Here is a 57,671-nt window from a genome sequence, read left to right on the forward strand (position 1 = left end):
GCGCGCAACCCGGTCAGGCTATAAACTGTTCAAAAACCGTCACGCCCATCAGGGTGGCTGAAACAGTCAGGGTTGAGAGCATGGATAGGCGCAGGGAAGATGGGGGAGTCAGGAGCTTGGCCGCGCGGTCAGGAGTTGTTGCGTGGGGCTGGTGCTATTCGCCCTGCCGGTGAGCGTTGGTGCCGAGAGCCCGCGAGTTGATACCGCCTTTGAATACGAAGAGCGTTCCACTATTGAGAACATCCCGCTGCGCTCTATAGAAGAAGACGCACTTGCCAACACCGTGATTGAGGGCGGGCTGGCGGCACCTGCTGGCGGTGTTCCAGTAACGCCGGCAACTGACGACGATTTTTATCTCGATCCACTCGCCTTGCAGCCTCGCGACAGCCGAACCGACCTTGGGCGCTCTGAAATTCCCGTTGAAATCCGCTTCAGCAACCCGAAATCCATCCCCGGGCAAATTCACGGCAATAACTACAGCATTCGCCCACCGGCAAACCGTAGCTACGATGCTCTGAATATCAACATGACTGAGCGCTGAGTCGCGCGGTCTCAGGCTGCGGCGGTATCGCCGATTTCGGTTTTGCCCAGTACGTCCTGATAAAAGAAGGTCAGCGCCTGGCTGGCCTGGTTCAGGCGTGCTCGCGATACCTGAATACGGTCACTGAGATAGGTGAGAAACTGCTGGCGGTCTTCGCCGGCCAGAGATTCCGGATCTTTCAGGTCGTGGAAAAGCACAAAGCGGGTAATCCAGTGCAGATAGGTTTGCTCTGCGCGCTGGTGTAGATCCTGCTCACGAATAGCGCTTTTTACGCGGCCAATCAGGCCAGGTTGGGATTGTTCAAGTGCTCGGTGACATCCATGAGTAACTGCGTCCATTGGGTTCTTGTTGTTAGAGTGCGCGCATCTTATGACAATCGTTTGAACGTCGCAAAATTTCTGGCAAAAAAATAATCCCGGTCAGATAGACCGGGATTTGGAGGCAGGCGGCGGGAGTTATTTCAGGGAGTTCAGCTTATCAATGTACTGCTGCATGGCTTCCTCGCTGGAGGTGCCTTTCAGCTTGTCCCAGGCGTCGAACTTGGCGCGCGCAACAAAGTCCATCATGCCCGGGCGCTTGCCGGAAACGTCGCCTTCGGTGGCCTGCTTGTAGAGGGCGTAGAACTCAAGCTTCATCTCGTTTGAAGGCTGAAAATCGCCTTCGGCGTTCTGGATGTAGTTGACCGCTTCGTCAAACTGGGTTTTCAGGTCGCTCATCTCAATCTCCTTGTGGGTAAGCATTGGTTGTAAAAGAGTTCGGCCGAGTATAGCCACCGCGCGGGCCAACGTCATTGGCCAAACGTTCCTTTCCTCCGACGAATGGGGTATTGTCCTCAGCCAAAAAATTGGATATGGAGAGTGCCGTTTATGGCCAATGCCAACAAGTTGTCCGGAATAGTCAATAAAATCAATCGCCTGCCTGATTTCGCCCGTTCCAGGGCCCTAACTCTATTTTTTGGCAAAGTGGTGCCCTTCACCGGCACTACCGGTATCCGTATTGAGTCCCTCGACCAAGAGCGCTGCGTGATCAGCCTTGCCAACAAGCGCCGGGTTCAGAACCACATTGGCGGCGTACACGCGGTGGCATCGCTGGTGCTGGCCGAGTCCGCAACCGGTTTTCTGGTGGGCCTGAATGTGCCAGACGACAAGGTGCCCGTGATCAAGACCGCCAGCGCCGAATACACCCGCCGCGCCAAGGGCGACATGACCGTGCAAGCGCACCTTACCGACGAACAGCGTGAGCGCATGCGCACCGAGGAAAAGGGCGACGTGTCCGTGCCGGTTACCATCCACGACAGCGAAGGCAAAGAGCCGATCGAAATTGAGATGGTCTGGGCCTGGACGCCGAAGCGCCGTTGAGGCTGAAAAGCATGTGGCCCGGTAAAACTTTGCCCGGGCTCACATTCTGGCCACTTTTTGCTTGAGTACGAAAAATGCCCTGTGTAGAGTCCGCTGCGTTGCGTGCCAGGAAGGCGCGTACAAGGGATTGAACAACTGCAAATGATTTGCACAGGGAGCAAGCGCATGTCTTCAAAAGACGGATCCTTCGCGCCTAAAGAGCGCATCAATATCAAGTATGTCCCCGCTACCGGAGACCAGCAGGCTGAAACTGAGCTTCCGCTGAAGATGTTCGTGGTTGGCGATTTCAAGGGCCACGCTGAAGAAACCCCCATCGAAGAACGCAAAGCCATTTCCGTTGATAAGAACAACTTCCGTTCTGTCATGAAGGAGTCCGGGCTTAGCATCTCCACCACGGTCACTAACAGACTGGATGAAAACGCCGACGAACTGCCGGTGAATCTCGACATCCAGACCCTGGACGATTTCTCCCCCGATAACATTGCCCGACAGGTACCCGAGCTGCGCAAGCTGGTTGAGTTGCGAGAAGCATTGGTCGCCCTCAAAGGACCGCTGGGTAATGTGCCATCGTTCCGCTCCAAGATGCAGGAGTTGCTGGACAATGAGCAGGCCCGGGACAAGTTGCTGGCCGAGCTGGACCTGGCGACAGACCAGTAACGCCTGACACCGCGGGAATGCGGTGTAAAACCTCAATTTATCAATTACGTACTGAAGGGATGTGGTATGTCTGATACTGCTGTGCAGCAATCTGCTGCCTTCGACTCCGTTGCAGCCGAGTCCGTTACAGAGGGATCCTTGCTGGATCAGGTCATGGCCAACAGCCGCATGGCCCCGGCCGATGAAGGCTACGACGTGGCTCGCAAAGGGGTAGCGACGTTCATCGCCAACCTGTTGAAGAGCGATGAAAAAGGTCAGCCGGTCAATAAGGCGCTGGTGGACCAGATGGTGGTGGAACTGGACCGCAAGATCAGCGCCCAGATGGATGAAATTCTCCATGCGCCCAAGCTGCAGGAGCTGGAATCGTCCTGGCGTGGGCTGAAGCTGATGGTCGATCGCACCGATTTCCGGGAGAACATCAAGGTGGACGTTCTTCACGCCACCAAAGCCGAGCTGTTGGAAGACTTCGAGTTCGCTCCGGATGTCACCCAGAGCGGTTTCTACAAGCATATCTACGCCACTGAATACGGCCAGTTTGGCGGTGAGCCAGTGGGTGCCGTGATTGGCAACTACGCGTTTACGCCGTCCACACCGGACATCAAGCTGTTGCAGTATGTGTCCTCGGTGGGCGCCATGGCCCATGCGCCATTCCTTTCCTCAGTGGGCCCGTCCTTCTTTGGGGTCGACAGCTATCAGGAGCTGCCGGCGATCAAGGAACTGAAGGCCGTGTTCGAGGGCCCGAAGTACGCCAAGTGGCGTTCCCTGCGAGAATCCGAAGATGCCCGTTACCTGGGGCTGGCTTCACCTCGTTTCCTGCTGCGCGTGCCCTACGATCCATCGGAAAACCCGGTTCGTAGCTTTAACTACAGGGAAGAGGTCTCCGGTGACCATGAGCACTACCTGTGGGGCAACACCGCTTACCTGCTGGCGACGCGTCTGACTGAGAGTTTCGCCAACTACCGCTGGTGTCCGAACATCATCGGACCGCAGAGTGGCGGTGCGGTTGAAGATCTGCCGGTGCACCTGTTCGAGTCTTTTGGACAGCTGGAATCCAAGATTCCGACCGAGGTTCTGATTACCGACAGGCGCGAGTACGAAATGGCGGATGAAGGTTTCATCGCGCTGACCATGCGCAAGGGCAGCGACAACGCCGCCTTCTTCTCGGCCAACTCGGTGCAGAAGCCCAAGCAGTTCCCGAACACCAAGGAAGGCAAGGAAGCAGAGACCAACTATAAGCTGGGCACTCAGCTGCCGTACATGATGATCGTCAACCGCCTGGCGCACTACATTAAAGTGCTCCAGCGCGAGCAGATCGGGTCGTGGAAAGAGCGTCAGGATCTGGAGCGAGAGCTTAACACCTGGATTCGTCAGTACGTCGCCGACCAGGAAAATCCGCCGGCTGAGGTCCGTAGCCGACGTCCGCTGCGCGCCGCCCAGGTGACTGTCTCCGACGTAGAAGGCGATCCGGGCTGGTATCAGGTGTCGCTGGCCGTTCGGCCGCACTTCAAATACATGGGGGCCAATTTCGAGCTGTCGTTGGTAGGCCGACTGGACAAGGATTGATCCGGTGTTTGGCAGTGCCAAGGCTGATCCCGTGACCGGCCACCGTGGCAGCCTGTTCGAGCGACTCGAGCAGGCCGGCGCACCGGCCGGGCAGGGAATGGCGGAAGTAACTCATGTGGTGGAATCCATCAAACGGCATCTGGTTCGGCTGCTGAATGCCCATCCGGGCAACAGTGCCACCGTTCCTGATCTGGGGTTGCTGGATTTCAACGATGCCACTTTGGGAACCCACGATCTCAGTATTCAGGTTCGCAGCGCTATCCGGAACTGTATTGAAAAATACGAGCCCAGAGTGAAGCGGGTGGATGTGGTGACCTGCCGCAGGGATCCGACCCATTGCAGCTGCGATTCCAGGTAACGGTGTACCTGAATGTGGGGTCTGAAGCCGAGAAGACGACCATCGATTTGTTATTGGATGACAAGCGTTACTACCGGGTGGTGTAACGAACACGGACGTTAGGGGAGGCCGGAATCCGGAATCCGGCCGCCTCGGGCCCTCGATTGGTGCAGTGGTGTTATGAAGTTGAACCGATTTTACCGAGACGAACTGAGCTTTCTGCGGCTGCAGGGCCGGGAATTTGCGGATGCACACCCGCAATTGACCCGGTTTCTGTCCGAGCAGAGCACAGACCCGGACGTAGAACGCCTGCTGGAAGGCTTCGCTTTCCTGACTGGAAAACTGCGCGAGAAGGTTGAGGACGAATTTCCGGAGTTGACCCACTCGCTATTGAACATGTTGTGGCCCAATTACCTTCGGCCGGTGCCCAGTTGCACCATTATTCGCTTTGATCCGCAGCTTCATGCGATCAGTGAACGCCAGCGCATTGACCGCGCTACCGAGATAAAAAGTCGGCCCCTGGGCGAGGCTAACCGCCAGACCCAATGCCGGTTTCGGACCTGTCGCGACGTCGAGTTGTTTCCGGTCAGCGTGGCCGGAGCTCATGCTGAACATTCCCGGGAAGTGTCGTCTGTGACGCTGGACCTGGCCGTGCACACCGACCAGCCGCTCAATGCCATGGGCCTGAACACCTTGCGCTTCTACCTTGGCGGCGACGACCACACCGCGGAAACACTGTATCTGTGGCTTAACCATTACCTGACCCGCGTCGAGCTGAAGGTGGGGGAGGCCAGTTACAGCTTGCCGCCCTCACTGCTGCAGCCAGTGGCTTTGCCGGTGACGAGGCTCTGCTGCCGTACCCCAAGAACGCCTACCCGGGTTACCGCATCCTGCAGGAGTACCTGAGTTTTCCGGAGGCTTTCCGATTTGTGGATGTTTGTGGCCTGGCTGCGCGCCTGCCGGCGGTGCAGGCGGACGAGATCAGACTGCAGTTTCACTTCAGTCGGATCTTGCCGCCGGATGCCAAAGTCCGGGCGGAAAGCCTGCAGCTGTACTGTACGCCTGCGGTCAATCTGTTCAGCCACGAGGGTGAGCCGGTTGACCTGAGCGGGCGCCAGACGGAGTACCGGATCTTGCCGTCCAGTCGATCCCCTGAACATTTCGAAGTGTTTTCCGTGGCCCAGGTCGAGGGTTGGCTGGAGGGCCGGTCTGGCCGGGGCGAACCGCGGATCTACACGCCGTTCGAGAGCTTTCAGCACGAAGTGGAGCGAGACCGTGGTCGGACCGCCCTGTATTACCGGCTTCGGACCCGGGAGAGTGTCCGGGGCGATGGCTTTGATCATTACATTGCCTTCGTGCGCGGTGACGAATCCGAATGTCTGAGCCGTCAGGAAGCGGTCTCGCTGACGCTGACCTGTACCAACCGGCAGTTGCCGGAGCAATTGGCAATCGGTGACGTCTGCATGGCCACTGAAACATCGCCGGCGTTTGCTTCGTTCACCAACGTCACCCGACCCACCGCCACTCTGCGTCCGACCCTGGATGGCAGCCTGTTGTGGACTCTGATCTCCAACCTGTCGCTGAACTACCTGTCGATGTTGGACGTGGACGCACTGCGAACCGTGCTCCGGGTCTATGATTTCCGGGCCTGATGGACCGGCAGGCGGAGCGGGTATTGCAAAAACGACTGGCGGGCATCCTCGGCATCGAAACCGCACCGGTGGACCGGATGGTGCGGGGTTTGCCGGTTCGCGGGATTCGGTCAGTGCTGACACTGGACCAGGGTGGATTTGCCTCGGAAGGCGATCTGTACCTGTTCGGCACTGTGCTGAGCCAGTTTTTTTCGCTCTACGCGAGCATTAACGCTTTTCACCAACTGGAAGTGGTGAATTCTGACAACCAGGAACGGTATACATGGACGTTACAGCAAGGTCAGCAGCCGCTGATGTAGCCGAGCTGCAACCCGTTCTGGGTAACGCGCGGCGATACAATTTCTTTCAGCTGGTGGACCTGATTCACCGGCACCATGGTGACGACCTGGAGCGGGCCAAGGATAGCCAGCCTGGCCAGGGCCGGATTCGGTTTTCCGCGTCTGCGGGCCTTGGATTTCCGGGCAGTGATGTGGTATCCGCACTGTCGCCGGAACATGAGCACGCGCCCTACCAGATGGAAGTGAGTTTTCTGGGACTCCATGGTTCGCAGTCGCCGCTCCCCGGCTATTACCTGGACGACCTCGCCTGGGAGGCGGGCCAGAATCTCGGGGTTCGTTGCCACTTTCTCGATTTCTTTAATCATCGCCTAGTGACGCTGTTTCATCGCGCCTGGCGCAAATACCGCTATTACGTGCGTTTTCAGCCCGGGGCCTCGGATGGTTTCTCCGAACTGATCTTTGCACTCGCAGGCCTGGGCGATAGCCGGCTCCGGGAAGCCACGCCGGTGAACTGGTCAAAAATGCTGGCCTACGCAGCTGATGGCCGGCCGTAGCCGGTCGCCAGAGGTGGTCAGTGGCATCGTTGGTCACTGCTTTGATCTGGACGACGTCAGCATCGAGCAGTGGGTGCTGCGTAAGGTGGATATTGCCCGGGAACAGCAAACCCAACTGGGTGGGGCAAACGCGGAGCTGGGTAACACCACGCTCATTGGTGCCCAGGTGCGTGATCGCGGCGGCAAATTCCTGTTGCGCATTGGCAATCTCAGTCAGGAACGGTTTGCGGACTTTCTGCCCAATGGTCGAGAACACGACCGGCTGGTGAAGCTGGTGGAATTCACCACCCGCGAGCAACTGGCCTATGACCTGGTGCTGCAAATGCGTGCCCGGGATGTCCGGCCCATGCAGTTGGGGGAGGACGTCCGAATGGGCTGGAACTCGTTCGTAACCCCCGAAAAAGCCCGCACCCGGCCCGCGGTGCGTATTCAGATCCGCCGTTAGTACGGCTGCACAGGGGCAACAGGTATGCAAACGCAGTCAGCAACCGTTTTGAGACTGAGGCTCACCAACCGATGGACACTCGGGGTGGCGCAAAAATTGAGCATTGTTTCGACGTTGGGGGTGGCTCCATCGGAACCGCCGACAACGACACCTGGCGCTTGTCGTCCCATCGCACCGGCGCTGTTGCCGGTCATGCCGAGATCCGGTTCGTTGACGGTGAATTCTGCCTGATCGACCGCAGTGGCCGCACCTACATCAACAGTGCGAGTGAGCCGGTAGGACGCGGACGCCGGGCAAGACTCAAACACGGCGACACGGTGAGCATCGGTCGTTACCGGGCTCGGGCCGAGCTAACGTTAGCTTCCAGCGAAGCCGATATGGACGAACCGGAGAGCGAACACGACCAGTTGCTCAATGGTGCATCGGCAGCACTGGTAACGGCGGGTCCGTCAAAGGCGGGCTCCGCCCATCGTGAGCCGCTGGCAGAATTATCGCCAGATACCGGGGCGGTTGGGGCGCGGGACCCTCTCAGCCATTGGCAAAGCGCTGCCGATACAGACCCAGACGATTCGTGCTGCTGGCGGACGAGCCCGGCTGGTCTGCCCGGACCGCTGCGGTAACAGACGAACACAGGGAAAACCGCGATGTAGCGCTGGGACTTCCGATCAGGAAAACAGGTGGAGACAGGATGTCTGATCCAAGCAAGGTGGCAGAGGCCCAAGAGGCGGCCGACTCGAGTCGGAATTACATCAGTGGCACGCCTTTGATGCGGGCCATGGAGACGGATCTTGATTTTGCCGACAGCGATGACATGCAGCAGTTCCTGGAGGAGGCTGGCCAAACCCTGAAAGTAGCGGTGGAAGGGCTACTGGCGCTGCACCAGGGCGAGGATCGGCGACATCAGGCCCTGCGCACGCGGCTTCAGCCGATTGAAGATAATCCCCTGCGGCTGGGTGAGCACTATCAGAACACTATTCAGACCCTGTTCGCCAGCCAGCGTAGCCCGGTCCACTTGTCGGCTCCCGCCGCGGTGCGGGAGAGCCTGGAGAGTTTGCATCACCATCAGGTCGCGACCCACGCCGCCATCAGTGAAGCGTTGGAGGCTATCCTTCACGCCTTCTCGCCAGACGCCTTGCTCCGTCGTTTTCACGGCTATCGCCGGGGTTTACGCCAGAGTGAAGACGAAGGCCGTTGGGCCTGGGATATGTACCAGCACTATTACCGTGAATTGAAATCCAGTCGTCAGCAGGGATTTGAACGCCTGTTCCAAGAGGTGTTTGACCAGGCTTACGACCAACACTTGCGCCAATTACAGAGGGAAACGCTGTCATGAAGTACTGCAAATGGAGCTTGCTGACGATCGTGCTTGTACTTGCGGGCTGTAGCACGCCGTACAACGCGGTGACCAAAACCGCCAAAGTACTCTGGGATCCGGATATTCCGGTTGGATATCCGGAAGATCAGCCCAGCCGTTGATCTGACCATGGTAGCCGAGCCGAATGTGAATCCGAACGAATCCCTGGCTCCCACCCCCATCGCCTTTCAGGTGATTGAGATGCGGGACAGCTCGCTGCTGATGGCGGGCGACTTCGATTCCCTGTTGACCAATCTTGAAGACTCCCTCGGGCAGAACTACGTCGACCATAGCGACTACTCGCTGGTGCCGGGGCAGTTCAAATTCGTTGAGCCGTTCGACATCAGCGAGGACACGCGATTCGTCGGCGTGATCGCTTCTACGCCTACCCCAATCTGTCGCAATGGAAGAAAGTGGTGAAGGTCGATCCGATCGGTGGCCGCTACCACCTGCTGGTTAACCTGCGCGAGCGGGAAATCCAACTCAAGCATTCGGATGAAACCTGATGGCTACCTCGAGTCGAGTGGTATGGAGTGATGGCTTGTTCATCAAGCCCCAGCACTTCCAGCAGCAGCAACGGTATCTCGAACACCAGATCAATGAGCGGGCCCTGGCGGTTTCAGATTACCTATACGGTTTCAGTGATCTGGAATTGAATGCCGAATACCTGAGCTTTGGCCGGATTGGCCTGGTTCGGGCGGCCGGCCTGTTTCCCGACGGCACCCGCTTCAGCCTGCCGCAGGAAGACGTCATGCCAGAACCCCTGGAAATCACTGACGCGTCAGTGGCCAATCAGGTGGTCTATCTGGCCTTGCCTTTGGCAAGCGACGCTTTGGCCGAAGTGGCGTGGCCTGATGCCCCGAACGCTGGCCGGTTTCGCGCCCAGAGTGCTGAATTACGGGATTTGCACTCGATCGATGGCGATGCCCATGCCATTGACGTCGCGGGAGTTGCGCCGACTCTGAAGCTGGAGCGGGAGGATCGCAGCGCCTACGCGACTCTGGCTATTGGTCGGATCCTCGAAAAGCGGCCGGACGGCAGCCTGGTGATGGACGCCAACTTTATGCCCACCATGCTGAGTGTGCGGGCAGCTCCGCGGTTGCAGCGGTTTGTCGGCGAGATGGCGGGCTTGATGCTGGAGCGGGCCAAGAATATCGCCGGGCGGGTTGGGGCGCCGGGGCAGGGCGGCGTAGCCGACGTCGCGGACTTCATGCTGTTGCAGATGCTCAACCGGGCTCATCCGCGTTTCGCGCACCTGGCCCGCTTGCGCCAGCTGCATCCGGAGCGCTTGTACGAGGCATTGCTCGAATTGTGTGGCGAACTGGTGACCTTCACCGATGAAAGCCGCTTGCCGGCCGGGTACGCCGCTTATGATCACGATCTGCCGGAAATCTGTTTCGCGCCGCTTATGCAGGTGCTCCGGCAATCCTTGAGTACGGTGCTCGAGCCCAGGGCGCTGGCGATTCAGCTTCAGGAGCGTCAGTACGGTCTCACGGTGGCCCCGGTCCAGGAGGGCGAGCTGTTGCGTGATGCCGAGTTCATCCTGGCGGTCAAGGCCGACATGCCGCTGGACGATCTGCGCAAGCAGTTCACCCAGCAGTGCAAAGTGGCGTCTGTGGAAAAGATCCGAGATCTCATCAGCCTGCAACTGCCGGGTATCCCGCTGGCGGCATTGCCGGTGGCCCCCAGACAACTGCCGTACCACGCGGGCTATGTGTATTTCCGGCTCGATGACCAAAGCCAGGCTTGGCAAATGCTCGACAACGCCAGTGGTTTCGCCTTTCACGTGGCCGGCAGTTTCCCGGGTCTGGAAATGCAATTCTGGGCAATCAGGAGCTAACACATGGCAGATGCATCGGTTATCGATTCGCCCTACGGCAGTCATAACGCTGGCAGCAGTGATGTCAGCGAGCTGATGTTTGCTGATACCGGTCGACATAGGCCGGGCGACGCCTCTGGATTTGCCAACGAGCGTTTCCAGCTTCGCGGCCTGGAGGACAATCGCCTGGTGGATGCCGCAACGCCACTGCTGGGCCTAGTTATCCGGGTCCGCCGACTGGCGGAGTTTCGCGGTGTTGAAGACCTTTATCAGCAAGTTGTGGATGAAATCACTGCCATCGATCGCGAGCTGATCGAGCAGGGGTATGAGCGCCGGACCGTCGTGGCTATCGCTACACCCTCTGTGCCTTTATCGATGAAGCTGTACTTGGCACTGACTGGGGGGCACACAGCGTTTGGTCGCAGCATTCGCTGTTGTCCCGGTTTCACAACGAGACCTGGGGTGGTGAAAAGGTATTCGCCATCCTGGGGCGGATGGAGCAGGAACCCAATCGCTACCGGGACATGCTGGCGTTCGTTTACCTGTGCCTGTCGCTTGGCTTTGAGGGGCGTTACAAGGTCATGGAAAACGGTCGGGAAGAGTACCAGCGAATTGTGCGGGGGCTCTACGAACAGCTTCGGGAGCTGGCCGGGGACGATGAGCAGGCACCTTTGGCCGATGCGTTGAGGAATGTGACACCGGCCCGCAATCGTCTGCGACGGGGCTGGTCGCTCTGGGGCATTGCGGGTCTATTTATCGCCGCAATGGTTGGTGTGTATTCGCTCTACAACATGGCGCTGAACGAACGCATCAAGGATGTGCTCAGCGTTCTGGAACAACTACCTAAATAAGGATATCACTGTGATTCGGGTAGAACTGCCGGCGCTGATTGGGCGCCTGAATGAGACTTGCCGGGTGGCCATGGAGGCCTCCGCGGCGTTATGTATCAGTCGTCAGGGAGCGGAGATCACCCCCGCCCACCTGCTGTTCAAACTGCTGGAAACTCCACTCTCTGATGTGCGCCAGATTGTGGTAAGCACGGGCGTGGACCATCAACAACTGCTGCCGTTGGTCGGTGACAGTCTGATGGGGGAGCGCCAGTCTGCGGAGCCGTACCCCTCGTTTTCGCCGCTGCTGATTGAATTGCTTCAAGATGCCTGGCTATTGGCTTCGGCCGAACTGGGCCATTCAGAGCTTAGATCCGGAGCGGTGTTCGTGGCTCTGCTGCTGAACGCTGACCGTTACCTGGTGCCGCCGGTGAGCCGTGCGCTGAGTGAAATCAATCGGGAACAATTACGACGTCAGTTCGATGCACTGACTGAAGGTTCATCAGAGCAGCCGGAATCGGTTGGTGACACAGCAGCGCCCGTAATGCCAGCAACTGATCTGGAAGCGCTGACCCGTTTCGCCACCGATTTCACCCAGTTGGCTCGAGACAACAAGCTAGACCCGGTGGTGTGTCGGGACGCTGAAATCGACCAGATGATCGATATCCTGTGCCGACGCCGAAAAAACAACCCGATTGTGGTTGGTGACGCCGGGGTTGGCAAAAGTGCGGTGGTCGAGGGCCTGGCCCTGCGTATCGTAAACGGCGATGTGCCCGAGCGACTGGCCAGTGTCGCGCTTTGGACCCTCGATATGGGCGCCTACAAGCGGGTGCTTCGGTGAAGGGTGAGTTCGAAAAGCGCCTGAAAGGTGTGATTGAGGCCGTTAAAGCCTCGGCCACGCCGATCATTCTGTTCATCGACGAGGCGCATACGCTGATCGGTGCCGGCAACAGTGAAGGTGGTTCAGATGCCGCTAACCTGCTCAAGCCCGCACTGGCCCGCGGAGAACTGCGGACAATTGCCGCAACCACCTGGCGCGAGTACAAAAAATACTTCGAGAAGGATCCGGCGCTCAGTCGTCGTTTTCAGCCGGTGGCATTGGATGAGCCCTCACCGGAGCAGGCCATTCACATCCTGCGCGGTCTGCGTTCAGTGTATGAGGAAGCTCACCGGGTTCTGATTGCCGACAGCGCTTTGAAGGCCGCCGCTGAAATGTCTGCGCGTTATCTGGCAGGGCGTCAATTGCCGGACAAAGCCATTGACGTGCTGGATACCGCCTGCGCCCGCATCAGCCTGAACCTGAGTACCCCACCCCGCAGGCTCAGTCATGCCCGCAGCGAGCTGCACCAGCTCACAATGGAGCAGGAACTCCTGGCCCGGGAACGCAGCCTGGGGCAGCACGTAGATGCTGACCGGGAGGCAGAGCTTGAGTCCCAGCTCCAGACCTTGCGAGCTGACGCAAAGGAGCTTGAGCAACGCTGGGAAGTTCAACGGCAGCTGGTGACCCAGCTGATCGACATCCGCCAGCGGCTGTTGTCGGATTCAGAAGCGGAAACCTTGGCGAACGACCAGGACAGCGCTGAATCGGGTTCCGATTTGAGTCAACAGGCTGCCGCCATTGAGCAGGAATTGGCGACCTTGCAGGCGGACGAACCTCTGGTGCATCCCCGTGTCGATGCCCGTCAGGTGGCAGAAGTCATCGCCGATTGGACTGGTATTCCGGTGAACCGGATGACCACCGACGAACTGCAAAAAATCACCATGCTGCCGGACTATCTGCAGGCTCACATCAAGGGTCAGGGTACAGCCATAGATTGCCTGCACCAGCACCTGTTGACGGCGCGTGCAGACCTTCGTCGACCCGGGCGGCCGATGGGCGCGTTCCTGCTGGTGGGCCCCAGTGGCGTGGGCAAGACCGAGACCGTGGTACAGCTGTCCGAGTTGCTGTACGGCGGACGTCAGTTCCTTACCACCATCAACATGTCAGAGTATCAGGAGAAACACACCGTATCCCGGTTGATTGGCTCGCCCCCTGGCTACGTCGGCTTTGGCGAAGGCGGCATCCTGACCGAGGCCATCCGTCAAAAACCTTATTCCGTGGTTTTGCTGGATGAAGTGGAAAAGGCGCACCCGGAGGTGCTGAACCTGTTCTACCAGGCCTTTGATAAGGGTGAGCTGGCCGATGGCGAAGGTCGGCTTATCGACTGCAAGAACGTGGTGTTTTTCCTGACCTCGAATCTCGGCTATCAAACCATTGTGAAGCATGCGGATGCACCCGCGCAGATTGAGCAGGCGCTCTATCCGGAGCTGGCCGGCTTCTTTAAACCCGCATTGCTGGCCCGGATGGAAGTGGTGCCTTACCTGCCCCTGAACGACGACACCCTCAATCGCATTGTCGACGACAAGCTCGAGCGGCTCGCGGCGCAGATTCGTGCCCGCTACCAAACCGAGGTTGTGTTGGAGGCCGGGCTGGTTGAGGCCATCCGCGCCAGGGCGACGCGGAGTGAGAACGGCGCCCGGATGCTGGAGTCGATCATTGAGGGCGAGTTGTTGCCACCGGTGTCACTGGCATTGCTGGAAAAGCTGGCAGCCCGGGAGCCGGTTGGCAGGGTAACGCTGAGCGTTACCGACAACTGTTTTTCAGGAACCGTCGAGTAGCGACTAGGGAACAGAATCATGGGACGGATGCAGATGGAGCTGCACACCGGCATTGATCTTGCGGTGGCACTGATCAGGCAGAGCACCTTGCCGACGCTGCTGGAGACAGCTACCGCGCAACTCACGAGAGTCTTCGGCCTGACCCGGTGCTGGGCGCTGGAACTGGATCTTAGCGGCCGCACCCTGCACTGCGCGGAGCTGGCGGAACGGGGCGAGTTTGACTGTGCCGATTTCAGTCACCCCTTCAGCCATGTCCTGCGCTCCGGGCAGGCTCGAGAGTTATCCCGGGCTGCCAGTTACCGGCTGGATCATGCGGGGTTTCAGGCGTTGTTTGATGCCAGTGATCGACCCCGGTCGCTGTGGATCGAGCCGTTGGTTGGAGCAGATGGCCGTACCCTCGGTGTACTGGTGTTGTGTCGGGATGAACCAGAGTGGAACGGGATCGTTGCCCAGCCACTGTACAACGGCTTGACGACAGTGCTCACACACCAGTGGGTAAGCCAGTTACAAAGCCGCGATCAGGTCTGGCAGCGGCGAATGCTCAAGCGGTCGCTAGATACTCTGCACGGCGCCGACAGCCTGCGCCGGGGTTGTGAGCGGCTGGCACAGGAGTTGGTAGGCAACTCCGTGGCCATGAATCAGCTCAGAGCCAGATTGTCCGTGCGGCAGGCAGCCAGCTTTCGGTATTGGTGCAGGGTGAAACCGGGTGTGGCAAGGATGTGGTGGCCCGTGGCATCCACAATCTGTCGGAGCGAGCTAAAGGGCCGCTAGTGGTCGTTAACTGTGCGGCCATCCCGGATACGTTGCTTGAAAACGAGCTTTTCGGGCACACCAAGGGCGCCTTTTCCGGTGCCGACCAAGCCAAGGATGGGCTTCTGACGCAGGCCGACGGAGGCACGCTGTTTCTGGATGAAATCGGCGATATGCCTCTGGCGCTGCAGTCAAAGTTGCTGCGGGTTCTGGAGAATCGAACGTTCCGTCCGCTTGGCGCCCAGGCCGAACAGCATTCAGATTTTCGGCTGGTGGCTGCAACGCACCAGCCGTTGCAGCGCGGGATCGAAGACGGTCGTTTCCGCCGGGACTTGTTTTACCGGTTGAGTCAGTTTCCGCTGCGGGTGAGTCCTCTGCGGGAGCGACCTGAGGATCTGGAAGCCCTGAGCCGTCATTTCATCCGGCTGTATTCCAGCCGTGAGGGTTCCGGCCCGGTGGGCATCAGCAGTCATGCCCTGCAAAAGCTGCAGGAGTACGACTTCCCGGGCAATGTTCGGGAACTGCGCAACATCATCGAGCTGGCGTGCCTGCAAACTCCCGCCGGAGACGATATCCAGCCGGAGGTGCTGCGTCTGGAGGATCTGTTTGGTGAGGACAGTGCCCAGTTCAGCGCCGAGGTTGCGCCTAAAACCCGGCCCTGTGGCCCCGATACCGAGGACATTCGCGATCTCAAGGCGGCCGCCCAGGCGTTCGAGGCCGCCATTATTCGTCAGCGCTTGGAACAGTATGGCGGGAATCGCGCCCAGGCGGCCGAGAGTCTCGGTTTACCCAAGCGCACCCTGGCGCACAAGTGTCTGAAGTATCAGGTTGTCGACCTATGAGACTTTTCACGGTCTGTATCGCGGCGTTGTTCGCCGGTTTGGTGCCGGCGCCAGCGATGGCGAATCTGATGGAGGGCGCTCGCGGCTGTGCCCAGGAGACCAACCGCTTGGAGCGCCTTGCCTGCTATGACGATCTCTTTGGCATGCCCACCGAGACTGCTCGCGAAGCACGTTTACCCCGGGGCAATCAGCCTGAGCGTTGGCGCCAGGCGTTTGCCCAGGCTGGGGAGCGACAAGCAGTGGTGTATCGCAATACCGGTGATGCTGCCGGGCATCTGGTAACCGTTGGTGCCCTGGGCACGCAGCCGCCAAGGCCCTTGCTGGTGTTGCAGTGCCACAACAACATTACCGAGCTGGCGCTGATGCTGCCGAGTGCGTTGAATGCCGAGCGGATAACGCTGGATTTAGGCAGCGGGCAAGCCGACTGGCGTGTTCGCGGTGGCGGCTACCTGGTGAGTGGCGGCCGCGGCTACCTGCAATTCGATCGATCAAGGCCATGGCGTCGGTAGCGGACATCACCCTGACGGCCAACACGTCCGAACTGGATGGCCTGGTGTTCGACCTGTCTGGTTTCAGTGACGCTATTCAACCGCTCCGCTCGGCGTGTGGCTGGTAGATACATGTGCTTGGCAGGTAGAGGGAACTGAAGATGCAGGTTGTTGTACAACATCCGTATGCGGAACAGGTGCTGGCACCGTTGAGCGGTGACCTGGCAATGGGGCCCAAACTCGAAGACGACGTGGCCCTGGAGTTCCTGGAAACCGAAATAATGAAAATGGGGTCCCTGGCCCACACCGAAATTGACTGGCAGAAGGTGGAAAGCGAGGCGCTCAAGATTCTGTCGGATCGCAGCAAGGATCTGCGCGTCCTTGGTTTCTTGATGTTGGGCTTGCAGCGGGGCGGTGATGGCGAACGTTTTGCGCTGTCCCTGTACCTATTGCAACAGGTCCTGCAAAACTGGTGGGACCAAGCCTGGCCGTACCCGGGAGATCGGGGCAAACGGTCGCGTACCATGATGTTTTCCCAGATGCTGCAGCGAAGCGGAAAACATGCCGCGGGACTGTCGTTTGATAGCAGTGTTGGCGACGGCCGTGAGTTCTGCCTGGAACTGATTGAGCAGCTGCTTGCTCGTGCTGTGGATCTGCAATTGCCCCAAGACCCCATCGGTGATCTCCGGCGGGCTGTTGAAAAATTGCCAAAAGCGAGTGAATCCGCACCCGCCGGTTCTCAGCCGTCGCACACCGAAACACCAGCGCCTGCAAGTACCGAAAGGCCGGTTCAGGCCGCCGTACCAAGTCTGGGGGCGCTGACCCTGGATCCCGGCAATGAACGGGCGACCCGGCAAAGTCTGCTCAAGGTTGCCGACCTGCTTACCAATAGTACCCCGGACAGTGCTCTGGGATATCGGATGAGGCGTTACGCTATCTGGCACGGCATCACCAGCGTGCCGCCGACCCGGGATGAGGTACGAACGGACCTGGCAGCGGTCAGCCCGGACCGGGTGGCCGAGTATCGGGAATGCCTGGATAAAGCTCCCGATGCCGACTTGTGGCAACGGATTGAGCAGAGCCTGTCGGTAAGCCCGTTCTGGCTTGATGGCCACTGGTTCAGCGCCCGCACGGCTAGCGCATTGGGTCACGAGGCCTGCGCACAGGCTATTCGTGAGGATGTGAAGGCCTTTGTCGAGCGGCTGCCGAAACTGACTGAACTGGCATTCAACGATGGCACACCTTTTCTGGGGAGCGGGGCAGCCGATTGGCTCTGGGCCGCACCAGCGGGAAGTGTAGGTAAGGGGGCCAGTGCCAACCCGTGGGAACTGGCCTTTGATCAGGCCCGGGAACTGGTGTCGAAAAACTCACTGCCTGCGGCCATGCAGTTGATGGATGAAGGGCTGGCGAAGGCCAGAGAACCGCGCGATCGCTTTTACTGGCGTTTGACCAATGCCCAGGTGCTTAAAGAGGCGGGCCTCGGCGCACTGGCGACGCAACAAATTGCAGACCTGCATTCGCAGGTTCAGGAGTTGGCGCTCAATGAATGGGAACCAGCGTTGATTCGGCAGCTGGATCGGCTGGCCTGATCAATAGAAACATCAGGGAGTTATTGCAGGAATGGAAACCATGTGGAGAAAGGTTTTACTCATTGGCGGCAGGCTGCTGCCTTACCTTCGGAGCGCCGCGCCATTGGCCCTGGCCCTGGGGGTGATTGCGTTGCTGGTAGCCACTTGGTGGCTGGGGCCGAGCTGGCCCATGAATGGCGAGTACCCTCTGGCCGCGTGGCAGATGCGAGCATTGGTAACGCTGGGTGTCATCCTGGTGGTCGCAATGGTCTGGGGCTTCATGCTAGCCAGTAGACTACGCAAAGTGGACAGCGCCAAGGCCGAAGCCGAGCAGGAACTCGAAGACCCCATCTTGCCCTATGAGCGCCGGCAGCAACGGCTGCTGGACCGTCAGCTTGCATCGTTAAAGAACAATTTACCCGGCCGCAAAGGCGTTTATCGTCTGCCCTGGTACCTGGTGATGGGTTTGGAGGACGCCGGCAAGAGCAGTCTGATTCAACGCTCGGGGCAAACCTACACGCTGACTAACGTGACCCGAAACAGCCGCGCAGATCACAACCCCATTGGTTTTGACTGGTGGATTGGCGATGACGGCGTACTGATTGATCCTGACGGTGAATTGTTGAGTCAGGGCTATGATGATGGCGCCGGGTCTGAGCTTCCTCACCGGCTCTGGCAGCATTTTATCTACTGGTTAGAACGCAATCGCCCGCAACGACCGCTGAACGGGGTGGTTTTGACCGTGGATGTGGCGAGTCTCAGCGTCACCAGTGAATCCAAGCGCAAGGCGCAGGCCATCTTGCTGCGAACGCGATTGCGAGAATTGATGGAGCAGCTAGGGTCCCGGCTGCCGGTTTATGTTTGCTTCACCAAGATGGACTTGCTGTATGGTTTTGGCCCTCTGGTGAAAGGGCTGAGCAAGGAGGAAAAGGAACAGGCGCTCGGCTTTACCTTTGCGCTGGGCGACCGGCTCGACAACGACGACTGGCTGAGCGAATTCGCCGAACGCTTTGCCGCGCTGAGCAACCGGCTTTCTCAGCGCTTGCCGGATGTGCTCGCGGATCTTCACGATGCTGAAGACAAGGCTGCGGTGTATTCCTTTACCCGCCAACTCGCTGGTTTGAAGCCGACCCTGGAAGGGTTTCTGGCCGAGCTGCTGTCCTCCGATGCGTTTTCAACACCGGCGCTGGTTCGGGGTACCTACTTCACGTCTGTGGTTCAGGAAGGTGTCCCGGAAGATGCCTTCGTGTCGGCGGCGGCAACCAACTATGGCATGGCTACGCCGATTCAGCCGGCACAACGTACGGGACAGAGTGCCAGCTTGTTTGCCCACTCCCTGTTCCCGAACATCATCTACCGGGAAGCGGGCCTTGCCGGTGATAATCACCGAGTCATTCGTCGACGTCAGCACGCAGTCGCAGCGGCAGCTGTCTTGGCCATCAGCGCTGGAGTAGGGATGACAGCGGGCTGGCAGCACTACTTTCAGAAAAACGCTGGTGCCGCTGATCAGGTTGAAAGCCGGGTACGGAGCTTCCTCGACAACTGGCAACCGGTCGGATTTGAGCCGGACGCCACCGGCCGCAATCTGCTGGAACCCTTGAGCGAACTGCGCAAAGCCACCCTTGCTTTCGGGGACCATCATGAGGAGTGGCCGGTGGTGACCGATATGGGCCTCTACCAGGGGCACCGGGTTGGACCTGCGGTGGAGACCGCCTATCTTGATATGCTTGCCTACCAATACCTGCCGGCGTTGATGTTTGGTGTCATGGGTGAAATGGGGCAGGTATCCGACGATCACACTGAGCGCCTTGATCACTTACGGGTGCTCCGAATGCTCTACGACGCCAGCGGCAGACGCAGCGATCTGGTCATTCGTTATATGCGTGAGTACTGGCAGCGCAGCTTCCCCGGCCAGAAAGACCTGCAGCGAAGCCTGCTGGAGCACCTCAGCTACGCCATGGAGCATACCGATCTGGGCGCTCTGGCCCGGGCCGGTGATGCTACAGCCACGATGGCACTGGCGCCTTTTCGTAGCAGCGTGCAATGGGCTCAGCATGAGTTGGGGCAAGTTGCTACGCCCACCCGGGTTTATCACGACCTGCAGGAGAAAGCCGAGCGGGAATACCGCGCGCCGGTCGATCTGGCTCGGACCTCCGGCCCCGCTTTCAGTGCGGTCTTCAGACAGGTGGATGAGTATGGCGAGCCAACGAACCACTCCGAATCCGACCAGCGCGACCCGCTGATGATTCCGGCTCTGCTAACCAGAAACGGCCTGGAGCAATGGTTCCTGAGGGAATCCGGTTCAGTGACAGAGTTGGCCTTGATCGATGCCTGGGTGCTGGGGCGCCGTGATAATGTCGATTTCAGCAAGGCGGACGAGGCGGAGCTGCAGAAAGGTCTGCAAACCCTCTACGCTGAGCACTATGTCGGCGCCTGGCGGCAGGCGCTCAGCCGTCTGGACCTGCACAGTTTGGAGGATCTTAATCACGGTGTGCGGATTTTGGAAAGCCTGACTAGTGGGCATAAACCATTAGCTCAGCTGCTTGGGCAAGTCCGGCAGAACACCCGTCTGTTGCCCGCGAAACAGGGCGACGAGGCCGCGGCGAGAACCCTGTTGGAACAATCCCCTCATTTCCAGATGCTGGTGGAAATTGACCGTCAGTTTGCCGACCTGAATGAACTCACTCGCAAAACCGGTGAAGAGCCAACCGGGCTGGACCAGATCATGCTCGTGGTTGGCGATCTCCATGAATACATGCGCAATATTCAGGAATCACCAGACCAGGGCAAAGCCGCTCTTGCCGCTGCACGTGCCCGCCTGGGACTGCAGGGTGCAGACCCCATCTTTACTCTTCAACGTATGGCCGACAACCAGCCTGAACCACTAAATCGCATGCTCGCCAAGTTGGCAAATGAGAGCTGGCGGGTTCTGTTGGACCAGGCTGTGGCGCAGCTTGAGCGGGAGTGGTACCGGGAGGTGTACCAGCCGTTCCAGCAGAACCTCGCCCGCCATTATCCATTCAGTGCAAGCTCCGGTCGCGACGTTGCCCTGCAGGATTTTGAGCGTTTCTTTGGACCTGAAGGGGTGCTGGATACCTTCTACCGGGACAATCTCAAGCTGTTCCTGGATGAACATCCCGAACAGGTGGGCGATGCCCGTCGCGCCAGTTTGGTTCGCCGTGATGTTCTCAACTCGCTGGAGAAGGCTGATCGGATCCGCAGGGCCTACTTCACCCGGGGCGGCTCTCTGGACGTTGAGTTCGCCCTTGAACCTTTGAATCTGTCTGCGAACAAGCGTCGCAGTGTGGTCAACCTGGATGGCCAGCTGGTGGAATTCAGCCACGGCCCCCGCCAGAGCGTTCCCCTGGTCTGGCCCAATACCCTTCGTGATAGCGTGGAAAGCCGGATAACCCTGGTGCCGATCCAGGTAAACCGATCACCCCGGAGTATTTCGGAAAACGGCCCCTGGGCACTGTTCCGTCTGCTCGACCAGGCAGATATCACAGGTGTCAGCAATAGTGCTGTGGACGTACGCTTCCAGGTAGACGATGGCGAAATGAAATATCGACTTCATGCCGCCAGTAATACCAACCCGTTCACACAACAACTACTTGCAGGGTACCGACTGCCCCGCAGCTTGTATTAGACTGGCCCCACTTCCGGGATGACAGGAGGTCACCCCGGAAGTATCGGTTCTGCCCAAGACATGTGGGAGCCCGGAAATTCAGAATGCTTCAAAGGATTGAAGGCATGCCTCAGGCAAATGGATTGCAGTTCACCGTCCGTGTCGGTGAGTTTCCCTCAGACGTTTTTTCTGTCGTCGGCTTTGCGCTGACCGAAGCCCTTTCCGAGTTGTTTCATGGCCGCTTGCAGCTGGCCAGTACCGATCCCGTTATTGGCGCCGCGGATGTGCTCGAGCAGCCCGTCGAACTGTTGGTCTGGCAGGATGGGGAACCGCTACGTCGCTTCACCGGCGTGGTCAGCGAGTTTGTTCGCGGCGACTCTGGCCACCGCCGAACCCGCTATGAACTGGTCATCCAGCCGCCGTTGTGGCGGTTGGGGTTGATGCACAACAGCCGGATTTTCCAGAAGCAACGTCCCGACGCCATTGCACGCACACTGCTGGAAGAGCGGGGCATCGTGGATTCGGTGTTTGAACTAAAGCGAGAGCCGGCGGAGCGGGAATACTGCGTTCAGCACCGAGAGAGCGATCTGGCGTTTCTAGAGCGACTGGCGGCTGAGGAAGGCTGGTATTACCGTTATCAGCATGGCGCGGTGGACGGCAGTGCATCGGCTGGCCTGATCGTGGCTGATCATCATGGCGATGCGCCGGTTCTGGTTCCGGTCGGATATAACGCCTCTGCGGGTGGCAGTCATCGTCAGATGTCGGTGTTCAAGTTTCGCTACCAGGAGCGGGTCCGAGCCGCTTCCGTTGCGCTCAAAGACTACACCTTCAAGAATCCCGCCTACGCCCTGATGCACGAGCAGAGTGCCAGCGCTGCTAACCACCGCGACGACTACCAGCATTTCGACTACCCGGGCCGATTCAAGGCCGATGCCAGTGGCCAGCCGTTTACCCAGGCCAAACTGGATGCGCTTCGAAACGACGCCAACACCGCCCACGGCGAGAGCAGTCGCCCGGACTTTGCGCCGGGGGCAAAGGTTGAACTCACCGACCACGACCAACCGAATCTGAACCGAGAATGGCTAATCACCGCTGTTACGCACCAAGGCAAACAACCGCAAGCTCTAGAGGAGGAGGGTGGGTCTGAGCCCACCACCTACCACAACAGCTTCAGCGCTATCCCCGCGAACCTCACCTGGCGCCCGCGGTGTCTTCACCGCCCCATCATGGACGGCCCACAGATCGCCATCGTTACCGGCCCCGAAGGTGAAGAGATTCACTGCGACGAACACGGCCGGGTGAAAGTGCGCTTTCCGTGGGATCGTTACAGCCAGAACGACGAACACAGCAGCGCCTGGCTGCGGGTCAGTCAGGGTTGGGCTGGCGGGCAATACGGTTTCATGGCGTTGCCGCGCATCGGCCATGAAGTGATTGTGTCCTTTCTGGATGGCGACCCGGACCAGCCTATCATCACCGGGCGCACTTACCACGCCACCAACACGCCACCGTATGCACTGCCGGAACACAAAACCCGCACCACCCTGAAAACCCAGACTCACAAAGGCGAGGGCAGCAACGAATTACGCTTCGAGGACGAAGCGGACAAGGAACAGATCTACGTCCACGCCCAGAAAGATCTGGACCTGCTCACCGAGCACAATCGCACTGAAGTGATCAAGAACGATAGTCACCTGACCGTAGAAAACCATCGCTTCAGCCACATCAAAGGCAATGCGCATCGCACGATCGATGGCGAGAAGCGAATGCAGACGGGCAAGGACCACAGTTTCTCGGTGGCAGGCACACTGCATCTGAAAGCGGGGGCGGCCTGGTTGAATGAAGCCGGCACAGAACTGCACATCAAGGCCGGGCAGAAGGCTGTCATCGAAGCCGGCGCGGAAATCACCCTCAAAGCCGGCGGTAGCTTTGTAAAGATCGACCCCAGCGGTGTCGCCCTGGGCGGAGCTGCGATCAAGATGAATGCCGGCGGAGCGGCAGGTAAGGGCAGTGGACAGAAAACGAAGGTGCCGGAAATGCCCGGGTTGATTGAAAGGGATGGTGAGGTGGTGCCGCCTGTGCAGCTGGATGATGTTGGTCAGCGAATGAATGCCGAGCCAAAGCCGGTGGTAGCTCATCGCCTGCAACAGGCGAGAATGAACAGGTCTGCGGTTGTTCAGAAATGCCAGGAACAGCCTGATGGTTCCTGCCCTCTCAGCAATTGCCCCTGCGGGAAAGCTCAGCAGGTGTAAACAAAGAGAGCGCACTTCATGGTTAAAACACCTGAAAAGCTGAATAGAACGCGGTTTCTTGTGCTCGAATCTCAGCATAAGACGCCCTTACTTCAGGAGCTGTACCAGACAGCGGAAGCCCCTTCGTGGCTGTACCTGTTTGCAGACACAGAATGGCAAGCTTATGTCGAAGAGGGACCGGTGCTTTTGGAAGCCGGACAGGAAAGTGAGGAATATCGCTGGGCCCTAAAAGCTCTGAAACAAGGTCGTCTTAGCGGACTGATTCTTGAATCACCGCAGGGACTTGATGCAGTAGCCAGATGGTTAAGGGAACGCTTAACCGTAAATATTGGTGGCCACCGCCAGGGGCTTCTTCGCTTTTACGATCCTTTGATCTGGGATCGGCTTGAACCCAAAACAAACGCTCATGCAGAGGTTCTAGAGCGGGTGATCTACTGGCATGGAAAGCCCGGGCAACAGCGCTGGATGACTACGGAAAATCCAGAACCCATTGCCATGTCGCCAGTGCCAGCACTGAACGAACAACAATGGTCGGCATTGAATGCAGTCAGCGCCTAGCCATGAATCTATCGTTTTAAGGGAAGGGAAATACAAGGATGTCTGAAGCTACATCTAGCAAAGCAGCAGGAAGCTGCGGCCCCGCATGCGAAGGCGAATCCTTGATCATCGAGGTGATCGGAAAGGATCACCCTGTGGGGCAGTCGTTCCGAATCTTTGACGAGAGCAATTATGAACAACAGGAGTGGTTGGAGAATCAGGTAAAGATTGAGGAACTTGAGGATTCAGTCCTCCATGTCTGGCCTTGGAAAGGGCAGCCGGAGCGGAATGTCTGGCTTGAGATTGATGCTGAAGAAGGTGCTCCAATCCGCGTGCCTTTTTTGAAGCAGACTGGCGCTGTTGACCGGCAAATGGAACGGCAACGCCACGTTATATTGCCAATCGTTCCCGCCACACTTATTTCAGGTGTTGAGGTTAAAGGCAACAATCCTGTTCACCATGTCATGTCACGCGCCGGTTTTTTGTATTTGTTCCACGAAGGCGTCCTATGGCGTGAGCTTGAGGTAAGAATCGACGAAGCCGGTGTCACCACCTATCACGATGTTCCGCTGTACCAGCACCGGAACCGAAACGACAATGACAAACTGAACCCCGCCTATCGAGACGTTACTGGGGCAGGGTTAAGTGAAATCTGGGCCCCGGCCTGTGTAGATGGCAGCTGGTTCACACTGGAAGCGGCGTACAGTGAGTCCCAGTGGCCGGGGGAGCGCATCAACCACCTCGAACGCTCAGGTTCTGATCGGCGTCACCGGTGTGATCGAATCGGCATGCGATTTACCCCAGACAGCAAAGAGAATGTTGAAACCCTGCTGATCAGCAACGGTAACACCACAGCGTTTCTGGCTAGCGAACTGGAGCCACAGCGCCCAAGAAAGCCTGCCGTTGAATGGGGATTTGATCGCCCTGAACAGTATTTGTTGGATACCCAGAGTAAATATCCCAAATCGGCTATGGATTCGGCACTGTCCATACATCAGCGACAGGAAGACCCGGATCCTGACGACCCGATTGCAGAAGATGAACGACCGGAGATGACGGCGTTAGCGAACTGCCTTCACAAGACAGTCCAAGAAGTAGAAAGTACAAATGCCCAGCAGTGCTTCGTTGAAGAGAAAGAGCCCTTCACTTGGTATGGCACCGAACCGGCGACGAACGACTGCACCGAAAGCGTGAGAACGCGTGCCATTGGGGTGATTCGCCTTGACGACCCTCTCTACCAGCTCCGTTACAACAACCAGCGACGCCAAGTTGCTGCTTGGTTCGCGAACGCCACGACGCGCCGCGCAAGAGCTAGACCCTATTTTGACTCTGCACTACTGGTCAACTCTGTTTTTGAGCCTGAACATATTGGGGGCAAAGCCAACGCGCTTCACAAACATATGTCCGAAGTGTTTGGTTCTGGGCGGAGAGAGTTCGAACGCTCGATCGCGTTATCGGAGCGCAGAATGGCCCGCGACTACCTGGACCAACTTCACACCGACTTGCTCCGTCGCTTGTCCGACGAGCGAACTCAACACGCGTTGACCGATCTGTTCACCCACTACAGCTATGACTACGCCGGGGCGTTCAAATTTGTATCCTCGCTGATTATGGATCTGGTGACGGAGCCGAAGGAGTGTGACGCTCTGGACGCGAGTGTCGAAGGTTCCGTTGATGGCAAAGGTAAGCGGTGGCTGGAGGAATTATGCGAGGGCAAACACAGCCGGGTTTTGTATTCACTGCTCTTCCCCCGGTTTTCTCCAGAGGATCAGGAAAAGCCCTACGAGCCACCATCGGAGCCGGACACCAATCACGGTAACGGACGTTTTCGTGGCACCGAACTGGCCGCAATGAGTGATAAAGGTCTACCCGAGTTCGATGAATTGAAAACAATAGATGGGCTTGAGTTGACCGCTGAGGCCGATGCCGGTGCCTATGAAACGCTGCTAACCGCCCACCTTCGCTTCGGTGGCCAGGTGCTGATGGGCATACATGGCAACATATGGGTGTCTATTCACCATGCCAGCCAAGCCATATTTGCAAGAAACGCCCAGCTCAGAGAGATCAAAGACGAATTAGAAGAACTGAGGCTCGAAAAAGCGCAATTGGAGAACCAGAGGTGGGCGCGGGAACGCAATATCAACAACCTCCATGCCAAGGCACAACAGCTCAGTGATATTCAGGGCAAACTGAATCGTTTGGAAAGCCAGCGTGAATCCTTGGTTCGTCAAAGAGACAGCCTGAGCAAGAAAGCGATTCTGGGGCAGATGAAGTTGTACTCCAATTCCTTGGAACAGCTAAGGCGCTCTCTCCCTGGCTTGCTTGGCATGATGGAGCTGATGCGTTTGTCCAAAGCCTTGCAAAAAGATTACTTCGTTTTCGAAATCAGTATACGGCGACCAGACGTAAACCGCGGCTCAGATGCCATTCGGTTGTTTGGTGATGTCCTTAATGTTGAAGGTGCGCAGTCGTTCGGTCAGAAGAAGGCAGAGGCATCGACAAATAAAGCTCGAGCACAGGCCGCAGGCATTGCCTCCGATGTTGCAGAAGACGCTTACGTGCTTGTGTTGCCCAAAACCGAAGAAATCGCCCAGATGGTCCAGAAGATCGCAGCAGCTGAATCTCGGTATCGGGATGCGGTGCACAAGCTAACGGATCTCGAAGACCTGAACGGCGTGAATCCTGACACCCCTGCCGCAGCAGCCGTAGCCGCACGGCGACTGAATGAGGCCAGAGCAGAAGTGGCAAAAGCTGAACAAGGTCTCAAAGACTTTGATCGCGATCTAGGGACACAGCGCGACGCTGCTGCTCGCAAAGCGAAATATGTGAGTGATGTCGAGGCGGCAAATGATGCTGCCAATCGAATCGACCAGGCGGAAATTGATAGCAAAAGGTCTGGCAGGCTTTACCGGGTGCTGAACAAACCGATCTTCCCGGTATTTGTGGGGATGTTGGAGATTTACAATGCATCGAGTGTGCTTTCCTGCTCATCACGGGAGGAGCGTATTAAAGGAGAAGATGCAGCGTTTGTTGGCCGATTTAGTGCGCGTTTTGATCTTGTAGCCACAGGTGCAGCGCTCAGTGATCGATGGATCCTCGGCCCTTCGAAGGTGCTTTCGCTAAGCCCTCCTGGAGAGTTTGGAAAGATGCTCGCGAGGCGTTTGGGGGCACCCTTGACGGTCCGGAGCGGCCTCGGTGTAGCTGCCGGCTTCCTGATGGCTCTCGATAGTGGACTGGACGCTATGTATGAGTACCGGATGGGTAACTATAAGGCCGCAGTTGGTAATGGGCTTCTTGCAGGTAGTGGGCTGGCTTTTGGGTTTGCGAGCCTCGTAGGCAAGGCAGGTACCTTCCTAGTGTTAGGCCCGGGTGCATGGTTGGCTGTTGGGGCTGCGTTGGCTGTTTCCGGTCTGGTCATGGTGTTTATGTTCAGTGAGGAGCCATTGGATATCTGGATGCGTCATGGGCCGTTCGGTCAATTGAACGAAAAACCATTCCTGAAGGAGCCTGCAGAGGCTTACTATCGGCTTATCAGTCTTTTGATGGGCGTCTCTGTCAGGCTTGAGCACAATCCATTGCGTCGCGCCGCCCAGTTAGGGGAACTGGAGGAAAGTGATAATAAGAGGATCAATGCGCTAGCGGCCTCGGCGGAACGAGTGGTTTTGGAAAGTGCGATACCAGGACTGTTCAATGCCAATGGCATTGTCGACATCATTCCCAAACTCCAGCTAGCGGAAACTATTGCGGTTGCAAAAGGACGGAACGCCCATGCCCGGACAAATCGGTTAACAGGGGAGGCCGTAAAGGAGCTTATCCTTTTGACAGAGCCTTCCGATGCGGGCGTTCACTTGTACCTGAATGCGCCGCAAAACAGTCGGCAGCGGATTGAATCCAGCTATTTCTGGCAACCTAACCGATGGGAAACCAGAACCTACCGCTGGTCTGCCAAAATTCAGGTCAAGGCGCTAAAAATGCTGGGAGAGAAACAGATGGTTTTTCCTGCACCGCCACCTGAGGACCCATTAACATACAGTGAGAAAAACAACGAGCATACTAAGCCTGATTTCGAGACCAGAGATCAGCCGTTTTGGTATAGCGAAAGGGTTCAAGAAAGTGGTTGATTCGAACATCAATGCTGTAAATGCTGGTGGTTACTACGAAGACACAGCGTATCGGTCGGGTGCCCTGCCTAAACAGGCTGATCAGCACGAGGAGATGAACCGGTCTACATTGGGGAGCTCTGCCAGTTTTAGGCTCCCATGGGGCAATGCCCGGAATGTTCTCCCTCCAGACTTCCTGAGTGACCATTCGCCCAAGAAGTTGAGAAAGTTAGAGAGGCGTGAAGACTTGGCCAAGAAAATTGGGCTTCAGTCAGAAAACAACCACGAGTGTTTCCGATATGCCACTCTGGCTTAAGGGCGCGCTTCTTTGAAATGATGAGTGTGCTTGGAAAGCTTTGGCTTTTCCTGGTTACACCTGTGGGCTTGGCTGATATCTTCCTAATGTCGCCATTATTTGAGAGTGATGGAGAGACTTGGTCTGAGTATCTTCATAGTATTGCTACCCCTCCGGTTATTCTCCTACTGGGAGGCGGGGCACTGCTGTGGTTTTTCTCATACATAACTGTCCGACTTTTTACCAGTTACCTCCTCAAAGCAGGCCGCGGCCCAGAATGGGAGCTCAACCGCCGAACCGGCATGGTCACGGTTTGGCAGTACCCCCGCAAACTGCCGTTGATGCCACGCAAGCCACCCGATGTTATTGAACATCCCTTCTATGAATTCGACGCCTGGTGCTGCGCACGAGTAGACCGCCATGGCAGTTTGTTTGATCTGTACTGTCTCATCGCTATAGCAAACTGGACGTTACTGTCGGCGACATTCTGGGGTCTCACGGGCACCCAAACATGTGCTATGCCTATTGGGATTTCATCCAGAATTACATGGACGTCACCAGGCCACTTCCGGATTTTCCTTTGATCGAAAAATACCGCGACATGGATCCGGTGACGGCAGAACACGACCGTGAGACTGATCGCCCAGAACGTTATTGGCGTGACATGCATATGGATACTTTCAAGAAAAAAGTCGATCGGATGCATACCGACGTCACTATTATCGACACGGTTTCACGAACGAATTTAATGGAGGAAAGGGTTCGTTACGCGACCTGAGTTCCTCAATTTGAGGCGTTATCGCGAGTTCCGTTTTACTCTAAAGTGCAGAATCAGTAGCTGAATTCTGCGGTGTCAGATGGGCCGCGGAAACTAACAACCGGTAGGATGATCGTTTTGCTGAAGTCGTTCTTGGTTTTGTCGATGGTTTTCTCCATGTCAGTCAGCGCCGGCGTTTATCGCTGGGTCGATGCCGATGGCAACACTCACTTTGGCGATCAGCCGCCGGCTGAAGTCGCGCCTAAGAAGGTCAAAGTAGCTCCGCCACCGGTCAGTAACGACGCTTCAGCCCAGGAGCGTCAGCAGCGCATGCAGGATTTCCTCTCGGAACAGCAAAAGGATCGGGAAGCGCGTCAGGTGGATCAGGCGAAAGCAGCAGAGCAAGCAGCTAATAAGGCGGATTTATGCGCCAAGATGCGGGCTCAGCTAAAGAACATGGCGCGGATCTCCACGTTCTACGATTTGGACGAAAACGGTGACCGGGTTTATGTCACCGAAGACGAGAATGAGCAGCTCCGGAAAGATTTCCGCGACAAGGTGAAGCAAGCGTGCGGTTGAGCCGCTCACTAAAAAGGCGCCCTTGAGGGCGCCTTTTTAGTTTCGCGTTTACCTTTTGGATCAGTTGCCGCCCCAGTTGGCGTGAGGGTCAGGCGTCATCCGCAGGTACGATTTCACGGCCTTGTAGCCCCCGGGGAAGCGTTGCTTGATCTCGTCTTCATCCTGCAGAGACGGCACGATGACAACGTCTCCGCCACGTTCCCAGTTACCAGGTGTGGCCACCTTGTGGTCATCGGTCAGTTGCAGTGAATCCACCACCCGCAGTACTTCGTTGAAATTGCGACCGGTGCTGGCCGGGTAGGTGATGATCAGGCGCACCTTCTTGTTCGGATCGATCACGAACAGGGAGCGAACGGTCAGGCTGCTGTCGGCATTCGGGTGGATCATGTCGTAAAGTTCCGACACTTTGCGATCCTGATCGGCGAGGATCGGGAAGTTGACCGAGCAGCCCTGAGTCTCGTTAATGTCCTTGATCCACTCCTGGTGGGAGTCGACCGGATCAACGCTCAATGCGATTGCCTTGACGTTGCGCTTGGCGAATTCGTCCTTGAGTTTGGCCGTCAGGCCGAGCTCCGTGGTGCACACGGGGGTGAAGTCTGCCGGGTGTGAAAACAGGATGCCCCAGCTGTCACCGAGCCAGTCATAGAACGATATCCGGCCTTCACTGGAATCCTGTTCGAAATCCGGTGCGGTATCTCCAAGACGTAAACTCATAAGCTCTTCTCCTTTTCTGCGACGTTCGGCAGGTGCCGTTTGCCCGGCATAAACCCTGCCGGAATGTTACTTCGCCCTGTCAACAGATGTGGGTTGTGCCAGGGCGAAATACAAGGGCGAGTTACAAGGAATCAGACATTACCCGGTGTTTTTTCCCGTTCGAAGTGCTCGCGTGTCAGCTTGAACACCACTGGGCTCAGCAACAGCAGGGCAATCAGGTTTGGCAGTGCATCATGGCGTTCAGGGTATCGGCTACCAGCCAGACAAAACCGAGGTTCAGCGTTGCGCCAACGGGAATCGCCAGAATCCAGGCAACCCGGTAAGGCACGATGGCTTTTACGCCGAACAGGAATTCGATGCAGCGCTCGCCGTAGAACGACCAGCCAAGGATGGTGGTGAATGCGAAGACCGCCAGGGCGATTGCCACCAGGTAGTTGCCAACGCCGGGCAGCGCTTCTGCGAAAGCCAGGGAGGTCAGCTCGGCGCCGGACACGCCTGAGGTCCAGACACCGGAGGTGATGATCACCAGCCCGGTGATGGTGCAGATGATGATGGTGTCGATAAAGGTGCCCAGCATGGCGACCATACCCTGGTTGATCGGGTTTTTGGTCTGGGCCGCAGCGTGCGCAATGGGAGCCGAACCAAGACCGGCTTCGTTAGAGAAAATACCCCGGGCCACACCGAACCGGATAGCTGCCCATACGGCTGCACCCGCGAAGCCACCTTCAGCGGCAATGGGGGAGAAAGCGTGTTGCACCACCATGGTCAGTGCCGCGGGGATATCGGCGGCGTTGATCGCCAGTACAATCAGGCCCGCGACCAGGTAGGAAATAGCCATCAGCGGCACCAGTGCACTGGCGACGTGACCAATCCGGCGAATACCGCCGATCAGGACGGCGCCGACCAGAACCATGAGGACGACACCGGTCAGCCAGTGCGGCAGGCCGAAGTTGGCCTCCATCACGTCGGCGACGGAGTTGGCCTGCACGGTATTGCCAATGCCAAAGCCAGCAATGGCCGCGAATACGGCGAAGAAGACACCCAGCCAGGCCCACTTTTTGCCCAGACCATTACGAATGTAGTACATCGGGCCGCCAACATGGTCGCCACGCTCGTCTACTTCTCGGAAGCGCACCGCCAGAACGGCCTCAGAATACTTGGTGGCCATGCCAACGAGGGCAGTCAGCCACATCCAGAACAGCGCGCCGGGGCCACCGAGGAATACGGCCGTGGCTACACCAGCGATGTTGCCGGTGCCCACCGTGGCCGACAGGGCGGTCATCAGGGCCTGGAACGGAGGGATCTCGCCTTCTGACTCGGCACCGGTAGCCTTACGGCCCTGCCACATCAACCGGAACCCGGCACCTAGCTTCAACACTGGCATCAGTTTGAGGCCAAGGCTGAGGAATAGCCCGACACCGAGAATAAGTACCAGCATGGGAGGGCCCCACACCAGCGAATTGAGTTGTCCAACGAGTTCAGATATGGCTTCCATGGGGATCTCCCGAAGTTAGCGATAGTTGCCCTTAATTGTTGCCCTTTTGAGGCGTAACCCCCGGAGTTTAAGCAATAAAATCTCGCTGTAAACTATCTGCCCGGTTTTCTGTTTTCCTTTCCCGGGGCGATTGCCTATGTTTATAGATAGAGGCCCGCGTTCTGGCCGGGACATCTGAACCCAACGGGAGGAGACCTGCCCATGCGTTCACTGAAAGTCTCTGATGTAATGTCGAATCATATTGAGCCTGTCCGCTGCGGCACGCTGCTGACCCGAGTGGTGAAATCCCTACTGCAAAATCATGTCACCGGGTTGCCGGTCGTTGACGACCAACGACACGTGCTGGGTTTTGTGTCGGAACAGGATTGCATTCACGCGCTGCTGGTCAGCAGTTACCACTGCGAGGGCGACCCCATCGTGGACGACGTGATGTTCCGTGAGCCGGTTACGGTTTCTCCGGACATGGCGGTAGTGGATCTGGCGCAGAATCTTGGTGCGGGAAAGCCCAAGGTCTATCCGGTGGTTGACCATGGCAAACTGATCGGTATTGTGACGCGTACTGCCATCCTGGCAGAGTTGGCGCGTGCCGGGTGTGGTATTGAGTTGCCCAAGTACGCCAGCGCCGACGACTGAGAATCTCTTTATCTGGTGAGGGTGCTATGGAACTGTTATCCACGAACGTTTGTTTTGACGGTGAGCATCGTCGCTATCGTCATCACTCCGCGACCCTGGAGTGTGACATGGAATTTGCCGTGTTCCTGCCGCCAGGTGCGGTAGCGCAAAATCCACTTAAGGCTCCTGTGCTGTACTGGTTATCCGGCTTGACCTGCACGGACCAGAATTTCATGCAGAAAGCGGGCGCCATGAAGCACGCCGCCAAACTGGGATTGGCCATTGTTTGCCCGGACACCAGTCCAAGAGGGCTGAATTTGCCGGGCGAGGATGACAGCTATGATTTCGGAACCGGTGCGGGCTTCTATATCAACGCCACGGAGCAACCCTGGGCGCCACACTATCGAATGTACGATTATGTGGTTAAGGAACTGCCACAGCTGGTAGAGGATCAGCTGCCAGTAACTGACCAGCGGTCTGTGAGCGGTCACTCCATGGGAGGCCACGGTGCGCTTATTGCGGCGCTGAAAAACCCGGGCCGATACGCCTCGGTTTCTGCGTTCGCACCCATCGCGAACCCGAGCGAGTGTCCCTGGGGCCAAAAGGCCTTCACCGGCTACCTCGGTGGCGATACGAAAGCGTGGGAGGAGTGGGATGCCACCCTGTTAATCCCGACTGCCCGCGAGCGCCTGCCACTGCTGGTGGACCAGGGCACCGCTGATGAGTTTCTGGACAGCCAGTTGAATCCGGATGCGCTGGCGGAAGTCTGCGAAACCTTCCATCACCACATAAATCTGCGCATGCACCGGGGCTATGATCACAGCTATTTCTTCATTGCCTCATTCATTGATGACCATCTGGATCATCACGCCCAGGCCCTCGGCTTACGCTGAGCCGACAGGGCGGGCCTAGGACCTGAAGCCCCAGATCAGGCTGAAATCCATGGATGGCATGACTTCGGGCTCTTCCAGAGCCCGAATGTTGTACTCCAGCACGCTGGTGTCCCGCTCAAAAGTGCCGCTGTAGCGATTGCCCCGAGGGCCGAAGATAGCCTTAACGAAGGGGCCGCGGGCGCGCACCGGGCGGCCGCAGACCACGCCCACTTCATTGTTATCAAGCCGCACGAGAACGCCGGGTGGGTAGTCTCCCAGAACCTTGAGCAGAGCCCTGGGAATGGCTGGCCGGAAGGTGCCGTCGCCCAGTGTGGCAATCAGGCGGCGGGCATCGCTGACGTTCAGTCGGGTCCGGTAGCTCGCTTGGTGATCATAGCCACGTAACGCTCGCATAAGGCCAGAATTTCCGCCTCCGGCCGGATTTCAGTGCCACTCAGCCCATATGGATAGCCTTTGCCGTCTGCCTGCTCATGATGCTGGGAAATGATGGTGGCGATCAATTTGTTGTCGATGCCGGCCTCCTGCAGTGCCTGCACGCTCCGTTCCGGATGTTTGCTGATGACCTGGCGCTGGTTCGGCTGAGCAGCTTATTGGAGGCATTGAGTTGGTCTGCAACGGGCACCAATGCGAGATTGGCGGTCAGTGCGGCGGCAATGAGTACGCTGGTGCGTTTGTCATCCAGACCGAACTGGCGCGCGGTGAACTGGCTGAGAATAGCGTAGAACAGAATCTGCTCAAGAATAGTGGGGCCGATGGAGTACAGGTGCACCAGGGCAAGGCTGGCGTCCGGCGCTTCGCTGCAGGTGCGCTCGATCATCCGGGTTAGCCCCATCAGCCGTTTTTGGGCGGAGGGATCACCATCGGTTATGGCGTTCAGGGTCGCTTCAAGGGTCTGGAGCAGATCGGCGTAGTCGGCGAAGGGATTGCGTTGCCGATGGTCCTCAACAATCTCTTCCTGCGGACGCTCAATTTTGCGGGGTTTGAAGCGGCCACGTTCGAACAGTTGCTCCAGCTGGTTATCCGACTGAATCACATAGCCCTGGCGCAGCAGTACGTTGCCATTGGCATCGTACACGTTCCAGGGTAGTGGCCGGCCCAACTCCAGCGCGCCGGGTGCGATTCGGACAAGAGTGTTCAATATCAAGAATCCAATTTACAGGTTTAGAATTATTGAAGTGTAACCCTCAACGACATCTTTGCTCTATATCCCTTTGATACGGATTGATTCTTTTACTCTATTTGACAGTAGCAGGCGGGCTGTTTGTGGTAAAAAATGATTGTGGGTTCACATTTTGTGACGATGCGTCATCGATTTGTAAAATCTCTGGCCAGCAGGAAGAACGAGCGCCTGCGTTGGGCTATGCTAGCGAACTAAACATAATACTGGTTGGGTATGTCCCAAATGTTTTACCGCCTTAAAACGGATTTTCGGCTATCGATCATTACTCTGCTGGGTGCCAGTGCGATCCTGGGCATCACGCCTTTTGCTGTGTATCGTTTCTTGCAGGGCAACCTCCTGGCAGCCGTTGTCGATGTCGTTATCCTCGCGGGAATCGTCGGCAGTGTGGCCTGTGCCTGGGTAACGGGCCGAACGAAACGCAGTGGTTTGTTCCTGGCGGTTATGACCTCTTCCAGCGCCGTTGTTGTTGGCGCGTTGACCGGAGAGCCAGGGTTGTTCTGGTTATTCCCGTGTCTGGTAACCAGCTTCTTTCTGGCCAGCCCACGCCTGGCCATCCTCATTAACCTGAGTGCCATTTCGGCCATGATGGCCCAGACTGAGATCTTTCGCTCGTTGGTGCAGATGTGGTCCTTTGCCGCTGGCGCTGTGGTTGTCAGTGCCAGTGCCTATGTCTTTGCTTTTCGTAATGAGTCCCAGCGGGAGCGGCTGGAGCACCTGGCTACCATTGATCCACTAACGGGCGTTCGCAATCGCCGGTCGATGGATCAGGAGCTGGCGTGGGCGGTCGCCAACGCCGATCGCAGCGGAGGGGTCTACTCCATCGCCCTGCTCGATATCGATCACTTCAAACAGATCAACGACCGGTATGGCCACGGCGTTGGCGACTCTGTGCTGGTAGAAATGGTGGCCTTGATTCAGCAGCATACCCGTCGCACCGACCGTTTGTTCCGCTACGGTGGCGAAGAGTTTGTGCTGTTGTTACCGGACACCTGCGATGAGGGCCTGAAAACAGTACTCAACAACCTGCAGCAGGTGCTCCGAAAATATTTAAGACATCCAGGTGGAACGGTGACGGCATCCTTTGGGGTGGCCCAGTTGATAAAACGGGAAGACGTGGATGCTTGGCTTGGTCGCGCCGATGCTGCGCTCTATCAGGCCAAGGAGTCTGGCCGAGACTGCATTATTTATGCTCAAGCTCCTTCGGAGCATACCGAAAAAGCCGCCAGCCGAGCAGAATACTCGCTGACATAAGCCCACCAGTCAGACCCACCCAGAAACCGGCCGCGCCCATGGCTGGCCAGAGCACATCCGTGAAGGTCAGCAGATAACCCAGTGGAAGTCCCACTCCCCAGAACGAAAACAGCATGATGAACATGGGGATACGGGTGTCCTTGTAGCCCCTCAAGGCGCTGATGCAGGTGACCTGAATCACGTCGGCAATCTGGAACAGTGCGGCAAACAGAAGCAGCCGGATGGTCACCTGTTGCACCTCGATTTCGCCGGTGTAGAGCGCGGCGATGCCCTCGGAAAAAACCCACAGCAATACCGCGAACACCAGTGCCGTGGCGGCCGCCAATATCAGTGAGCTGCGGGAGATCAGTCGGGCCGTGTCCGGTGCCCCGGCTCCAATCAGGAAACTGACCCGCAAGGTCAACGCCATGCCGATACTCAAAGGCAGCATGAACAGCAGCGAAACCACGTTCAGGGCGATCTGGTGGCCGGCGACCACGACCGGTCCCAGCGGGGCCAGGAACAGGGCAATGACTGAAAACATGCTGGCCTCCACGAAGATGGTGAAGCCAATCGGCACGCCAAGTTTCAATATGTAGATCAGGCCAGCGAGCTCCGGTTTGGCCCAGTCCGCGAGCAGGTGAAACCGACGGTAGGCGTGGCTGCGGTTGAGGTACACCAGCAGTGCCACGGCGGCGATGCCGTTGGACAGGGAAGTAGCCCAGCCGCAGCCAACCCCGCCCATGGCGGGCAGGCCGAATTTGCCGTAGATGAAAATGTAATTCAGCGGCAGGTTGATCAGGGTGCTCAGTACCGAAAACGCCATGATCACCCGGGTGTGGCCCAGGCCGTCGGTTAACCCCCGAAGTGCGGTCATCATCAGCATGGCCGGCACACCCCAGGCAAAGGCGTCGAGGTAGCCCTGGGTTATCCCGGCGGTATCGCGCTCCAGGTTAAGCAGGGCCAGCACCGGATGCACGTTGGTTAACAGCAGGATCATGATCACCGAGCCGGCGGCCGCCAGATACAACCCCTGCCAGGTGGCGGGCATGATCTTTTCAAGGGTGCGGGAACCGTTGTAGCCGGAAATGATCGGTTGCAGGGCGCCCAGAAGGCCCATGAAAAACAGGAACAAAGGCATCCACAGGCTGCTGCCGATGCCCACGGCGGCCAGATCCCTGGCGCTGGCGTGGCCGGCCATAACGGTATCGATGACGCCGTTCGCCATCTGGGCAATCTGGGCAATCAGAATCGGGCCGCCGAGCACTGCCAGGGTGCGCCATTCGATCAGGGTGCGGGTCACCAGCGGCTGGCGCACTTCCGGTAATGGCTGATGAGTTTCGTCCATGGCTGGGCTGGTCCGGGTTGTTGGGATTTTGGGTATGCAGGCCGGGCATGGTAACCGATTGGGCGGAACCCCGGCATCGGTGTTTATGCGCCTTTTCGCCACTGCAACGCCGGCCCAAAAGCGGTAAAGTACGCGCCTCGATTTCAAAGGGTGGCAGTGACAATGGGATTACTGGTTTTTGTTACGGTGCTGTGGGCATTCTCGTTCAGCCTGATCGGCGAATTCCTGGCTGGCCAGGTGGACAGTGATTTCGCGGTGCTCAGCCGTGTGTTGTTGGGTGCTTTGGTGTTTCTTCCTTTCACGCGCTGGCGCGGTGTGCCGAGTGGCATGAAACTGGGCATCCTGGTTACCGGCATGCTGCAGTTTGGTATCACCTACCTGTGTCTGTACCGCTCCTTTAGTTACCTGAGTGTGCCGGAAGTACTGCTGTTCACCATTTTCACGCCCCTGTACGTAACCCTGATTGATGACGCGCTGTTCCGGCGTTTCTCACCGGTGGCGCTAATTGCTGCCGCGGTTGCCACTCTGGGCGCGGGGATCATCCGCTATGATGGCCTGAGTGAAGATTTCATTACCGGTTTCCTGTTGCTGCAGGTGGCTAACTTTACCTTTGCCGCCGGCCAGGTGGGTTACAAGCACGTCATGCAGCGCCATCAGCTGGCCCTGCCGGCCTATCGCACCTTCGGCTACTTTTTCATCGGCGCGCTGGTAATTGCACTGCCGTCGTTCCTGATCTTCGGTAATCCGGACCGCCTGCCGACCACCTCGCTGCAGTGGGGCATCCTGGCCTGGCTGGGCCTGGCGGCCTCAGGACTGGGCCTGTTCCTGTGGAATCGCGGCGCCTGTTACGTGGATGCCGGCACCCTGGCGATCATGAACAATGCCCTGGTGCCCGCCGGTTTGCTGGTGAACCTGTTGATCTGGAACCGGGATGCGGACCTCACCCGCCTGGCTATAGGTGGTGGGGTGATTGCGCTTTCCCTGTGGCTAAATGCCCGTTTCCATCCTCGGGCGCGTCTTGCGGCCCGAACCGCGGGCGCCAGCGCCGACTGACACCGCCAGGTAGTCCGCACCGAAATCGATAGTTCGCCAGCACTGGCATCAGGCCGCCAGTGCTGGCAGAATTCCGCCCCGACAGCCTGGGCCCGGCCCCGGCGTGAGTATTCGCTCCTTATTCCTCAGCCAAAAGCACAGGAAATTATCATGACTCAGTCCAACTCGGCTTCGGGCAATGGCGCAGAGGCAGCCCGTGGTCTCTGGTCCTCCCGGTTGGCATTTATTCTTGCGGCAACCGGTTCTGCTGTAGGTCTCGGCAATATCTGGAAGTTTCCCTACGTCACCGGTGAAAACGGCGGCGGCGCCTTTGTGCTGGTGTATCTGTTGTGCATCGCGATCATCGGTATCCCCATCCTGATGGCCGAGGTGTTTATCGGCCGGAATGGCCGGCACAACCCCATTACCAGCATGCGGCTGGTGGCAGAGCGCAACCTGAAATCGCCGATGTGGCGGATTTCGGCCATCGTGGGCATGATTGCGGCGTTCGTGATCCTGTCTTTCTACTCGGTGATTGGCGGTTGGTCGGCGTCTTACGTGGGCCATGCGGCTATGGGTGATTTCACCGGCGGCACCGCGGAGTCCATTGGCGATCTGTTCGGTGGCTTGCTGGCCAGCCCGGTCCAGTTGTTGATCTGGCACACCGTGTTCATGGCGCTGGTGGTGCTGGTGGTGTCCCGCGGGCTCAAAGGTGGCTTGGAGAAGGCCGCCACCATCCTGATGCCGGCCCTGTTTATCCTGCTGCTGGTGGCCGTGGGTTATGCCACCACCACCGGGCACTTTGGTGAGGCGGTCAGTTTCCTGTTCACACCGGATTTCGGCGCCTGTCGGTCAGCGGTGTGCTGATTGCCCTGGGCCACGCCTTCTTCACTCTGAGCCTGGGTATGGCGATCATGATGCTTACGGCTCGTACCTGGGCCGGGACATCTCCATTGCCCGCACTGCCATCAGTGTGGCGGTGATGGATACCGGCGTCGCCTTGCTGGCGGGCCTAGCCATTTTCCCGGTGGTGTTTGCCAATGGCCTGGAGGCCGGAGCTGGTCCGGGGCTGATCTTCCAGACCCTGCCGCTGGCGTTTGGCAACATGCCCATGGGCGGGCTGTTCGGCACCCTGTTCTTCGTGTTGCTGCTGTTCGCCGCCTGGACCTCGGGTATTTCGCTGCTGGAGCCGGTGGTTGAATGGGTTGAGGAAAAGACCAGCATGGCCCGTACCGGCAGTGCCATCCTGGTGGGCATCCTTTGCTGGGGCCTGGGTATCGCCTCGATTCTGTCTCTCAACGTCTGGTCCGATGTGGCACCCCTGGCGATGTTCGAGCGGTTCGAGGGCAAGACCATCTTCGACCTGCTGGATTTCTTCACCGCCAATATCATGCTGCCCCTGTCCGGTCTGTTGACCGCGGTGTTTGTGGGCTGGTTCGTGGCGAAGGAATCCCTGAAGCTGGATCTGGCGCTCGACGGCCGCGGCTTCCAGCTCTGGTTCGGGCTGATCCGTTACGTGACGCCAGTGGCGGTTATCATCGTGTTTGCGTACAACCTGATGGGCTGAGTAAATACCGCTTTACCGCTAAAGAAAACCGGCCCTGGAAAGGGCCGGTTTTTTTATGCCTGGTTCACTCGGCTTCGGAAAAGGCCCGGAGTTCATCCAGGTGCGGACGAATCGCCTCGACGTCCGCCGGTGGCGCATTTTTCGCACTTTCCATAGCGCCCATGGCGCCTTCCATCATGGCCCGCATCTGAGCTTTCTGGGTTTCGGTCATGTGCGGGCTGTTTTCGATTTCCGCCATGGCTTCGGCGATTTCCCGTTGGGCCTGGGGGTTCTGTTCCTGCAATTCGATGGCCATCCAGGCCCGGAAGATCCGGTCGCCGGTCGTGCTCCACTCTTCCATATTGCTGAAGCCGTGGTCCTGAGCGATATCCTCCAGCCGAGAGTAAACGGGTCGGCCTTTCATCTGCTGAACTATATCCGAAAAAAGTCGTGAGAAATCTGGCGCCTCTTTGTCGGCTTCCATCTCATCAGTAAGTGCTTCAAGTTCTGGTTCAAGAGCTTCGGCAGCGGTGAGGCTGGCAATGAACGACTGGATTCGTGATTCGGTCAGTGCCTCGGCGGAGGCAGGGAGGGAGCCAAGGGCAAGTATTATTGCCAGGATCGGCAACAGGAAACGGGCGAACCACGTAGTTGGATTGGGATGGGGGTCAGGCATGGGAACTCTCCTTGTCGAAAAGCCCCGGTTCTGCGATCCCCGGGGCCTTATCTGAGAGTAATCCCTGAATTGTGAATCTGCCAGCTTGGCCAGCTACCCTATCCGATCAGAAGAACAGGTCGGGTAACCAGGTGGCAATTTCCGGGAACACCATGATCAAACCGAGGCCAACGATCTCCACCAGCACGAACGGAACGATGGATCGGTAGATGTCGCCCATGGTGATGCCTGGCGGCACGATACCTTTCAGGTAGAACAGGTTGAAGCCGAACGGCGGCGTCATGTAGCCAATTTCCATGTTGATCACGAACAGGATGCCGAACCAGATCGGATCGAACCCGAGGCTTTCAACAATGGGCATGAACACCGGTAGCGTGATCAGCATGATACCGACCGGGTCCAGAACCATGGCCAGCAGGAACACTATCACCATCATTGCGATGATGATGCCCCAGGGGCCACCCGGAATCATGTTCATCAGGCTTTCGATCAGCTCTTGTGCGCCCATGCTCTGGTAGGCGGCGCTAAAGGCGTGCGCCGCAAACAGGATCCACATGATCATGCCGGTCAGCTTGAAGGTGCGGATCGCCGCTTCCTGCAGCACACTCCATTTGAACTGCCGATAGACCGCGGCCGAGATCAGTGCACCGAGCACACCCATGGCGGCGGCTTCGGTCGGCGTGGTGATGCCGCCGATGATTGAGCCCAGCACCATAATGACGACACCGATCGGCAACAGCACCGCTCGCAGCGCGCGGAATTTCTCAGGCCAGCTCGCGCGCTCTTCTTCCGGCAGTGCCGGCGCCAGTTCCGGCTGCAGGTGGCAGCGTACAATGATGTAGATGGCGGTGAGTACCATCAGCAGCACGCCCGGCATGATGCCGGCCGCGAACATTTTGCCCACGGAGACACCGGTGATCAGCGCGTACAGGATCATCAGGATGCTGGGCGGAATCAGGATGCCCCAGCCGCCGCCGGTGTTGATCACGCCCAGCGCCATGCTCTTGTCGTAGCCGCGTTCCAGCATGGAGGGCAGGGCAATGGTGCCCATGGCAACAACGGCCGCACCACTGATGCCCACCATGGCGGCGAACACCGCGCAGATGCCCAGGGTGCCCAGCGCCAGGCCGCCCCGGAGGCCGCCGCACCAGAGGTGCATCATGCGGTAGAGATCCCGGGCTACCCCGGTGCGCTCCAGGATCATGGCCATGAAGACGAACAGAGGTATGGCCACCAGGGTAAAGCTGCCCATGGTGCCCCAGATCTGGGAGGCGACCATGTAGAAGGAGTCGAAGCCCCAGGTGAAATACAGGAACACCACCGACACGCCGCCCAGCACGAACGCCAGCGGCAGGCCTAGTAGCAGGAAGAACAGCAGCGCTGCAAAGAACATCAGGGTCAGGGCTTCAATACTCACAACTGTTCTCCCTCAGGTTCGCCCTGATCCGGCGTGTAGTAATCCAGGTTGAAGGCTATGGCAATGTCCTCCAGCAGCTTGACCAGTCCCTGCAGCACCAACAGGCCAGTCCCGAGAGGGATCGCCAGTTTCACGGGCCAGATAGGCGGGTTCCAGGCCGAATAAGAGGTCTCCCAGCTGGAGATGGACTCCTGGGCCATATCGATCCCGAACCAGAGCAGGGCCAGGGTAAAAATAAAGAAAATCACCGAGGTGAACAGGTCCAGCACCGCCCGCTTGCGCGGTTTCAGGTGAGAGTGCAGCAGGTCGACATTCACGTGGCCCCGGTGGGCCATGATGTAGCCACCGGACATCACCGCGTAGATGCCGAACAGCATCTGGGTGAATTCGTTGGTCCACACCGTGGGGGCATTCAGCAGATAGCGAAAGCCCACCTCCAGCAGCAGGAACGCGAACATCGCAAATATGAGCAGGGCTATCCAGCGCCCGACAAAGTCGTTGAGACGGGTAACCCCTCTCATGAATGCACTCAGCACACTCATGGCATTCTCCAGAAGGACGGTGACTGTATTTCGCAAGAAAAGGCCGGAGTCGATTGGCTCCGGCCTGCAAGCTGTAGGTTAACCTGGATTAGAGGTAGCCAAGCTCCGAGAGATAGCTCTTCAGCATGTCCAGGGCTTTCTGAGCATTGTCGCTGCGCTTGCCTTCTTCGTCCCACATGGACTGTGCAGTCTGCACCAGTTTGTCCTGAACGTTGTCTGGCAGCACGTTAACTTCGACACCCTGCTCGGCAATGGCCTTGGCCAGAGTGATTCGCTCTTTATACAGGTACTCGTTGGTGCGAACCCAGAACTGCTCGCTCAGCGCATCCTTGACGATTTTCTGCATATCTTCTGGCAGCTTATCGAGCGCCTTCTGGCTGACAATGATGCGTCGGTGCCGGCGATGTTCAGGGCTGGCTGAACGTGGTACTTGGCCACTTCATAAAGACCCATGCTGAAAGCACCCTGTGAGGCGCCCCAGTGCGCGCCGTCCACGATGCCGGAATCCAGTGCCGAGTAGAGTTCGCTGCCAGGAATGTAGGAGGCAGCAGCACCGGCTTCGGTCAGGAAGGTCTGCAGTGCACCGGAGGAGCGGATCTTCAGGCTGGTGAAGTCGTCCCAGTTGGTGATCGGTTGCTTAACCACCATTTCGGTCGGGTACACCTTGTCGGTCGCCCAGTAAACTCCGTGCTCGGCGGCTTCTTCGCGAAGCATCTGCTCAAAGCCCAGGTTCTGGTGGAAATAGGCCGCTTCCCAGACGTTGCGGAATGCGAACGGCAGGCCAGAGGCGATGCCCGCCAGGGATACCTTGTCCTGAGCGTAAGCCGGCGAGATGGTGCCCATCTCCAGAATGCCACGGCTGACGGCGTTGAAGATTTCTTTGGATTTGAACAGGGCGCCGGCTTCGTAGAGCTTCAGCTGCAGGCGGCCATCTGTGCGTTCGTCCAGAACCCGCTGCAAACGCATTAAACTGTCGGTGTAAGAGCTGCTTGATCCGGGCCAGTGTGACTGGACCTTCCAGGTGTAAGTGTCCTGGGCGGCGGCCGGTGCCGCGCTCAGCGCAGCTGAGATGCCCAGAGTTAACGCCGAGGCGTATACGGTCAGACTCTTACGAGCGTGTGCGAACAGGTTCATGACAGACCTCATAATTGTTGTGTTCGTTTTGTTTTTAGTTTCACTGTGCAGAACTTGTGACTGCATGGTGAATTTATGTTCTCTGAATCTATCACAAGATTGGTCTTTTGCAATAGGATGTTTAGCCACAACGACTGATTAATCTTAAGACAGGATAGTTCAATGATCGATGTCCAGCAGTCTGGCGGAGTACTTCATCTAGTAATTAACCGCCCGGAGAAAAAAAACGCACTGACTCGGAGTATGTACAACGCCCTTGCTGAGGCAGTCACCAAGGCCAATCAGGATACAGATGTCAGCGCCATCGTGCTCTCTGGCGCCGGGGGGGTGTTTACCGCCGGCAATGACCTGGACGACTTCCGGGCTCGTGCCACCGATGCTAATCCCAAGCCGTCGGCCGGGCTGGCCTTTATTGAAGCCTGATGGACTGCGATACCCCTGTCATCGCCGCAGTAGAGGGCTTGGCCATTGGTATCGGTACGACTTTGCTGCTGCACTGTGATTCGGTGATCACTGGCCGCAGCGCTACCTTTAAGACCGCGTTCGTGGATCTGGGCCTGGTACCTGAAGCCGCCTCTACGGTAACCATGCCATTGCACCTGGGCGCGCGCCGGGCTGCAGATCTGTTACTGATGGGTGAGGTGTTGAAGGGTGCCGAAGCCCGCGAGTGCGGGCTGGCCAGTAAAGTGGTGGACGACGGCACAGCACTGGATGAAGCGCTGGCTCAGGCGACTCGGCTTGCTGGCAAACCCAGGGACGCCCTGCGTGCCAGCAAGCGGCTGATGCGCGCACCCTGGCGCGACCAGGTTAAAGAGGCGCTCGAACGGGAGCGGGAGGTGTTTTCCCAACGACTCCGGTCCGAGGACTGCCAGAACGCGCTAAACCGCTTGTCGCGGCGCTAATCCTGGCGAGCAGCCAGAGCTGCGTTCACTTGCTCCAGTAGGGCGCGCGCAGTTCCCGTTTGAGGATCTTGCCAATGGTTGAGCGGGGCAGTCCGTCCCGCACTTCAATGGCCGCCAGGCGTTGGGACTTGCCCAGCCTGGCATTAGCCCATTCCAGGATGCTGGCTTCGCTGTCGTTATGGTCTGACTTGCGAACCACCAGCCCCAGCGGTGTCTCACCCCAGTGGTCACTGGGAATGCCAATCACCGCCGCATCTGCGACCGCTGGGTGGGCCAGCAAGGCCTGCTCCAGATCCACGGCATAGATGTTGAAACCACCAGAGATGATCATGTCCTTGCGGCGGTCCAGAATATAAATGAACCCGTCCTCATCGATCCGGCCCATGTCGCCACTGCGATAGAACACCTCGCCTTCGGGGCTGGTCCACAGCATCTCGGCTGTCTGCTCCGGCCGATTCACGTAGCCGCGCATCATGGAAATGGCGCGCCCGACAATCTCACCAATCTCCCCCTGTGGCAGTTCATGGCCCTGGTCGTCAATGACCCGTACCTGGGCACCCTCGGTGGGTAGCCCGACCGACTCCCATTTGTCCGGGTAGGCGGCGCAATCCAGGCAGGTCGAAATGCCACCCTCGGTGAGGCCATAGACTTCCCGGATGTTGCCCGGCCAGCGGGCCATGGCGTCGGCAATGACTTCGGCCCGAAGTGGAGCGCTGGTGCACAGCTTGAGTTTGAAGCTGGACAGATCAAACCGGTCGAAGTCGGGTTCGGCCAGAATGCGCTGGTACTGCACCGGCACCAACATGGCGTGGGTCACCCGGTGGCGCTCGGCCAGCTCCAGAAACTGGTAGGCGTCAAATTTCGGCATCAACACCAGGGTGCCGCCATAGAACAGGGTGGGCAGCACCGACACCAGCGTGGTGTTGGAGTACAGCGGGGTGGACACCAGATTAATGGCATCGCCGTCCAGCCCGAACCGGCTCATGCGCGCCATCTGGCGTTGGCGGAACCGGTAATCGTGCAGGATGCCCTTGGGGGTGCCGGTGGTGCCGGAGCTATAAATAATGTTGAAGGCATCGTCCAGGGTCACCTCTGCCGGATCAGCTGTTTCAGAGGCGCCTGATAGCCAGTCATTCAGATACTGGCCAATGCCTGCCTGTTCCTCATCGAGAGCCAGGATCTGGTTATCGGACAGGTTCTCCAGCTGAGGCCGGAACTCCGACAGCAGGTCCCGGTTTTTCGAGGATACAAACAGGAAGCGGGCCTCGCAGTCCGCAAGCATCAATGCCAGTGCCTCGGGGCTGGCCATGCCCGATAGCGGCACCATGCAACCGCCGGCCACCAGTGTGCCCAGGTATAAGGCGACGTAGTTGGCGCTGTTTTCCGACAGGGCCGCGACCGAGTCGCCGGTTTGCAGGCCCTCGGCCCGCAGTCGGTTGGCAATCTGATTGACCTGGGTGAGCAGTGTGCGCCAGCTGATGATCGTCTGGTCGGTGATCAACGCGGGATGGTCGCCGCGCTCATGGGCGTGCTGTTGAATTTGCTGGCCGATCGAGTCGAAAACTTCGTCCGGATAGGTGGGTGCATAGACCGACATCGAACTCACATTATTTTTCATTTTTGGTCACTCCGGTGCTATGGTGTTTTATCTAGTGAAATTACCTTTCGAATATATTGACTCAAAACCGGAAGGCGTGACAAATTAAAGCGAACGCTAAAAGCACAATTACAACAACAGGCCAATATTGAGGAGCGAACGGCATGGCGCGTTTCGATAATCGGGTTGCCATCGTCACCGGTGCCGGCAGTGGCATAGGCCGGGCGACCGCGTTGCGTTTAGCGCGCGAAGGTGCCCGGGTGGTGCTGGCGGATGTGTCCGATGCTGGGCTGCTGGATACCGAAAATCGCCTGCCGGAGGGGGCCGAGTGCCTGCGCCGGGTGGTGGATGTGTCGGATGAACCCCAGGTGAAGGCCCTGGTGGATGAGATCCTGGCGCATTTTGGCCAGGTTGATGTGTTGTGCAACATCGCCGGTATTGCCAGCACCCAGGGTAGCCATCCCCCGGTTACAGAGAACGAGCGCGCGGAGTGGGAACAGGTCTTGTCGGTGAACCTGATCGGCTCGATGTTGCTGATCAAGCACACCGCCCCGCACATGCAGGCCCGGAAGGTGGGCTCGATCGTGAATACCGCATCGGTGGCAGGGTTGCGCTCCGGCGCCGGCGGTAATGCCTACAGTGCGTCCAAGGCCGGGGTGGTCAATCTCACCATGACTGCGGCCTGTGATTTGGGCGACGACAATGTCCGGGTGAATGCGGTCTGCCCGGGGCTGGTGGAAACCGGCATGACCCAGGCAGTGTTCGATTACGCCCGCGCCCATGAAAAAGCCCATAAGCTTGGCTCCCGCTGTGAACTGCGCCGCTACGGCGACCCCGAGGAAATCGCCGCCGCGATTCTGTTCTTTGCCAGCGACGATGCCAGTTACATCACCGGACAGGCACTGCCGGTGGACGGGGGCAACACTGCGTCCCTGAATATGCCCGGGATGAAAGTCTGATGAGTCACGAGGAACCTGATCTGATGAACGGAACCGATCTGCCCGGTTTTCACAGCCTGCTGGGGTATAGCCAGGCCTCCTGGGAAGAAAACGAGGCGGTGATTGAGCTGGAACTCCAGGCCCGGCACCTGAATCTGGGTGGCGTGATTCACGGCGGTGTGCTGACCTCATTACTGGACATTGCCATGGCACAGGCCGGTACGCACTGTCCTTACCCAGGCCGAATGCGCAAAGCCATCACCCTGTCGCTGACCACCACTTTCACCGGTCAGTGCTCGAGTGGCGTTATTCGCGTCACCGGCCGAAAGCGTGCTGGTGGTACCCGGATTTTTAACAGCACCGGGGAAGTCCACGATGACCAGGGCAACCTGCTGGCTATTGCCGAGGGCACTTTCCGCATTCGTTCCGGCAGCGACAAGCCGGAAGGTGTGCCGATCTGACCACTGAATAAGAACAACAAGCCGGTGATCGCGCTTACTGTGCTCACCGAATCAACGCCAGATTTATTAAAGAGGAAGTCGACATGTTTGAACTGTCTGACAAGGTCAAAGCACTGCAGGCGCAGCTGACTGAGTTCATGGATGCCCACATCTATCCAAACGAGCACGTCCATCACCAGCAGATCGAACAGGCGGAAAATCGCTGGGCACCGGTGCCGATCATCGAGGAGCTGAAGAGCAAGGCCAAGGCGGAGGGATTGTGGAATCTGTTCCTGCCGGAAAGTGACCTGGGTGCTGGCCTGACCAACTTCGAGTACGCCCACCTGTGCGAAATCATGGGCCGTTCGGAAATGGCTCCGGAAGTGTTCAACTGCTCCGCGCCGGATACCGGCAACATGGAAACCATTGCCCGTTACGGCAATGAAGAGCAGCAGGAGCAGTGGCTGAAACCGCTGCTGGCCGGTGAGATCCGTTCCTGTTTCTCCATGACTGAACCGGATGTCGCTTCCTCGGACGCCACCAATATCGCCTGCGAGATTCGTCGCGAGGGCGATGAGTATGTGATCAACGGTCGTAAATGGTGGTCCTCCGGTGCCATGACCACTACTAGCAAGATTGCCATTGTCATGGGCAAGACCGATCCGGACGCGCCCAAGCACCAGCAGCAGTCAATGATTTTAGTGCCGCTGGACACCCCGGGCGTGAAGATGATCAGGCCGCTGACGGTGTTTGGTTACGATCACGCCCCCCACGGCCACGCCGAGATTCATTACGACAACGTGCGGGTACCGGCCAGTAACATGCTGTTGGGCGAAGGCCGCGGTTTCGAAATTGCCCAGGGTCGCCTCGGGCCGGGCCGGATTCACCACTGCATGCGCACCATTGGTGTGGCCGAGCGGGCGCTGGAGCTTATGTGCAAGCGCGCCAATGAGCGCGAGGCGTTTGGTAAACCGCTGTCGAGCTTCGATTCCATCCGCAAGGACATCGCCCGCAGCCGCATGGAGATTGAGCAGGCGCGACTGATGACCCTGAAAGCGGCACACATGATGGACACCGTAGGTAACAAGGTGGCCCGTCAGGAGATCGCCATGATCAAGGTGATCGCCCCGAGCATGGCGCTGAAGGTGATCGATCGTGCTATCCAAGTGCACGGTGGCGCCGGTGTCAGTCAGGACACCTTCCTGGCTTCGGCCTGGGCCAAGGTTCGCACTTTGCGGCTGGCGGATGGGCCGGATGAGGTTCATCTGGATTCGGTGGCCAAGTTGGAACTGCGTCAGTACCGCTAAAACATTCGGCCCGCACAGTCGGGTGGCTGAACGAACGGGGAGGAACCTGCCGGGACACGCCGTGAATACGTCCCTGTAGGCTTGTGAAAAACATCCGTGTTTTTCACAGTCCCGGCAACTTCCTCCCCGTTCGTTCCCGAAGCATCGAGCATGAGGATCGGAAAATGAACAACCCGCTTTTTGATATGACTGGCAAGGTTGCCCTGGTCACCGGTTCCACTAAGGGAATCGGCCGTTCCATTGCCGAAGAAATGGCTCGCCTGGGCGCAAAAGTGGTGATCTCCAGCCGCAAGGCCGAAGCCTGTGAGCAGGTCGCGAATGAGCTGAAAGAGCAGGGTTACGAAGCCATCGCCATTCCCTGTCACGTTGGCAAGAAGGAAGACCTCCAGAACCTGGTCGAGAAGACCAACGAAGCCTGGGGCACCATCGACGTGCTGGTGTGCAACGCCGCCACCAATCCCGTGTACGGCCCCACGTCCGAGATGACCGACGAGGCCTGGGACAAAATCATGGACACCAACGTCAAAGGCACCTTCTGGCTCACCAATATGGTACTGCCGCAGATGGCGGAGAAAGGTGAGGGCGCGGTGGTCTTGCTGTCCAGCATCGCCGGTATTCGCGGCAACACCACCATCGGCACCTACGGCGTATCCAAGGCTGCCGAAGCAGCCCTGGCCCGCAACCTGGCCGTGGAATGGGGCCCGAAAGGCATTCGCATCAACAGCATCGCCCCCGGCCTGATCAAAACCGATTTCGCCAAGGCCCTCTGGGAAGACCCGGTCCGGGTAAAACGCGCCGAAGACAAAACACCGCTAAGAAGAATCGGCGACCCCGTCGACATCGCCGGCCTAGCAGTCTTTTTATCGACCAAAGCCAGCGCCTACATAACCGGCCAAGTCATCGTAGCCGACGGCGGCGAAACAATCTGTTGAGGGTATTTAGTCAATGGTTTGCCAAGGCTGGCGGGTGGGGGTGTCTTTCTGCCGGGAAAAAAATGTCTGAGCGCAGCGAGTTATTTTTCCCAGAAGAAAGGCGCCCCCGCCTGCCGGCCGCTGCCCCCTAAATAAAGGCAAAGAACAAAATGAGCACGAACCCAGAGCTGGTAGACGTCCTACCAGCCCACAAATTCAACGAAGCCAACCTCCTGGCCTGGCTGCAACAAGCCATCCCAGGATTCGGCAATCGCCTGCAGGTCCAACAGTTCCAGGGTGGCCAGTCCAACCCCACGTTCCTGCTGGACACCGACAGCGGCCGCTACGTGCTGCGCAAAAAGCCGCCAGGTAAGACCCTGCCATCGGCCCACATGGTGGAGCGCGAGTACAAAGTCATCCGCGCCCTTGCCGACAACACCTCAGTGCCGGTGCCCAAGGCCCGGGTGTTGTGCGAAGACAGCGAAGTTATTGGCACGCCGTTTTACGTCATGGACTTCATGGAAGGCCGGATCGTCAGCCACTCGGCACTGCGGGCGCTGGACAAAGCCGAGCGGATGCCGGCTCACCATTCGGCCATCGACACTCTGGCGGCGCTGCACTCGGTGGATGTGAACGCCGTTGGACTGGGCGATTTTGGTCGGCCCGAGGGCTATGTTGCCCGCCAGGTCGCGCGCTGGACCAAGCAGTACCTGGCATCCAAAACCGACGACCTGCCCGAAATGGACAAACTGATCGAATGGCTGCCTGAGAATTTGCCGTCGACCGACGAGTGCGCCATTGCCCACGGCGATTATCGGTTCGGAAACCTGATGCTGGCGCCCGAGAGCCCGCAGGTAATTGCGATTCTGGACTGGGAGCTTTCGACTCTGGGGCATCCGCTGGCGGACCTGGCCTATTACTGCCTGCCGTACCATCTGCCTCAGACCTGGAAGGCATGCGTGGTCTGTTGGGCGAGGATCTGGAAGCGCTGGGTATTCCAACCGAGCAGGAAACCATCAAACGCTATTGTGACCAGAGCGGCCGGGATGGCATCGACGACTGGCACGTGTACCTGGCGTTTTCGCTATTCCGCCTCGCGGCTATCCTGCAGGGAGTCTACAAACGAGCGCTGGATGGAAATGCCGCCAACGCCAATGCCCTGGATGTGGGCAAGCGCGCCAGCCTATTGGCGCAGGTTGGCTGGAAGATTGCCAGTGAGGGAGTGCAGCCATGAGCGAGCAAAAAGCCATGAGCGAAAAGACAGCCATGAGTGAAGCCACGGCAGATAAAGGCCCCATCGTTGAGCGCATCCTGATTACCAACGACGACGGCATTAACGCGCCCGGGCTCGCGATCCTCGAAGCGATCGCCCGCAAGCTGGCCAATGAGGTCTGGATTGTCGCCCCGGAGCACGATCGCAGTGGCGCCGGCCAGAGCATCTCTATTCACGATCCCTTGCGGGTTTACGAAACCGGGACGCGACGCTACGCGGTGTCCGGTACGCCGGCGGACTGTGTGCTCTATTCCCTGGCCAAATGGTTTGAGGAGACGCCGCCGGACTTGGTGCTGTCCGGGGTTAATTGCGGGGCCAATATCAGCGATTCGGTGCAGTACTCCGGCACTGTTGGCGCCGTCCTTAGCGCCTTGCACATGAATATTCCAGCCATTGCCCTGAGCCAGGCGTTCCTGTCCCGCGAGGGCATCCAGTGGGATCCGGTCCGGCAATTTGGCGAGCGGGTTATCCGCAAGCTCTGGCAGAACGCTGAAATCCGCGCATGGAACGTGAACTTCCCGGCCTGTGACGCGGATGACATCAAACTGGCCCGATGGTGCCGGCAATCTACCGGCTCTATCCAAAGGTCCCGGCTTCTGGCCGGCAAGGATGCTCGCAGCCTTCCGTACTGGTGGCTGGGCTTTGATCGCGATTCCCGGCACATCGTCGAGCCGGATGCCGATGTTTCGGTGCTGCGGGATAAAGCCATCGCCATCCAGCCCTTACGGCACGAAGATCCGCTGCCCGGGGGCAGCAACGAATTCGATTTGTCCGCCTCTGCGGCTGACTGACTAACACTGGGAGTACAGCAAACATGTTCACACGCCACTACAAGGTATGGCCGCACGAACTGCCAAAAACCATGACCTTGCCGAAGACCAGCCTCTTCACCAATCTGGAGATCTCGGCGCGGCGGTTCCCTGACCATACTGCGATCATCTTCTACGATGCGCCCATCACCTACCGTCGCCTGTTGACGGAAGTTGAGGCCATGGCCGGTTATCTCCAGTCCCAGGGCGTGCAAAAGGGCGATCGGGTGCTGTTGTACATGCAGAACTCGCCTCAGTATGTGATTTCCTACTACGCCATCCTGCGCGCCGACGCCGTGGTCATTCCGGTTAACCCGATGAACCGTTCGGCCGAGCTGGAGCATTACATAGCCGATACCGGTGCCCACGTGTGCCTGGCAGGTCAGGAGCTGGAGGGCTTTATTACCCCGTTGCTGGCGGAGACCGATCTGGAGCGTGTAGTGGTGGCCTCCTACAGCACCTACATCAAGCCGGATACTGATCTGACGCTGCCAGCAGAGGTGTCCGCTCCGGCCTGGTGCGGCGACGTGCCGGGCCTGGTGAGCTGGGAAGCCGCCATGGCCGAGGCGCGGGTGCCGGCCGAACACACCGCCGGCCCGGATGACCTGGCGGTAATTCCGTACAGCTCTGGAACCACTGGCGCGCCCAAGGGCTGCATGCACACGCACCGGTCGGTGATGGCCACGGCCGTGCACCGGGTGTTCTGGAACCTGAGTACCCAGAACAGTGTGCAGCTGGCGACCCTGCCGTTCTTCCACGTGACCGGCATGACCGGCTCCATGAACGGCCCCATCTACTGTGGTGCCACCTCGGTCATCATGACCCGTTGGGACCGCACCACCGCTTCCCGATTGATTGAACGCTACAAGGTTACCGGCTGGACCAACATCGTCACCATGGCAGTGGATTTTCTGTCCAATCCGGACATCGGTCAGTACGATCTGACCAGCCTGAATATGATTGGTGGTGGCGGTGCCGCCATGCCGGTCGCCGTTGCCGAGAAGCTGAAGAAGCTGACCGGCCTGAATTACATTGAGGGCTACGGCCTGTCGGAGACCATGGCGGCCACCCACATCAACCCCAATGCCAATCCTAAGCCCCAGTGCCTGGGTATTCCGGTGTTCGATGTCGATAGCCGCATCATCGATGTCGATACCCTGGAAGAGAAGGCGCCTGGCGAGACTGGCGAAATCGTTTCGAATGGGCCCCAGGTGACGAAGGGGTACTGGAACCGGCCGGCGGAAACCGAGGCGGCCTTTGTGGAAATCGACGGCAAGCAGTTCTTCCGCACCGGCGATCTGGGCTACTACGATGAGGACGGCTATTTCTTCATGGTCGATCGGGTCAAGCGCATGATCAACGCTTCCGGGTTCAAGGTTTGGCCGTCCGAGGTTGAGGCACTGATGTACCGCCATCCCGCCATCCACGAGGTGTGCATCATCTCCTCGCCCGACCCCAAGCGCGGCGAAACCGTAAAGGCCTGCATCGTGCTTACTCCGGAGGCCGGGGGCGCTACCACGGTCGAGGACATCACCAGCTGGTGCAAGGAACAGATGGCGGCCTACAAGGTGCCGGCGATCGTTGAGTTTGTGGATGCATTGCCCAAGTCGCCCACCGGCAAGTTGATGTGGCGCGCGCTGCAGGAACAAGAGTGGGAAGCCAGGAATAAAACCGTATGACTGATAAACCCAGTATTCTCATCGTCGGCGCGGGTGCCATTGGCAGCTTTTACGGAGCCATACTGAAGCGGGCCGGTTGCTCGGTCAGCACCGTTCTGCGCTCCGAGTACGAGGCGGTGAAAGAAAATGGCATACGCATTTCCAGTCCGCTCGGGGATCTCTCTTACCGCCCGGATCAGGTCTACCGCGATGGCGACAGTCCGCAATCGCCGCCGGACTACCTGATCCTGTGTGTGAAGGTGTTGCCGGGCACCGACCGTGCCCAGCTGGTACGCCCCTGGATGGGGCCCAATACCCGGCTGGTGCTGATCGAGAATGGTCTGGATATCGAGCGGGAGCTGGCGGAGGCCTACCCGGATAATCCCCTGATCAGCTGCCTCGCGTTCATCGCGGCCAGCCGCACCGAGCCAGGTGTGGTTGAGCACAAAGCCTATGGCAAACTGGTGATGGGAAGTTACCCAGAGGGTATCAGTGAGGATTGCCGAACCCTGTCCGACCTGTTCATTGAGGGCGGTATCAAGGTGGACCTGACCGAGGCGGTGGTGGGAGAGCGCTGGCGCAAATGCTTGTGGAATACCCCATTCAATCCGCTATCGGTGATCGCCAATGGCGCCGACACCCGGACTATTCTCGATACCGAGGGTGGTGAGGCACTGATTCGGGCCATGATCCGGGAAGTGATGGCAGTGGCTGAAGCCGAAGGCTACCCTATGGAGGAGTCGCTGATCGAGCAGAACATCGAGGGTACCCGCAAAATGCCGCCCTACAAGAACAGCATGGCGTTGGACTATCTGAACGACCGGCCCATTGAGCGGGATGCCGTACTTGGTAACGTGGTGGCCCTGGCGGAACGCCATGGCATTGCGGTGCCGCACCTGAACACGGTCCTGGTGACCCTGAAGATGCGGGCTAGTCTGGAAGGCCGGGCTTAAGCTCCGGGTATTGCTAACAGGCACTGCTGCCAGGCAGTGCCTGTCTTGTTTTTAGAGCACGTACATCACCAGGCTTTCAGCGACACAGGCCGGTTTTTCCTCGCCCTTGATCTCCACCGTGGTGTGGTAGCTGGCCAGATATCTCTGGTCGTCTACCCGGGTCACGTCCAGTAGTTCCATCCTCGAGCGAATGTCCGAGCCGGATTTCACCGCCGACGGAAAGCGCAACTTGTTCAGACCGTAGTTGATGCTGGCGCTGATGCCGCTGACCTGCAGCACCTGGGTGTTCAGCTTGGGAATAAGCGACACGGTGAGAAAGCCGTGGGCCACCGGACTGCCCCAGGGGCTCTCTCGGCGGGCGCGCTCCACATCAACATGAATCCACTGGTGATCGCCGGTGGCATCGGAGAAGGCCTGGATCATGTCCTGGGATATGGTCTGCCAGGGGCTGTGGCCGATGACCTTGCCCTTGTAGTCGTTCAATTCTTCGAGTGTCGGGGTCAGCACGGCATACTCCTTGTTGGTTCCATCATTTACACTGCGTAACCGGGGTTCTTGCTATCCAGCAGGCGCAACAGGGCCGGCCAGGTCAGCTTGGCCGCGGCGCCAAGATTCTGCGATTGCTCGGCGGTGGTTTGTACTGCCTGTTCCGACGGCATCCAGGTGGGCCCGCAGCTCTGGGCTTTGACCTGGATCTCGCAGGCTTTCATCAGGAAGTACAGGTAGGTGAAGGTTTCCGGCACGGTCTGACCGGCGGTCAGCACCCCGTGATTGCGTAGCAGCATCATCGATTTGTTACCCAGATCGCTGATCAGGCGTTCGCGCTCGTCCAGGTTCAGGGCCACACCCTCGTAATCGTGATAGCTGAGGTGGTCGAGGCACAGCATGGCGGTCTGGCTCAGGGGCAGCAGGCCGTCCCGATGAGCGGACACCGCGACACCGTCTGCGGCGTGCAGGTGCATGACCGCGCCGGCATCGTCCCGGCTCATGTGCACGGCACTGTGAATGGTGAATCCAGCGGGATTGACCCGGCCCAACCCACCGGCGGCCACCACCTGGCCGTCCTGGTCCACTTTCACCAGCGACGACGCGGTGATTTCGTGGAACAGCAGGCCGTAGGGGTTGATCAGGAAATGATGCTCCGGGCCGGGAACGCGGGCGGACAGATGGGTAAAAACCAGATCGTCCCAGCCAAACAGAGCCACTAAACGATAGGCGGCGGCCAGCTCGGTACGGACCTGCATTCGGCCTTGTGCAGGGCTTTGTTATCCGGATGCTCGGTGCTTGTTGTCATTGGTTCACCTCAATGGATCGGAACAAAAAAGGGGGTGACCTTGCGGACACCCCCTGAACAGGACCCCAGACTCGAAGGGGGAGGTCCCGGACTCGCTAATGCACGGTGTCAGCCGGCCTGTAACAGGTTGGCGTACCGCTCCAGGTGGAAGTCGTCATCGCCCAGCTGATGATTGATGGTGATCAACCGCTTGGCGTAGTGCGCAAAATTGTATTCCCAGGTCATGCCAATGCCGCCGTGGGACTGGATGCCGTTCTCGGAAATGAACTGGCCACTGCGTCCAATAACGTTCTTGGCTGCACTCAGGATTCGCCGACGCTCGTCGCTTTGCTCTACATCGGCAACACTGGCGGCCAGGATCGCCATGGAGCGAGCCTGTTCCAGCTCGGACATCATGTCGACCATGCGATGCTGCAGCACCTGGAACTTGCCGATGGGCACGCCAAACTGCTTGCGCTGTTTAAGGTAGTCCAGGGTCAGCTCGTTGGCGACTTCCATCACCCTACTGCCTCGGCACACAGGGCCGCAATAGCACGGCCACTCTGGTATTCGATGACATCGGCAGCTTTGCCTTCTTCGCCAAGCAGGGCGCCTGCGCCCACCTGAACATTGTTCAGGGTGATGTCGCAGCCTTTGGAGCCGTCAATGGTCGGGTAGGTGCGACGCTCAACACCGGCAGTGTCCGGGCTCAGGGCGAACAGGCTGATGCCGTCGGCATCGCGGGTGTCGCCAGAAGTGGGGGCAGAGGTGCGGGCGGAAACCAGGATCAGGTCGGCGCAGTGGCCGGCGATGACTACAGCTTTGCGCCCGTTCAGGACATAGCCGTCACCAGACTTTTCAGCGCGGGTGGCGACATCGTTCAGGTCATAGAAGCTCTGGGGTTCCTGCAAGGCCACAGCGGCTTTCAGCTCACCGCTGGCAATGCCGCCCAGCCACTGCTCTTTCTGGCTGTCGTTACCCGCCTGGGCGATCAGTCCGCCACCGAGGATAATGGACTGCAGATACGGCTCGAGGCACAGGCCTCGGCCCAGTTCCGTCATCACGGACTGGACTTCAACCCCACCGCCGCCAAAGCCACCGAGCTCCTCGGAAAACGGCACCGCGGTTAATCCAAGCTCGCTGAGCTGGCCCCAGAATGCTTCGCTGAAACCGGCTTCGGTTTCGCTGAATTCCAGGCGCTTTTCAAAACTGTACTCACCGCGAACCAGGCGCTCCACGGTGTCCTGCAGCATCTGCTGCTCTTCATTCAGTCGGAAATCCATGGTCGCCTCCTTAAAGCCCAAGAATCATTTTTGACACGATGTTTTTCTGGATCTCATTAGATCCGCCAAAAATCGAGAGCTTGCGGTTATTGAAGTAGTGGGCAGACAAGGGCGCCGCGTGCTCGTCCGAGAGATACTCGCCGTCGAAACCGTCGGCCAGCTCTTCCTCAACGAACGGGAGGGCATAGGGGCCAATGGCCCGGCGCGCCAGATCGTTGATCGACTGACGGATTTCGGTGCCCTTTACTTTCAGCATGGAGCTTTCCGCACCCGGCACACCGCCGCCTTCAACCGAGGCGATGATGCGCAGGTTGCTGATGCCGGCAGCGGTCAGGTCAATCTCCACCTTGGCGATGCGCTGGCTGAAGGTTGTGTCCTCGATCAGTGGCCGGCCGTTCTTGAGGCGGCGGGAAGCCAGCTGTTTCAGATGTGCCAGGGCTGCCTTGGACAGACCAATGCCGGCCAAGCCGGTGCGCTCGTAGGTCAGCAGGAATTTGGCGTAGGTCCAACCTTTGTCTTCCTCACCCACCAGGTTTTCCACCGGCACTTTGACGTCTTCAAAGAAGACTTCGTTCACCTCGTGTTCACCATCCAGAGTGATGATCGGGCGCACGGTAATGCCCGGAGTATCCATATCGATCAGCAGAAACGAAATGCCTTCCTGTGCTTTCACTT

General features: G+C 58.4%; 41 protein-coding genes and 14 pseudogenes (1 of these 55 only partly in view). 38 read left to right on the top strand and 17 right to left on the bottom strand.

Annotation, left to right across the window (positions count from 1 at the left end; genetic code table 11):
* The first annotated feature begins 142 nt into the window (after positions 1-142).
* Positions 143-541 carry a hypothetical protein gene (locus tag AU14_RS15415; protein WP_407942805.1) on the top strand — a complete coding sequence of 133 codons (399 nt, stop codon included), beginning with the start codon at positions 143-145 and terminating at the stop codon, positions 539-541.
* Positions 542-552: 11 nt separating this feature from the next.
* On the opposite strand, the gene AU14_RS15420 is transcribed toward AU14_RS15415, so the two are convergent.
* Together AU14_RS15420 and AU14_RS15425 are read right to left on the bottom strand one after the other, a co-directional pair.
* Positions 553-879, bottom strand: a complete 327-nt coding sequence (locus AU14_RS15420; protein ID WP_041342254.1) for a site-specific integrase — start codon at positions 877-879, stop codon at positions 553-555.
* Between the two features lie 117 nt (positions 880-996).
* Positions 997-1,257 carry an acyl-CoA-binding protein gene (locus AU14_RS15425; RefSeq protein ID WP_041342256.1) on the bottom strand — a complete coding sequence of 87 codons (261 nt, stop codon included), beginning with the start codon at positions 1,255-1,257 and terminating at the stop codon, positions 997-999.
* 150 nt (positions 1,258-1,407) lie between these two features.
* On the opposite strand from AU14_RS15425, the gene AU14_RS15430 reads away from it, so the two are divergent.
* The 22 genes and pseudogenes from AU14_RS15430 (at position 1,408) to AU14_RS15535 (ending at position 29,833) form a co-directional block, all read left to right on the top strand.
* The gene (locus tag AU14_RS15430; protein WP_041342259.1) at positions 1,408-1,899 is read left to right on the top strand and encodes a DUF4442 domain-containing protein; all 492 of its coding nucleotides are present in this window, start codon (positions 1,408-1,410) and stop codon (positions 1,897-1,899) included.
* Between the two features lie 165 nt (positions 1,900-2,064).
* The gene (tssB, locus tag AU14_RS15435) at positions 2,065-2,556 is read left to right on the top strand and encodes a type VI secretion system contractile sheath small subunit (protein ID WP_041342261.1); all 492 of its coding nucleotides are present in this window, start codon (positions 2,065-2,067) and stop codon (positions 2,554-2,556) included.
* A 66-nt stretch (positions 2,557-2,622) separates the two neighbouring features.
* Positions 2,623-4,119 (top strand): type VI secretion system contractile sheath large subunit, encoded by a 1,497-nt coding sequence (tssC, locus tag AU14_RS15440; RefSeq protein WP_041342264.1) that lies wholly within the window; start codon positions 2,623-2,625, stop codon positions 4,117-4,119.
* 4 nt (positions 4,120-4,123) lie between these two features.
* Positions 4,124-4,563, top strand: a pseudogene (gene tssE, locus AU14_RS15445) (type VI secretion system baseplate subunit TssE).
* A gap of 73 nt (positions 4,564-4,636) precedes the next feature.
* Positions 4,637-6,108: pseudogene (tssF, locus tag AU14_RS15450) on the top strand (type VI secretion system baseplate subunit TssF).
* 23 nt (positions 6,109-6,131) lie between these two features.
* The gene (locus AU14_RS23010; RefSeq protein WP_269079063.1) at positions 6,132-6,407 is read left to right on the top strand and encodes a type VI secretion system baseplate subunit TssF; all 276 of its coding nucleotides are present in this window, start codon (positions 6,132-6,134) and stop codon (positions 6,405-6,407) included.
* Positions 6,371-7,385: pseudogene (tssG, locus tag AU14_RS15455) on the top strand (type VI secretion system baseplate subunit TssG). The gene AU14_RS23010 and the pseudogene tssG overlap by 37 nt, the downstream one beginning before the upstream one ends.
* A gap of 71 nt (positions 7,386-7,456) precedes the next feature.
* Positions 7,457-8,718 (top strand): annotated as a pseudogene (tagH, locus tag AU14_RS23980) (type VI secretion system-associated FHA domain protein TagH).
* The gene (locus AU14_RS22090; RefSeq protein WP_236744136.1) at positions 8,715-8,861 is read left to right on the top strand and encodes a hypothetical protein; all 147 of its coding nucleotides are present in this window, start codon (positions 8,715-8,717) and stop codon (positions 8,859-8,861) included. The pseudogene tagH and the gene AU14_RS22090 overlap by 4 nt, the downstream one beginning before the upstream one ends.
* Positions 8,830-9,159, top strand: a complete 330-nt coding sequence (tssJ, locus tag AU14_RS22095) for a type VI secretion system lipoprotein TssJ (protein ID WP_236744137.1) — start codon at positions 8,830-8,832, stop codon at positions 9,157-9,159. The genes AU14_RS22090 and tssJ overlap by 32 nt, the downstream gene beginning before the upstream one ends.
* Positions 9,160-9,244: 85 nt before the next feature.
* Positions 9,245-10,579: a type VI secretion system baseplate subunit TssK gene (gene tssK, locus AU14_RS15475; protein WP_041342270.1), complete on the top strand. Its 1,335-nt coding sequence runs from the start codon at positions 9,245-9,247 to the stop codon at positions 10,577-10,579.
* Positions 10,580-10,582: 3 nt separating this feature from the next.
* A pseudogene (gene icmH, locus AU14_RS15480) lies at positions 10,583-11,409 on the top strand (type IVB secretion system protein IcmH/DotU).
* Positions 11,375-14,043: pseudogene (gene tssH, locus AU14_RS15485) on the top strand (type VI secretion system ATPase TssH). Before icmH ends, tssH begins: the two co-directional pseudogenes overlap by 35 nt.
* Before the next feature lie 27 nt (positions 14,044-14,070).
* Positions 14,071-15,635, top strand: a pseudogene (locus AU14_RS15490) (sigma-54-dependent Fis family transcriptional regulator).
* A gap of 143 nt (positions 15,636-15,778) precedes the next feature.
* A pseudogene (locus AU14_RS15495) lies at positions 15,779-16,251 on the top strand (type VI secretion system-associated protein TagO).
* A gap of 33 nt (positions 16,252-16,284) precedes the next feature.
* A complete protein-coding gene (tssA, locus tag AU14_RS15500) occupies positions 16,285-17,712 on the top strand; it encodes a type VI secretion system protein TssA (RefSeq protein WP_041342273.1) in 1,428 nt (475 codons plus the stop codon).
* Between the two features lie 31 nt (positions 17,713-17,743).
* Positions 17,744-21,337 carry a type VI secretion system membrane subunit TssM gene (gene tssM / locus AU14_RS15505; RefSeq protein ID WP_041342276.1) on the top strand — a complete coding sequence of 1,198 codons (3,594 nt, stop codon included), beginning with the start codon at positions 17,744-17,746 and terminating at the stop codon, positions 21,335-21,337.
* 104 nt (positions 21,338-21,441) lie between these two features.
* Complete coding sequence (locus tag AU14_RS15510) at positions 21,442-23,565, top strand: type VI secretion system Vgr family protein (protein ID WP_041344047.1); 2,124 nt, start codon at positions 21,442-21,444, stop codon at positions 23,563-23,565.
* Positions 23,566-23,583: 18 nt separating this feature from the next.
* Positions 23,584-24,123, top strand: a complete 540-nt coding sequence (locus AU14_RS15515; protein ID WP_041342279.1) for a DUF4123 domain-containing protein — start codon at positions 23,584-23,586, stop codon at positions 24,121-24,123.
* Between the two features lie 101 nt (positions 24,124-24,224).
* Positions 24,225-28,223: a hypothetical protein gene (locus AU14_RS15520; protein WP_236744138.1), complete on the top strand. Its 3,999-nt coding sequence runs from the start codon at positions 24,225-24,227 to the stop codon at positions 28,221-28,223.
* A gap of 785 nt (positions 28,224-29,008) precedes the next feature.
* On the top strand, positions 29,009-29,275 hold the full coding sequence (locus AU14_RS22100) for a hypothetical protein (protein WP_052472084.1): 267 nt from the start codon (positions 29,009-29,011) through the stop codon (positions 29,273-29,275).
* 117 nt (positions 29,276-29,392) lie between these two features.
* Positions 29,393-29,833: a DUF4124 domain-containing protein gene (locus AU14_RS15535; protein ID WP_236744139.1), complete on the top strand. Its 441-nt coding sequence runs from the start codon at positions 29,393-29,395 to the stop codon at positions 29,831-29,833.
* Between the two features lie 60 nt (positions 29,834-29,893).
* Here the strand turns inward: AU14_RS15535 and AU14_RS15540 are convergent, their stop codons facing one another.
* Together AU14_RS15540 and AU14_RS15545 are read right to left on the bottom strand one after the other, a co-directional pair.
* Positions 29,894-30,547 (bottom strand): peroxiredoxin, encoded by a 654-nt coding sequence (locus AU14_RS15540; protein WP_041342290.1) that lies wholly within the window; start codon positions 30,545-30,547, stop codon positions 29,894-29,896.
* 131 nt (positions 30,548-30,678) lie between these two features.
* Positions 30,679-32,042, bottom strand: a pseudogene (locus tag AU14_RS15545) (alanine/glycine:cation symporter family protein).
* Between the two features lie 201 nt (positions 32,043-32,243).
* On the opposite strand from AU14_RS15545, the gene AU14_RS15550 reads away from it, so the two are divergent.
* Together AU14_RS15550 and fghA are read left to right on the top strand one after the other, a co-directional pair.
* The gene (locus AU14_RS15550) at positions 32,244-32,675 is read left to right on the top strand and encodes a CBS domain-containing protein (RefSeq protein WP_041342293.1); all 432 of its coding nucleotides are present in this window, start codon (positions 32,244-32,246) and stop codon (positions 32,673-32,675) included.
* Positions 32,676-32,701: 26 nt separating this feature from the next.
* Positions 32,702-33,547: an S-formylglutathione hydrolase gene (gene fghA / locus AU14_RS15555; RefSeq protein ID WP_041342295.1), complete on the top strand. Its 846-nt coding sequence runs from the start codon at positions 32,702-32,704 to the stop codon at positions 33,545-33,547.
* A gap of 15 nt (positions 33,548-33,562) precedes the next feature.
* On the opposite strand, the gene AU14_RS22105 is transcribed toward fghA, so the two are convergent.
* Genes AU14_RS22105 through AU14_RS22115 form a run of 3 tightly spaced genes read right to left on the bottom strand, consistent with a single transcriptional unit; the run spans position 33,563 to position 34,685 of the window.
* Positions 33,563-33,940, bottom strand: a complete 378-nt coding sequence (locus AU14_RS22105) for a hypothetical protein (RefSeq protein WP_236744140.1) — start codon at positions 33,938-33,940, stop codon at positions 33,563-33,565.
* A complete protein-coding gene (locus AU14_RS22110) occupies positions 33,889-34,083 on the bottom strand; it encodes an HD-GYP domain-containing protein (protein WP_236744141.1) in 195 nt (64 codons plus the stop codon). The genes AU14_RS22105 and AU14_RS22110 overlap by 52 nt, the downstream gene beginning before the upstream one ends.
* Positions 34,044-34,685, bottom strand: coding sequence for a hypothetical protein (locus AU14_RS22115; protein WP_236744142.1), 642 nt, complete (start codon positions 34,683-34,685; stop codon positions 34,044-34,046). The genes AU14_RS22110 and AU14_RS22115 overlap by 40 nt, the downstream gene beginning before the upstream one ends.
* A gap of 264 nt (positions 34,686-34,949) precedes the next feature.
* Here AU14_RS22115 and AU14_RS15565 point away from each other — a divergent pair, with 264 nt between their 5' ends.
* Positions 34,950-35,978, top strand: a complete 1,029-nt coding sequence (locus AU14_RS15565; RefSeq protein WP_041342298.1) for a GGDEF domain-containing protein — start codon at positions 34,950-34,952, stop codon at positions 35,976-35,978.
* On the opposite strand, the gene AU14_RS15570 is transcribed toward AU14_RS15565, so the two are convergent.
* Positions 35,908-37,305 carry an MATE family efflux transporter gene (locus tag AU14_RS15570; protein WP_041342301.1) on the bottom strand — a complete coding sequence of 466 codons (1,398 nt, stop codon included), beginning with the start codon at positions 37,303-37,305 and terminating at the stop codon, positions 35,908-35,910. The genes AU14_RS15565 and AU14_RS15570 overlap by 71 nt on opposite strands.
* 162 nt (positions 37,306-37,467) lie before the next feature.
* Between AU14_RS15570 and AU14_RS15575 the strand changes: the two genes are divergently transcribed.
* Positions 37,468-38,358, top strand: coding sequence for a carboxylate/amino acid/amine transporter (locus AU14_RS15575; RefSeq protein ID WP_041342304.1), 891 nt, complete (start codon positions 37,468-37,470; stop codon positions 38,356-38,358).
* A gap of 150 nt (positions 38,359-38,508) precedes the next feature.
* Positions 38,509-39,904, top strand: a pseudogene (locus AU14_RS15580) (sodium-dependent transporter).
* 64 nt (positions 39,905-39,968) lie between these two features.
* Here the strand turns inward: AU14_RS15580 and AU14_RS15585 are convergent.
* The 4 genes and pseudogenes from AU14_RS15585 to dctP form a co-directional block, all read right to left on the bottom strand.
* Complete coding sequence (locus AU14_RS15585) at positions 39,969-40,559, bottom strand: hypothetical protein (RefSeq protein ID WP_052472085.1); 591 nt, start codon at positions 40,557-40,559, stop codon at positions 39,969-39,971.
* 106 nt (positions 40,560-40,665) lie between these two features.
* The gene (locus AU14_RS15590) at positions 40,666-41,976 is read right to left on the bottom strand and encodes a TRAP transporter large permease (RefSeq protein ID WP_041342307.1); all 1,311 of its coding nucleotides are present in this window, start codon (positions 41,974-41,976) and stop codon (positions 40,666-40,668) included.
* Positions 41,973-42,518 (bottom strand): TRAP transporter small permease subunit, encoded by a 546-nt coding sequence (locus AU14_RS15595; protein ID WP_041342311.1) that lies wholly within the window; start codon positions 42,516-42,518, stop codon positions 41,973-41,975. Before AU14_RS15595 ends, AU14_RS15590 begins: the two co-directional genes overlap by 4 nt.
* 88 nt (positions 42,519-42,606) lie before the next feature.
* Positions 42,607-43,652: pseudogene (gene dctP, locus AU14_RS15600) on the bottom strand (TRAP transporter substrate-binding protein DctP).
* 162 nt (positions 43,653-43,814) lie between these two features.
* On the opposite strand from dctP, the gene AU14_RS23020 reads away from it, so the two are divergent.
* On the top strand, positions 43,815-44,075 hold the full coding sequence (locus tag AU14_RS23020) for an enoyl-CoA hydratase-related protein (RefSeq protein WP_269079066.1): 261 nt from the start codon (positions 43,815-43,817) through the stop codon (positions 44,073-44,075).
* Positions 44,075-44,554: an enoyl-CoA hydratase/isomerase family protein gene (locus AU14_RS23025; protein ID WP_269079067.1), complete on the top strand. Its 480-nt coding sequence runs from the start codon at positions 44,075-44,077 to the stop codon at positions 44,552-44,554. Before AU14_RS23020 ends, AU14_RS23025 begins: the two co-directional genes overlap by 1 nt.
* 25 nt (positions 44,555-44,579) lie before the next feature.
* On the opposite strand, the gene AU14_RS15610 is transcribed toward AU14_RS23025, so the two are convergent.
* Positions 44,580-46,172, bottom strand: a complete 1,593-nt coding sequence (locus tag AU14_RS15610) for a class I adenylate-forming enzyme family protein (RefSeq protein ID WP_041342314.1) — start codon at positions 46,170-46,172, stop codon at positions 44,580-44,582.
* Positions 46,173-46,315: 143 nt separating this feature from the next.
* On the opposite strand from AU14_RS15610, the gene AU14_RS15615 reads away from it, so the two are divergent.
* The 8 genes and pseudogenes from AU14_RS15615 to AU14_RS15650 all read left to right on the top strand — a co-directional run bounded on the left by AU14_RS15615 (position 46,316) and on the right by AU14_RS15650 (position 54,440).
* A complete protein-coding gene (locus AU14_RS15615; protein ID WP_041342317.1) occupies positions 46,316-47,110 on the top strand; it encodes an SDR family NAD(P)-dependent oxidoreductase in 795 nt (264 codons plus the stop codon).
* Positions 47,110-47,550: a PaaI family thioesterase gene (locus AU14_RS15620; protein WP_041342320.1), complete on the top strand. Its 441-nt coding sequence runs from the start codon at positions 47,110-47,112 to the stop codon at positions 47,548-47,550. The genes AU14_RS15615 and AU14_RS15620 overlap by 1 nt, the downstream gene beginning before the upstream one ends.
* An 83-nt stretch (positions 47,551-47,633) precedes the next feature.
* The gene (locus AU14_RS15625; protein WP_041342323.1) at positions 47,634-48,836 is read left to right on the top strand and encodes an acyl-CoA dehydrogenase family protein; all 1,203 of its coding nucleotides are present in this window, start codon (positions 47,634-47,636) and stop codon (positions 48,834-48,836) included.
* A gap of 164 nt (positions 48,837-49,000) precedes the next feature.
* Positions 49,001-49,768, top strand: a complete 768-nt coding sequence (locus AU14_RS15630) for an SDR family NAD(P)-dependent oxidoreductase (protein ID WP_041342326.1) — start codon at positions 49,001-49,003, stop codon at positions 49,766-49,768.
* A gap of 149 nt (positions 49,769-49,917) precedes the next feature.
* Positions 49,918-50,981 (top strand): annotated as a pseudogene (locus AU14_RS15635) (phosphotransferase).
* Between the two features lie 32 nt (positions 50,982-51,013).
* On the top strand, positions 51,014-51,811 hold the full coding sequence (surE, locus tag AU14_RS15640; protein ID WP_041344049.1) for a 5'/3'-nucleotidase SurE: 798 nt from the start codon (positions 51,014-51,016) through the stop codon (positions 51,809-51,811).
* A 23-nt stretch (positions 51,812-51,834) separates the two neighbouring features.
* Complete coding sequence (locus AU14_RS15645; protein WP_041342329.1) at positions 51,835-53,508, top strand: long-chain fatty acid--CoA ligase; 1,674 nt, start codon at positions 51,835-51,837, stop codon at positions 53,506-53,508.
* Positions 53,505-54,440 carry a ketopantoate reductase family protein gene (locus AU14_RS15650; RefSeq protein ID WP_041342331.1) on the top strand — a complete coding sequence of 312 codons (936 nt, stop codon included), beginning with the start codon at positions 53,505-53,507 and terminating at the stop codon, positions 54,438-54,440. Before AU14_RS15645 ends, AU14_RS15650 begins: the two co-directional genes overlap by 4 nt.
* Positions 54,441-54,491: 51 nt before the next feature.
* Here the strand turns inward: AU14_RS15650 and AU14_RS15655 are convergent, their stop codons facing one another.
* The 4 genes and pseudogenes from AU14_RS15655 to AU14_RS15670 form a co-directional block, all read right to left on the bottom strand.
* Positions 54,492-54,947, bottom strand: a complete 456-nt coding sequence (locus AU14_RS15655) for a MaoC family dehydratase (RefSeq protein WP_041342334.1) — start codon at positions 54,945-54,947, stop codon at positions 54,492-54,494.
* Between the two features lie 26 nt (positions 54,948-54,973).
* Positions 54,974-55,734: pseudogene (locus AU14_RS15660) on the bottom strand (class II aldolase/adducin family protein).
* A 108-nt stretch (positions 55,735-55,842) separates the two neighbouring features.
* Positions 55,843-56,996: pseudogene (locus AU14_RS15665) on the bottom strand (acyl-CoA dehydrogenase family protein).
* A 10-nt stretch (positions 56,997-57,006) separates the two neighbouring features.
* Positions 57,007-57,671, bottom strand: partial view of an acyl-CoA dehydrogenase family protein gene (locus AU14_RS15670; protein ID WP_236744143.1) — the 3' portion only. Its footprint extends 529 nt past the window's final position; only the last 665 of its 1,194 coding nucleotides appear in the window; its start codon lies beyond the right edge, outside the window; its stop codon occupies positions 57,007-57,009.

Source organism: Marinobacter similis (assembly GCF_000830985.1).
In the GTDB taxonomy this organism is placed as follows: domain Bacteria; phylum Pseudomonadota; class Gammaproteobacteria; order Pseudomonadales; family Oleiphilaceae; genus Marinobacter; species Marinobacter similis.

What these genes read in the sequence shown, in the direction of transcription:
- AU14_RS15420 (WP_041342254.1), bottom strand. Translation starts at nt 879, where the DNA reads ATGGACGCAGTTACTCATGGATGTCACCGAGCACTTGAACAATCCCAA.
- AU14_RS15425 (WP_041342256.1), bottom strand. Translation starts at nt 1,257, where the DNA reads ATGAGCGACCTGAAAACCCAGTTTGACGAAGCGGTCAACTACATCCAG.
- AU14_RS15430 (WP_041342259.1), top strand. Translation starts at nt 1,408, where the DNA reads ATGGCCAATGCCAACAAGTTGTCCGGAATAGTCAATAAAATCAATCGC.
- tssB (WP_041342261.1), top strand. Translation starts at nt 2,065, where the DNA reads ATGTCTTCAAAAGACGGATCCTTCGCGCCTAAAGAGCGCATCAATATC.
- tssC (WP_041342264.1), top strand. Translation starts at nt 2,623, where the DNA reads ATGTCTGATACTGCTGTGCAGCAATCTGCTGCCTTCGACTCCGTTGCA.
- AU14_RS22090 (WP_236744136.1), top strand. Translation starts at nt 8,715, where the DNA reads ATGAAGTACTGCAAATGGAGCTTGCTGACGATCGTGCTTGTACTTGCG.
- tssK (WP_041342270.1), top strand. Translation starts at nt 9,245, where the DNA reads ATGGCTACCTCGAGTCGAGTGGTATGGAGTGATGGCTTGTTCATCAAG.
- tssA (WP_041342273.1), top strand. Translation starts at nt 16,285, where the DNA reads ATGCAGGTTGTTGTACAACATCCGTATGCGGAACAGGTGCTGGCACCG.
- tssM (WP_041342276.1), top strand. Translation starts at nt 17,744, where the DNA reads ATGGAAACCATGTGGAGAAAGGTTTTACTCATTGGCGGCAGGCTGCTG.
- AU14_RS15510 (WP_041344047.1), top strand. Translation starts at nt 21,442, where the DNA reads ATGCCTCAGGCAAATGGATTGCAGTTCACCGTCCGTGTCGGTGAGTTT.
- AU14_RS15515 (WP_041342279.1), top strand. Translation starts at nt 23,584, where the DNA reads ATGGTTAAAACACCTGAAAAGCTGAATAGAACGCGGTTTCTTGTGCTC.
- AU14_RS22100 (WP_052472084.1), top strand. Translation starts at nt 29,009, where the DNA reads ATGTGCTATGCCTATTGGGATTTCATCCAGAATTACATGGACGTCACC.
- AU14_RS15540 (WP_041342290.1), bottom strand. Translation starts at nt 30,547, where the DNA reads ATGAGTTTACGTCTTGGAGATACCGCACCGGATTTCGAACAGGATTCC.
- AU14_RS15550 (WP_041342293.1), top strand. Translation starts at nt 32,244, where the DNA reads ATGCGTTCACTGAAAGTCTCTGATGTAATGTCGAATCATATTGAGCCT.
- fghA (WP_041342295.1), top strand. Translation starts at nt 32,702, where the DNA reads ATGGAACTGTTATCCACGAACGTTTGTTTTGACGGTGAGCATCGTCGC.
- AU14_RS22105 (WP_236744140.1), bottom strand. Translation starts at nt 33,940, where the DNA reads ATGCGAGCGTTACGTGGCTATGATCACCAAGCGAGCTACCGGACCCGA.
- AU14_RS15565 (WP_041342298.1), top strand. Translation starts at nt 34,950, where the DNA reads ATGTTTTACCGCCTTAAAACGGATTTTCGGCTATCGATCATTACTCTG.
- AU14_RS15570 (WP_041342301.1), bottom strand. Translation starts at nt 37,305, where the DNA reads ATGGACGAAACTCATCAGCCATTACCGGAAGTGCGCCAGCCGCTGGTG.
- AU14_RS15575 (WP_041342304.1), top strand. Translation starts at nt 37,468, where the DNA reads ATGGGATTACTGGTTTTTGTTACGGTGCTGTGGGCATTCTCGTTCAGC.
- AU14_RS15585 (WP_052472085.1), bottom strand. Translation starts at nt 40,559, where the DNA reads ATGCCTGACCCCCATCCCAATCCAACTACGTGGTTCGCCCGTTTCCTG.
- AU14_RS15595 (WP_041342311.1), bottom strand. Translation starts at nt 42,518, where the DNA reads ATGAGTGTGCTGAGTGCATTCATGAGAGGGGTTACCCGTCTCAACGAC.
- AU14_RS23020 (WP_269079066.1), top strand. Translation starts at nt 43,815, where the DNA reads ATGATCGATGTCCAGCAGTCTGGCGGAGTACTTCATCTAGTAATTAAC.
- AU14_RS23025 (WP_269079067.1), top strand. Translation starts at nt 44,075, where the DNA reads ATGGACTGCGATACCCCTGTCATCGCCGCAGTAGAGGGCTTGGCCATT.
- AU14_RS15610 (WP_041342314.1), bottom strand. Translation starts at nt 46,172, where the DNA reads ATGAAAAATAATGTGAGTTCGATGTCGGTCTATGCACCCACCTATCCG.
- AU14_RS15615 (WP_041342317.1), top strand. Translation starts at nt 46,316, where the DNA reads ATGGCGCGTTTCGATAATCGGGTTGCCATCGTCACCGGTGCCGGCAGT.
- AU14_RS15620 (WP_041342320.1), top strand. Translation starts at nt 47,110, where the DNA reads ATGAGTCACGAGGAACCTGATCTGATGAACGGAACCGATCTGCCCGGT.
- AU14_RS15625 (WP_041342323.1), top strand. Translation starts at nt 47,634, where the DNA reads ATGTTTGAACTGTCTGACAAGGTCAAAGCACTGCAGGCGCAGCTGACT.
- AU14_RS15630 (WP_041342326.1), top strand. Translation starts at nt 49,001, where the DNA reads ATGAACAACCCGCTTTTTGATATGACTGGCAAGGTTGCCCTGGTCACC.
- surE (WP_041344049.1), top strand. Translation starts at nt 51,014, where the DNA reads ATGAGTGAAGCCACGGCAGATAAAGGCCCCATCGTTGAGCGCATCCTG.
- AU14_RS15645 (WP_041342329.1), top strand. Translation starts at nt 51,835, where the DNA reads ATGTTCACACGCCACTACAAGGTATGGCCGCACGAACTGCCAAAAACC.
- AU14_RS15650 (WP_041342331.1), top strand. Translation starts at nt 53,505, where the DNA reads ATGACTGATAAACCCAGTATTCTCATCGTCGGCGCGGGTGCCATTGGC.